A 57,671-nucleotide genomic window follows, 5' to 3' on the forward strand; every position below is an offset into this window, starting at 1 on the left:
TCAAGGCCGCCTCGACCTGTTCCTTCAATCGCTCCACCTCCTTCCTCTCAACTCGCTGTGTCTCAGATCATCCGATTTTCACTGCATACTACACTGTGAGCTCGAACGCTTCAAGAGAATCCAAAGTGCGGCGTCCACCTTGTCGACGATAACCTTGGTATTCCTGCACGGGCCCTCCGGCCTCCAATTGGAGACTGCAATCACGGGAACCTTTCTAATCTCTCTCAATGCCGCCACCAGCTCCCTCTCACATGCTACGCCCACGACTCCGTCAGGACGAAATTCGTCGACCATCTTCCGGGCAAGACTGCCCCCACCCACTATGCGGGTTTCAAAACCGTACTTGGGAAGAAGTAGTTTCAGCTCACACACCGAGCAGGAACCGCATTCGGCACAATTCCGGATGTCACCACTCAGCATTATGGAGCAAGCGGAGTTCTGGAGACACTGAGGCAGAAGCAGAAGCACGCGACTTCTTACCTTGTCGCTTGTTTCGGCCTTCACGAGCGCATTGTTGAATTCAAGAAACGAAGCTATGACCTTGTCGGACGAGATGCCGCATATGGTCCCCAGCCTTTCGGAGAGAGGCAGAAGAAAACATACGACCCACAGTTGTCCGAGGGAACGAGGGAGAAGTCGCAAGCCGGTGCTTGCCGAAGAGAACTCTGAGACGGTCAAGATGACTGCCGCGACGCCCCCAAGCTTTATGGACAAAGACAAACCGAAGAGAGCTCTTTCACCCAAGGCCGAGAAACGGGGTTCCAACAGAAAGAACAAAAGCCAGAGGAGAGCCACTATCAGCACGAGGGAAAACGACGAAAGGAAAAGAAAGAGCTTTCTCCCTTGGCCGGCAGTGTCAAGGCTCCGCTCATTCCGTTCCCCTTCTCGCCACAACGGCCCCAATTGCGTTTGCATTTCGCACCAAAGGGCCACATCGGCCCAAACTCAGGCTGTCTCAGGTTCGTTCTCACAACGTCGGACGAGGCAAGAGTGGTCTGTCTGGCTCCACGCGGGGCTTGATATTACTCCCCAGCGGGAACGCATGCGTCCACGGGGCAAACTTCCGCACAATTGCCGCAGTCAGTGCACTTTTCCGGGTCGATTTCGTAGATATTCTCGCCTTCGCTGATTGCGGCTGCGGGGCATTCGGGTTCGCACGCGCCGCAAGAAATGCACTCTTCCGTAATCTTGTAGGCCATCTTCAATCCCTTCCGTTCGTTCGAGCTAGTACCCACCTGAAGCTCTCAACACCAGGACTTTCCTGACTACAGCCCCGGTCGGCCACTCTAGTCTCAAGAAGTATACCCCAGAGCCCACATGCTTTCCAGAGTAATCCTTGGTATCCCACTCCAGGCTGATAGGCTCTGAGCCGGCAGCCCCCGAGGCGCCAGGCCCATCGTACAGGTTCCTGACAAAACGACCTGCGGTGTCGAATAGTCTAATCGAAATGTGATCGCCCGCAGACCCACCGGGAGTCCACGCTCGCAGTTTGAGGCGATCAGTCACGGGGTTGGTCGAAACGAGTTCCAATCTGGCAGAACCGGAGCCTCTGGTCGAGGTCTGGATCATCACGGGACCATACACGAGGGAAGAGCTCCCCTCCACGCCCACCCAGTACTTGTATTCGACCCCGGGATCGACATCACAATCCCTAAAGTCATAGTAGTCGCCCGCGAACACCGGCTCACTGCTGATCTTGCACATTCCCTCCGTGCCGTCAGGGCCCGGCGACCTCCAGACAGAAAATGGAAGGCTTCGCAATTCGCTGTCCGCGTTCCAGGAGAGCAACACACAGCCGGCGACCTCGGAGGCAACAAGTGAACTGATCCAGATCGGGGTGGATGTGGTCACCACCGCCAGCGAGTCGATATACCACCCGCGGGCCACGGTGGAATCGGAACTACTGAGAAACCTGAATCTCAACTGTATTGCCGAGTTGATGTAGGAAGAGAGATTGAATTCAGCTCTTTCCCACTGCGCCTCGTTGCCGGAGAAAACACCTCTGTCTGCGTAAGGAAACTCTTCAATGGCCTTGAGTTCATAAGGGTATCCGCCGATGGGAACGAGCCGGGTCCAGGGCGAGCCGTTGGAAGAAATTTCTACAAATCCCCCGGCCAGGGCCCCATCCGCATCAACGGAAGCATCAATCCAGTGATAGAAACGGAGCCGTGGCTCGCTCCCTACGAGCATCACCGGAGTGACGAGAGCGGCGTCGGTTCGCGGAGAGTAAACTCCCGAATCAGCGTTCGCGCAGGCCCAACTATAGACTCCGTCAAAGGCTCTGTCCGCACTAAGGTGCCACTCGTCATGCCAGCCTACTCTGGCGGCATAGTGCACCCATCCGACGGGATGTTCCATGTCATCTTTGAATCCAAAGACATTGCCGACTCCCACCAGTATGCTGTCCTGAGTGAAGAATCCTGAGTCTGACCAGACACTGATGTCGAACCAGGCCCCGAAAGGATCCGCTGAGAGCGTGTCGGAGACCGTGAAAGTGAATGGCGGATACGACCAGCGCTCGGAATTGGGATGTATCGTCCCGAAAGCAGCGGAAGAGCTTCCCATCGTTACGCAAGAGGAGCGCGGCACCAGGATGCCGGTTACGCCCGTAGCGTCGCTCCCCGAGTTCTTCAAATAGAGCTTGAGCGAGACGGTCTCACCCGGGTCCGGGTTGCCGTCGTTGTTGCCGAGGCTGTCCTTGACGACGAAACTACTGACACTCACCTCCGGCCCCATCTCCACCCAGATGCCTGCAGTGAGCAGACTCTCGGCCTGAGCGATGTCGAAGACTCTCACGCGTGAGTCTACCCCACCGTATCCCAGACTTCCCGGAGTGGTCTCGTAGCCGAAAATGGACTTCAGTAGACTCCCGGGGTAGGGATCCCCGTCGTCTCCAAGATTGGCGTTGTTCTCGAGGTGCCACAGTCCATCGGCCTGCTCTAGTGCCACCTTGTAGCGGAAGGCGTTGTCATTACTGCCCACGTCCTCGTCCACGTGGTAAATCAGGAGACCGTGCCCCGGCAGATACTCGTCAAAACCGATCTTCTCCCTTCTCTCGAGCAGGAAATACTCTCTGTCACCGGTTCCGCCGTTCCACAGCTTGTAGATCGCTGATTCCCGCTCGACCGGCGGAAATGAAGCTTCCTCGATGTTGGTTGCTGGAATCACGGGAGTTGTGAACCCGGCCTTTATCTTGCTCCAGGCGTCGAGATGTCCCGGTCGCATTCCGAGGCCGTTCCATCCCCCGAAGGCCATCAGAGACCAACTGCCGAGCCCCCGCGAGCTGTAGTCTCTGTCGTACAAGTCAGGAATGCCAAGAATGTGAGCAAACTCGTGACAGAAGACTCCGGTTCTGCTGTCCTCGGCCAGCATCGTGTAAGGCCATACCATTATTCCGTCCACGATCTGCTCAAACAAGACCACCCACGTGTGTGAGTGAATGTTCGTCGTGTCGAGCGTCGTCTCGTACCCGGGCCCCGCATGAACGATGAAAAGGGCGTCGACGTAGCCGTCGTCGTCACCCGAGTCCGGTACGCCGTCCGGCCCGTCATTGTCAAAGTTCGAAAAGTTGACTTCCCAGTCGGCGGCAACCACGGCATCCTCCGTCAGCTTCTGGGCGTTGTACGGATAGGTACCGATCCCCCTCTTGCCGGCCACGTAGTAGCTGTATGGATGCGGCATTCTCAGCCAACGGGTGGCGGCTCCGGTCACGTTCAGCTTGCCGTCTGAGTTCTCGAGAAAATACTCGCGCAAACTTCCCGTGGGGCGCTCGCCAATGCTAAAAAGGAGTCTGTCGTAATAGGATGGAGGATAATTCACCGTGTCAGCAGGATTGTCTTCAAAATCGACGAGTATGACTACTGCCCTCAAGTTGAGGGTGGACGTCCCATTGATCGGCAGCGTGCCGTTCGGGAAGGGCGAACGCGACGAGGGCACGTTAAGACCTCGCTCGTAGGCATCGTTTTCGACCGGTAGTTGCGCCTCGACGAAATCTCCGAGCCTTCCCTCCTTCTCGAGGCGATCGAGTAGGTCAGGCCTGATCGGCATGCAGACAGACGAAGAAGCCAGACCTGCAAGCGCCGCAAAGACCATCAGGACCAGAGCGCACAATTTTCTCGGCCACGGCCGCCCGCCCAGCATCAGACGTTCTCGACTCACGCGCCGCTCTCCTTGAACGTAGAATCTAGTTGAGGAACACAACCTTCTTCTCAAAACGCTTACCGCCCATCTCGAGCGTCACAAAGTAGACTCCCGGACTTATCGACAAACCGGAAGTCTTGACAGGATCCCACGGAAGGCTGGTGACTCCGACGGAAGCCGATCCCGAGGCCATCTCCCCCACCGTCCTTCCGGTCACGTCCACAAGGACAAGCCTGAAGGGGGTCTTGTCCTTCTCCGCAGCGAAGGTCACGCTGATCGCTCCCCTCGAAGGATTGGGCCAGACTGCCAGGCGCGGTGAGGTCGCCGCGGAAGGAGGAAGATACCGAATGCTGACCGGCCCGTAAAGAACCTGCTCATCACCTTCCAGGATCCCGAGAAAATACTGATACGTGACGCCTGCGCTCACGTGAGTGTCCAGAAACTTCTCCTCCCCGAACAAAGACTCTTGAGTGATTTTTGTGAGCAAACTTCCGGTATCGTCTTCTCTGTATATGTCAAAGAATGCGATGCTGCCTTGGGAGTCCATTACCCAACTCACCAATATGCCCTCGGCGGTACACTCGGCATCGAGAGCAAGAAGCTCCATTCCCACGAGCACGGGCTGTATGCCCAGCTTGTAGTAGATCTCAAAATTCAGATCCCTGTTGTCGGCCCAGACCACGTGCACGTTGCCCGAGCGGTCCGCGACCACGGAGGGATTCCACGAGGTTGAAGCGTCGCTCGTCAGCCTTGTCTCGACGGGATCCCAACCGGGCCCCTCGGAGCTGCTGACCCTGCGATAGTAGATCTCGTCGTTGCCGTTTCTGAAGTCCTCCCACACGATGTGCAGGCTTCCCTCGCGGTCTACAGTCACGGACGGATTCGACGAGATGCCAGGATTATAGCTGAGTCGCTTCTCGTCTCCCCAACCGATCCCGTTCAGATAGCGCCGGAAGTATATCTCAAAGTTGCCGTTTCTCTTGTCAGACCACACGACGTAGGCATCTCCATCTGCGTCGGCACCAACCGAGGGGCTCCACGCCAGCTGACCGCCCGTGCTGACTTGGAAGACACTGCTCCAGCCGGAGCCGGGTGCATATGTCGTGTGGTAAATCTCGTAGTTGCCGAGGACGTTGTTGGCCCACACCACGTGAACATTGCCGAGGTCGTCTGAAGCCACCGAGGCACTCGCACACGTCCCGGAACCGGAGACGAGATCGAGCGGGTCACCGATCCAGCCGTTCTTCCACTCTCTGTAGAAAACGTCGGATGCCTGACCATTGCTCTGGGTCCAGGTGACGTGGACCGAGCTATCACCGGCGAGTGCAACGCAGGGGCTCGAACACGCGAGCGTTCCCGTGCTCACAAGACCCGAATCAAGAAGAGCATCTGCGTGGGGATAGAATCTGGCGAAACTGACGGAGAAAGCGGATCCGTCCGAATCATCAATCCAAACCACGAACACGCTGGTATCCGGCATGACTACAAGGGACGGGTCGCGTGAAATTCCGGAGTTGGTCGTGAGCCTTCGCGGCTGAGGAGGCCACGCGGAGAGCGAGTCGAACATGACGTATTCAATCTCGTAGTTTCCCGGCTCGTCGTCGTGCCAGACGACGTGGATATTTCCGAGGCTGTCAGCCGCGACACAGTGTGCGTTGCCTGTCGAGAGACCGGATCTACCGGGGTCAAAAGTGAGACGCCTGTCGGATTGCCAAGAGGCGTGAGTGCTCGAGGTCAGCGAGACAAACAGAAGCACACCCAGGGCCGAGGAAAGGAATTTACCCGGTTTCATCGTGAGCGTCTTCCCCTCGCCCAGAACCCCGGCAGAGATTCGCCAAAAAGCCCTCACAGACGTAAAACACCCCCCTTCCGCACAAAACCTCAAGTCTGCTAGGGACCACAGGCTCCAGCAATATCGTACAGCCGCACGAGGAGAAAAGTCAAGGAGATTACGGGAACCTAACGATCCTTCCCAGGGCGACCCGGATTTTCTGCTTCTCGTCCTGAGACGGAAAACGCAAGAGCCAGAGAAGAAGGAGAAAAACGAGCGATCCAGCCGTCTTCACGCCAACGGCCCCCAAACCGGTCAGGGGTATGATCGCAAGGCACAGATAAGAGACGAGACCGGCGAGCACGATTTTCAGAATCCTGATGAGCTCGTAGGCCACGGGAAAAAGCCTTCTCAACACGAGCAAGAAATACGTCACAACGACGCCGAAGGCAGCCACGGTGGCAAGAGCCACTCCGAGAACGCCCATGTAGGGAATCACGAGCACGCTGAGCGTGATCTTGACGATCGCCCCGCAGATCATTGCCAGCGACACGTGATACGTTCTTTCGCGAAGATATATGCCTACCACGACCACGCTTGCCACGCCGTACAGAACAAAGCCCATCGCGACAAAGGGAACGACAGGTGCCGCATCCGCGTACGAGGCTCCTGCGACAAACCGTATGATGTCTCCTATCGTGGCCGAGAGAAGCACAAGGATGCCTACGCTCAAGAGCGCGAAATATGTGAGCGTCCTCGAGTAGAGCTGTTTTGCGTTTTCCTGAGTGGAGACCCTGAACATGAAAGGCGACCAGGCGGTGAGAAATGGGGTCACGAGAAACAGATTCACCGCCGACGCAAACTTGAAACCCACGCCGTATACTGCCACCATCGTGAGATCACCGAATTGCCTTAACAAATACCTGTCCGACTGATTCAGGGCCCAGAGGGCCAAACCGCCGGGCACCAGAAAGGCGCCAAACCTGAGGGCCTTCTTCAAGATCGGAAGCTCCATTGTAGGCTTCCAGCGTCTAAGAATGACGGGCGCAAGCATGACGAATCCCACTGCCGTTCCGACGAGCGTGCCCTCAAGCACTCCCATCACGCCTCGCCGTGCGTACACGACGAGGTAGAGGGAAGTCAGAAAAGTGGCCGCAAGCCTGCAGCAGGAGATGAATACAAAGAGCGCCGCCCTGCGATTCATCCTCAGCAAGTCGAGGGGCATTCTGGAGAGAATCGTGAGAAGGTTGGTGACGCACACGATGAGAAACGCGCTCCTCCAGGCAGACGTCCCGAACACAATGCTCGAGAGTCTCCCGGAAAAGAGAACGCACACGAGTGTGACGGCGAGGCACTCCAAGAGGAGGAAATTGAAGATGGAATAGATCAGCGACCGCCGGGCCGCTTCTTCCCTTTCCTCTCCATAAAACCTGAAGAACGCCGAGGTGAGTCCCAGCTCAATGACGGCAAACATCAAGAGCCCGAGCATTTCGGCAAGGAACACTATCCCGTACTCGGCAGGCGTGAGGACTCTTGCGAGAATCGGGAGAAGAAAAACGCCCGCCAGTTGAGTCGCGAGGGCGCCTACTCCATATACGGCGGACTGTCTTATTAGATCTGCTATTCTCTCGCGCGGCTCTTCGAGAAGACTCACAATTACCCTTACGCTCTCATTCTCGCGCCATCATCCCCACGACATCATTCCCGCATCCTGAGGGCGAGTATGGTCATGTCGTCGGAAACGTCGTTACTACCGATGAAGTCGAGCACCGTTTTCTCGACCTGTGTCACAATTTCCTTAGCGCTGAGGGAGGAAGGAACGTTGCTCAGGAGCTTCATGAGACGCTCCTCTCCGAACTCCTCTCTCCCGGCTCCGGAGGCCTCCGTGACTCCGTCGGTGTAGAGCACGAGGATCTCTCCCGGCGAGAGCTTCACTGTATGCTCGTTGTAGGAAGCCTCTCTCAGGACGCCAAGCACCAGGTCCCCCTTGCTCAGAAGCTTCGCCCCTCCGTCTCCCCCCACCAGGATGGGATAGCAGTGGCCTGCGTTGCAGTATTTGAGCGTCATCTTCCTCGTATCGATCTCTCCCAGGAACAATGTCGCAAATTGTTCGGGTCCGGTCATCTCCGCTATCAGCGAATTGAGCGTCATGACTACCTGCTTGACTGGCTTTGCTTCCATGATCTGGGTCCTGAGCGAAGCCTGTAGCATCGACGTCAGAAGAGCAGCCGCCACGCCTTTGCCGGCAACGTCGGCAATGACTATCAAACAAGTGCCGTCGCCGGCTTCGATAAAGTCGAAGTAGTCACCTCCCACGAATCTGCTCGGTACGTTCTTCCCGTAGATCTCCAGTCTCTCCAAAACGGGAAATTCCCTGGGCAAGAACGCCGATTGAATCTTCCTCGCGAAGAGAAGCTCCTCTTCCATGAGCTTCTTGCCGAGGGTCTCCTTGTAGAGAAAAGAATTCTTGAGAGCAACCGAGAGCTGGCTCCCGAGGGTTTCGAGAAGCTGTCTGTCTTCAGAATGAAAGCGAGTCGGAAGAACCTTCTCGCCGAGGGTGAGAACGCCCATGATGTCTTGGTGGTGCACCAGAGGCATCACCCACGATGCCGACGCCGCGGCCAGGTACTGCTGCATCATCTCTCGCTCTTTCTCACCCGTGAACAGAGCAAGAGCCTCGTCTCTTGACAACAGTGTTGTCTGCGAAGCTATGTCCGTCAGAATTGTCGCAGGAGGCTCTTTCTCCAGGGACATCTTGTCGATCCCGAATGAATCAACCAACCTGAGAGTCTGTGTCTTCTTGTCGACTACGGCCAACATGCCACAGTTCGCCATGAGCGCTTCTCTCAAGGAATCCAGAAGCCGTCTCGAAAGCTCGTCGGTGTCCAGGACGGTCACTATGTCCCTGCTCAGGCGGCGTAGCACGTTTCTATAATCGCTCCGATGCCTCATAAGGTATTCTTCCAGGTAAGTCTCGAGCCTTCCGATGATGGGCTGAAACATGATAAGCGCAAGCACGAGGAACACGGTCTCAAACACGGCCGTGTCAGTGCCCGTAAATCCCCTCAGGGCTCTGTCCAGCTGCTGGATTATTGTGAGGTATGCTCCGATAAAAACTGCGGAGACGATACCGTAGAGCACGCTTCGCCTGGCGATGAGTCTCACGTCAAGAAACTTGTACCGGACGACCGAATAGGCGATGGCGGAACTTCCTATGGTGAGAGAGAGCACCATGAGTGTCGATCTCAGGGCCAGGGGAACGGCTTTGCCGAAAGTCTCCGGAATGAGGACCGCGACACCGTAGAGCCCCAGGCACACCGCAATGCCGGAGAATACGACGAGAACCTGCTGTCTCAGCGTGACGGTTTTTGCCCGCACAAACCCGCGCCACAGCAGCGATATGGAAGAGGCCGCAAATGCCAGGTTGACGAAAGAGAAAAGGCTCGTGTGCCAGCGATAAATGAGCTTCCAGAATAGAGCAACTAGCTCCAGGAGAGGGCGAGAATACGGAATTCTGACGCCAACGGAGGCGAACTCCAGCTGACCTCCCGCTTGTGAGCTTACGAGTGCAAAGAAAAAGTGAAACGTGTGGGGTATGAAAATGATGAGTCCGATGCTCGGCATTCTCGCAAGAAGCCTGTTCTCTCTCGGGTAGAGCAGAGCAAATAGAAGCAGGCAGGGAAAGAAGAACTCCCAGAGATAGGCAAACGTGTGCACAAAATACGCATACGCCCTGCTGTCGAGCGATTGTCTCTCCGCAAGAAGGCCGGACGCGCCAAGAACTGCTCCGAAACCTGCAAAGAAGAGCATCATTGACACGACGAGGTTGACCTTTTGACGCGGGGCTTCCCTGAATATCAGAACACCGAGGAGAAAGATGAGAGCCCCGAGCAAGAAGAAAATTGTTGAGAGTACCATTGGTCCTGCCTAACCCTGGAACCTGCTTATTCTCAATCGAAACTACGATGACAGGCACGAGGTTGTTGCGAGAAAGGGCCGGGCCCCAGGTATGCTTCGGCCTCTGCCCTTCCCTGTCGGGCTATCGTAGCACCAGGTCCATGAAGCGTCAATGCCGCGTCCTTGCCACAGATGTGGCCCCTACTCAGTGTTAGGCATTGCCCGGAGCGCGAGTTTTTGCTAGTTTCTTTCTGTCTCAAGACGTGCCTTTATCGGCGGAGGAGGTTTCTAATGAGTTTTCCGGACAGCGTGAGTTCTCCAGTCAGGAAGGAAGTTCTGCTTGTCATCAACCCTGGCTCCACTTCCACCAAGGTCGCGATCTATTCGAAGGACGGTCCTGTTTTTGAGAGCACGGTAAAGCACGACGCCGCCGAGCTCGCCAAGTTTGACCTGGTCACCGAGCAGTTCGACCTGCGCTGGGACGTCATATCAAAATGCATCTCCGAAAACCTCTCCGACTCCGTCAAGGTGGTCGCGGTCGTGGGAAGGGGCGGTCCACTTCGCCCCCTGGAAGAAGGAACATATAAGATCTCTCCGCTGATGCTCGAAGAGCTCCGCTCGTGCAAGTATGCCAACCACGTCAGCAATCTGGGCGCAATTATCGCGGATAGGTTCGCGAAGCAATTCAATGTGCCGGGATTCATCGTGGATCCTGTCACCGTGGACGACTTGATACCCGAGGCGAGAATCTCGGGTCACCCACTCATAGAAAGGAAGAGCCTCTCCCACGCGCTGAACATTCGTTCGACGACGATCGCGGCCGCGGCCAGGATAGGAAAACCTCCGTCCGAGCTCAATTTCGTCGTCGCGCACATGGGAGGGGGAATCTCTGTCTGTGCCGTCAGGGGCGGGAAGCTTACAGATCTCAACAACGCCCTTCTGGGCCAGGGACCCTTCACTCCGAACAGGGCGGGCAGTCTTCCGATCGGCCCGTTGGTAAGACTGTGTTTTTCGGGAAAGTTCACCGAGAAAGAACTCATCAATGTCTTCTCGAAGGAGAGTGGACTCAAGGCATACTTGGGAACCGCGGACGTCGAGGAAGTTCTAGCACGCATAGCTTCAGGCGACGAGAGGGCCGGGCTCATCTTCGGGGCAATGATCTATCAGATTGCAAAGGAAATCGGAGCAATGGCTGCTGCCCTCAAGGGCAGGGTGGACGGGATCATACTCACGGGGGGCATGTCGCACTCCAAGGAACTCACGGACAGCATCACTGATTACGTGAAATTTCTCGGCCCGGTCTACGTCTTCCCCGGAGAGAAAGAAATGGAGGCCCTCGCTCAGGGAGCCTTCAGAGTGATGGAAGGAAAAGAGAAAGCGAAGGAATACTGAGACCGGGCGAAGTCAACGAGCGCCGAACGCCGGCGGGAAAAGCTCCCCACGCGGTCTGCCTGGTCAACACATGCACTGGGAAAGAAAGATAAAGGGATGAGAGAATCAACTCGAAGCGCGTCCGCGTCACCGATTCGCAGAGCCTCCGACCTCATCGAGAGAGCCCGCGCACTGGCCGGCACGGGAAGGCGGCACAGAATAGCGGTTGCCGCCGCCCAGGACCCAGATGTGCTGGACGCACTCAACGAGGCCCTCGAAGAAGGAATCGCGGAGCCACATCTTTTCGGGGACAGAGAGAAGATTCTCGCGATTTGCAGAGAGCTTTCCCTCGATGCTTCCAGATTCCACATCTATCATGTTCCCGACCCCGGCGAGGCGGCCAGGCAAGCGGTTGCTTTTGCAGACGCCGGCGAAGCAGAGATCATAATGAAGGGGTTTGTCAGCAGCTCCGTCATCATGAAGGCCGTGCTTTCCAAGGAATTCAACCTGCGCCGTTCAGACACGTTAAGCCACGTTGCGGTGCTGGACGTGCCGGGATATCACAAACTACTGAGCTTCACCGACGGCGGAGTGGTCGTGAGACCCGACTTCGAGCAGAAGAAAGGCATCCTCAGAAACTACCTGAGCGTCGCGGCGGCTCTGTGTATCGATCATCCGAAGATCGCGCTTCTCGGCACGCCGATCTCTGCCACCCTCACTCCGGACGCTCATGCCGAGAACTCGAAATTGGTGAGCATGTTCACGACCGGAGAAATGCTGGGGGCGACAGTTGACGGTCCCATGAGCCTCGATTGCGCGCTCTCGGAAAGAATAGCAGGTCGCTACGGCATGAAAAGCCCCGTGAGTGGCGACGTGGACGCCATTCTGGTCAACGCGATAGAAGAATGCAACATCGTCGCCAAGTCCTTGATTGTGCTCGCCGGGGCCATCTTCGCCGGAGTCGTGGTAGGTGCGAGACTTCCGGTAAGCCTTGTTTCGAGGACGGACACGAGAGAGAACAAGAAGGCTTCAATCGCTCTTGCTTCCCTCGTTGCGGCTTTGGGAGACGGGGACATTCCCGGGAAATCTTGAGGATCGGTACGTGAAGACTCTCAACGAAGTTACAGTTCTGCTTTCAAGCGGAAAGAAGAAGGACAGACTTCGCGGTGCGGTTTTCTCACCCGGAGAAGACACCCTTCTGGCTCTCAAGGCAGCGGCCGCGCTCTTGCCGGTTGAATTCCGCGTCTATGGCGGCGGAGCAGCCGTCGACACAATCGAGTCTCTCCTCGGGGACACGTGCTACGAATTCGTCCGGACAGACGATCCTGTCCGAGAACTCTCACAGTGTCTTTGTGGAGAAAAGCCGGGAGGCGAGACGCCCTTCCATTTTGTTGTTCGCGGCGATCTACTCTCGCTCGAGGACACACATCGAGCAATCTCGCTTGCCGGCTCAGGCGAAAACGTTTCGGATCTATCACAAGTGGCCGTGCTTGACGCGACGTCTCTGGGGCGAATTCTCGTCGTCTCTGACGGGTTCGTGAATCCGAGGCCCGACATCAGGACGAGGCTCGCGATCATCAGAAACGGTCTCAGAGTATGCCGGGCCCTTGGGATGAGCTACCCTCGGGTCGCCCTTTTGGCAGCCGTGGAGCAGGTGTACCCGGGCATGTCCGTGACGGTGGAGAGTGCGGAGATTGCGAAGCTGGCCGGGGCAGGAGAGATAACGGGAGCCGACGTGGACGGACCGCTCTCCTTTGACGTGGCGCTCGTCGAGCAGGTGGCAAGGGAAAAGGGGGCGACCGGAAAGGTGGCCGGCAAGGCAGAGTTGCTCGTAGCCAGCTCGATCGAAGTGGCCAACGGCATTTACATGGCTCAGACGGTGCTTGCCCGCGCCAACGCCGCAAGCGTGGTGGTGGGAGGAAAGGCGCCGCTCGCCCTACCCTTCCCGTCCGACTGCATTGACAACATAATCTTTTCCATTTGCCTCGCCTGCCTCCTGTCAAGCGACGACCTTCCCGAGCGTTCGCCCGTCTCGACTCGCTAGTCGAGTTTCACCAATTTGGCATTCACGGTCTCGCCGTCTCCCTCGAGACGCAGGAAATAGATGCCGGAGGGAACCTCTTTCCCTTTTTCGTTCGTTCCGTTCCACGTGACGCCGTAAGTGCCGGACGGCAAGTTCCCTTCAAAAAGCGTCGCAACAAACCTCGAGGTCACGTCAAACACTCTGAGTGACACGTGAGGTGGACGGTCTGGAGAATCGTCACCAGGGCCGACGAGAAAACTCACTTCTGTCGAAGCAACAAAGGGGTTGGGTACGCACGCCGTGAGGAAGATCCCTGCAGGCACACGAGGACTCTCGTGCGATACGTGAACATTCTGACGGCTTCTTGTCACTTTGAAACTGAATATCGCCTGGTCCTGACCGGCAATGGTGGCGCTGAACTCGGGGGTCAACTCGAGTCCGAAGACGCAATCTTCGCCCCGAATACTCTCAGGCTGCGAGACAAACTCGAAACTCATCGCGTCGTCGGTCGAAGTGTTCATTACGCCTATCACGTCTGGATCCACATAGGACACGGTATCGCTGCCCGTCCAGTACTTGAGAGCGTCCACACCTGTGTCCATGGCCTCGAGACACGCCGGACAGAACGCAGTCTCCACGTGCAGGTCGAACACTCTCGCATACGCTCGCTTGTTGAAGATCTTGTAGGCCACCTGAAGAGTGCTGTCGTCAAGAGAAAAGGACTTTGTCAGGCTGAAATCCGAACATTCGTAACCCAAGTCGACTGCCCCCTCGGCAAGAGAAGCGGAGAACTCGGCATCTCGTATGTCCCCGGCGTAGGCAGCGTCAACGAGAATCGAATCTTCGAAAGCACGGCGCCTGACTTCGAATTCCCAGTCGAACACCTCAGGAAAGATGTTGTTCCCCGAAAGCCAGGCATAAACGTCCTTACCGCCAACAAGCCTGGGAACGTAGTGCGCTTCGTCCACAAAGGGCTCGTTGTAGTAAAGGAAGTTCTCGTCTCCGATCTCCTCCACCCCTTCCGCCAGATCAAACCAGTAAAGAAGCTTGCCGCCCTTCCGTGAGAACACGAGCATTTGCGTGCCGCTCGTGACGACGACTTCATCGACTCCGTCCCGGTTCAGATCCTCTACGTATTCCTCGCTTCGATTGAGAAGCGCCTCCCGCGCGGCCCTGGCCGCAACGTAGGCCGACCGCGCCATGTCCCAGTCGACGTAGCCGGTGTGGGTCGCTTCGCCGTGAACGAGAAACTCGTATTGGTGCGCTATCAAGTCAAACCATGCGTGCGAGAGAAGCTCGGAGGCCGAAGCGGTATCGGGCGCCGCCGAGGCAATCTCCTGCCTCACGACGTTCAGCGTATCTCTAATCTGGTCAAAAAACGCCCTGTACGCATTCCCCGTCGCGCCGGCGTTTTCCGCGAACCAGGCCGAGCCGCCCATCCATTCGGCGGCGCCGTCCACAATCCTCGCGACGGAAGAAGACGCTCCGTTGCTACTCACAAACTCCGAATACGTGGTCACCTTGACCTCGGCATCCGATTCAAGGGCCGTGAGCAGCGCGTCGAGATTGGCCCAGTCGACGGAGGGATCTTCGCCGTTCTCGTAATCCCAGAGACCCGTGGCCTCTGCGTCTTCGTGATAGCACACGGCGAACCTGTCGTTGACGTCTTCGTCGTAGCGGTCGTGGAGGAAATCCAACACGGCCTGGTAGTTCCCGCTGTCTATCGCGTAGTTGACGGTCCCCTCGAAAGACTTGTCGTCATCGAACACGTTCACGCTCCTTCCCTCGTACGACGTGCTCCTGACGAGATATTCGCTCCCACTAATCCCGCTGTCGAAGAGTATGTGGTCCTCCACCTGAACGTTCTCGTATCCGTTGTCGGCGAGAAGACGAACGAAGTTCTGCGTCCAGGTACGCTCGGGATTCCAGAAGCTCACGGGAGAAACGCCGAAGATCTTCTCAATCAGCCTCTTGTGAGTCCTTATCTGCTCGTCGTTGAATTGAAAATCGGTCGAATCGCTCCGCGTGGAATACATAATGTTCTGCGCGTACGTGCTCCCCACGATCTCAAATTGACCTTCCTCGACCCCGTCCTTGATGAGATCAATCACCCTGTCGTCGAGCCGAAGAAGACTGTGCAGCAGGCAACCCGACACGTGGATCATGAATTTCAGAGTGGGGTGGGCCCTCAGCGTCTCAAGAAGACCGACGTAGCAGGCCGTCGAGGCCACCTTCGAGTACGGGACGAGATTCTGGTTCAAGTGAAAAAGAAAGATGGCGTCCACTTGTTTCGGAGGGGTAGTACCAGTGTCGGGACTCACTGTGATTGTAAAAGGGTGAAGTGTGTCGGCGGGCAAGGTGGAAGAAAAGAGCCCGTCTGAGGCGAACAGATAGTATTCGACAGTACCCTCTTGAACGGCCTCGCCCGGGATGCTTCCCTCCCAGTATTGGAGCCCGCCCCTCGCGAGCTCGCTTCGATTGAACAGCGTCTCACCTGCCCGTCTATAGCGGACCTCCACGCTTGCCACAACGCTGTCGATGACCGTCGCCTCCATCACGACCGGATGGTTCGCCACGGCCTCTGCCACGGGCGTGTGGACTATGGAAGGGATCACACTGTCGGGTTCAGCGAACAGCACGCACACCTGGGACGTGGCAGCGTCGTAGCCGGAGAGCATGCCTTCCTGTGAAAGCCCTTGCACGGTCACCACGTCGATTATGTTCGAATCGCTGTCTCCGTCGTCCCCTCCACCGAAGTTCCACTCATCCCGCGTGCGTCTCACTTGCCGCACCCTGCCGGTCTCGTACCCGTTCTGGCCCAGCATGAGCACAACGTAACGCCACGCCGAAGTCGGCGTCCCGATCGTCTGCTTCGGGACGGTCAACGTGATCTCACCGTCACTCTGATTCACGGCGACCCTCACGCCCGTTGTGTCAGTGCCGCCGCCCGGGTAAACGATCATGCTGCGGAAGTCGTCGAAAGGCGGCGCGCACCAGAGCATGACTTCCCACGCATTGACCGGAGAGATACGCGCGTTCCTGCCTGCAAGAGTCCACGTGGCGCCCGAGCCTTCAATCCCATCCTTGTCAATGTAGATATCAATATTCTGTAAGCTAAAGCCTGCGCCGGAATTCCATGGATCGCTGACCGCCGCCGCCACCTTCACGACGAAGTACACCTGACTGGCGCCGGTGCTCACCTGGAACCTGGTGACGTCAAAGGAACTCGAGGTGAATGCGCTGTTCGAGGGGTAAACGTAGGTTCCCGGGCCGTGGTCGTCGCCGGTCGGGTCAAACAGGTCGGTGATAACCGCGCCGGCCAACCGATCCGGACAAAGACAGACGCCGGCAAGCAGAATCACTAATGCTGTCGACAGGATGGAAGCTTTCACGACCGGCCGGACTCCCGCGATGTGGGACAGACGCTGGCCAAGAGCTTTCGATGTGTTCTGCAACAATTATACCGCGAGAATCGGGTCCTGTCACCTTCGTAGAATTCTCGGCGTCTCTCCGCGACGTCAGCGCTCCGTCACTTCTCTCGACGTCTTCGAGTACTCGCAAGAAGCTCAGCGTCCGGTCGTCTTCTGTAGGCCTTCCAGAATCGTTCTCATGCGCTCTAGCTCGGCGCCCGCTTCCGTGATCTTCCCCTGCCCTGTCAGCTGCTGATACTTCCTGAAGTGCTCCAGTGCGCTGCGGGCCTGCTCACTCAGCGTCAGGGGTTCGAGGCGACCACTCGCGTCAGGAGCGGCGCCTTCGGGGCGCTGCAAGAGCTGGTCGATGGCGGCGCCGAACGAAGTAGCGTAGGCAAGATTCTCTCCGGAGGCCACCACGACACGCTTGAGCTCGGGCATCTTGCCCACCGTGGCCTGGAGGTAGATGGGCTGTACGTACAGCAACCTGTGGTCTGAAAGCGGTATCACAAGAAGGTTCCCCTGAATCACCCGAGACCCCTGTTGGTTCCAGAGAGTGAAGTCCTTGCTTATCGTGTCATTCTGATTGAGGCGTATCTCGATCTGCATCGGCCCGTAAACAAGCCTGTCCTTCGGAAACTCGTAGACGACAATCTGACCGTACTCGTCGCCGTCGCACCGTCCTGCCAGCCACGCGACCATGTTGTTCTTGGGGTTACTCGGATCCGTTGTGAGAGGCGTGAACGGAATCATCTGAATGAACTCCTGCCTCTTCTCCCCCGGAACCGTGATGACCACGTAGTACGGAAGCATTTCTCTGGTGTCTCCCTGATGAGTCTCCTGCGCGATCTCCCACGCGTCTTCCCTGTTGTAGAAGACGTTGGGGTCATTCATGTGATACGTTGCGTAGATGTCCGCCTGTATCTTGAGGAGGTCCTCCGGGTAGCGAACGTGGGCCTTGAGGGATTGCGGCATCTCTTCCCGTGACTTGAAGAGTCCGGGAAACGCTCTCGCGTAGGCGCGAATCACAGGATCAGAATCCTCAAAAACGTAGAAGTCGACCGTTCCGTCGTAGCTGTTGATGACGGCCTTCACCGAATTCCTGATATAGTTTACGCTGCCCGCACTTGATCCAGCCAACAAGTGGCGCTCGGCGTACGGATAGTGGTCGGACACGGTGTACGCGTCCCACATGAACCAGATCTTGCCGTCCGCCATCACCTGGTATGGGTCGTGATCGTATTCCAGGAAGGGCGCCAACGCCGGGATTCTCTCCTGTATGCACCTTCTGAACATGATTCTGCTCTCGGGGCCAAGCTCCTTTGCCGTCAAGAGCCGCAGTCCATCAAACCGCAAGGCAAACGCCAATTTCCTGAGACCACTCCCGATCGACACGCCACCCTTGCCTTTGTAAAAAGTGGTGACGTTCTCGGCCCCACGCGGGTAGTCAAACTCGGGATGGCTGGTCTTGACGAAGACGTGCGAGTTGGGAGCTTCGCCGAAATATATCTCGGGCCTGTCGAGTGAGAGCTCTGGAGTCTTGCCCACCGGTGGGATGTCCTTTGCCCAGTATTCCGGAAGCCCTTCGGGCGTGAAGATGTTGACCGGATTTAGGCAACCGCCGTAGCCGTGAGTGTATACGAGCCTCAGGTTCTGCCACGTCTTTGATTGCTCGGCAAGCCTCCTCTGGTCCAACTCCCTGGCGGAAAGCATGACCTGAACCGGAATCCCGCCTATTTGATAGCGATCTATGTCAACGTCAAGGAATCTGTAGTAAAGCCGAAACGACTGGTTTTGATTGTACGTAGCCTCAAGCACTCTCCAGTCCCACAGCCTGATGCTCTGCAGAGTGGCGGCGTCGTCCACAAGATTGGCCGGCGTGATGCCGTCCTTGACTGGAAACTGCGCCACCTTTGTCCTCGTGCTATCGAGGCCGTAGGCCTTTCTCGTGTATGCTATGTTGTACTCGATGTACGGCCTCTCCTTGTCCAACTCGTTCGGACTCACCGAGTAATGCTGGACGATGGCCGGAACGGCGTTCACTCCGATCAGCCATGTGAGAATGAGTACTCCAAACGCAAGCCCCGCGCCCGCAAACGTCTTGCGATGGGAGCGGCTCGCGGCAGACACAATGAAAGCGACTCCCACCAGAATCAGGGCGGCGATGAAGAACTTGTAAGCGCCCACCTGGAAATGAACGTCCGTGAAACCGGCACCGAACACGGCCCCTCTTCTTGAGTACACAAGATTCCATATGGCGAGCACGGTCTGGAATATGAACAAGCACACGAATAGAACGCCTTGGATGGAGAGATGCGTGACGAGTCGGAACAGTGTATCCCGGCGTCGAACCGGAGCCTGGTCCTCAAAGACAAGGCTGGCCCTTCTGCCGATACCCACTGCTCTCAGGCCCAACTGAATGGCGTAGAGCCCGAGAACGCCGAGCGTGGAGAAGATCAGCAGGCTCAGGACGTAGGAACTCAACCTGGAGTAGAAAGGCAGTGCGAAAACGAAAAACGACACGTCCTTTCCGAAAATCGGATCGCTCACTCCGAACGGAACTTGATTCCGGTAGAGAAGTACTTTCTCCCACCATGCCGCGCTCGAACTGCCGAGCGAGATTGAGACGAGAGCGGCGTACAAGAGGTAGATTCCGTGAGCGACTCTCATCCTCTGACCTATCTCGGGAGCAAGACCCGCTCTGGTCAGCCGCATTTGTGCATGGAGGAACAGAATGCTCACAAGGAAGCCCGCCACAAACAAGAGGAGTCTCGTCCAAAAGACGGTCCAGTATCTTTGCGCCTGGCCCAGTTCTTGAAACCACAAGACCTCGGTGTAGATGCGCAGTGAGACGAGAAAAATGGTCAGCGCGCCGGCAAGCAGCGCAGAGGCTGCAACGTGGCCCCGCGCGACGCTCCCTTTTTTTGCCGAAACCAACACGGGAATAAGACAGGCCACGTACGCAAGGAGTATGAAGAAGGAAAGCATATACCCTCCCCGACAAGGATTCTCCAAGTGATGCGTCAAGAACGGACAGATTGGAACAAAGAACGCCACCACAGTCAAGAGAAAACGGCCTCAACATTGTTGTGGCCACAAGCGTGCCGTGTGTGGCAGAATTGGCGTTCGGGCGTGCGACGCACGCCCCGTCACACTGTGAGAGAACAACTCTCAAAACGCACAGGGAGGTACAGGTGAAGACAAATCGAATCGTGTTGGCCCTATTCGTGGCGCTATTATTCGCAACGATCGCGTCGTCCTCGGATGCTGCCAGGAGATTCCCGGTCGCTTTCTCTTTTTCGCCCCCGGTCTCTGCGAAGACTGTCACTCTCGCCGGTAGTTTCAATAATTGGAGCCGCACCGCCCAACCCATGGAGTTTGACGCGACCAAGGGCGCCTGGACTGCGACCATCGAACTACTCGAGGGAGAGTATCACTACAAGTTTGTGGTCGACGACGAGAACTGGTTCAGTGACCCCAACCAGCAGCTCAAATCACCGGACGGTTTCGGGGGCTTCAATTCTGTGCTCAAAGTGGGCGACTACGAGCGCTTCAGGCAATCCGCCGGCAAGGGTGACAGCAGGATACTCGTAGAAGCCGTCTATCATGCAACGGAACTCCCCTACGCACAGTGGACTGACAGCACCACGATTTCTCTGAGACTCAGAGTCAAGAAGGGCGACCTCGAGTACTGCTCCGTGCTTCTCTCGCCCGGAAAAGGCGTTCGCGAAGTTCCGATGAAATGGTTCGCTCAGGATGGGATTTTCGAGTACTTCAGAGCGTGGATACCGAGTGTCTCCTCTCCAGCGGAATACGCCTTCAAGCTGCGCGACGGTTCGTGTGAACTCTACTATTCCTCGAGCGACTCCTGTTCGTCCAATCTTGACGACTGCCGGCCCTTCGTCATGAACTTTGCGGATTCTCTTACCTTCTTCACACCAACTTGGGCGGTCGGTCGAGTCTTCTATCAGATATTCCCCGAACGATTCAGAAACGGAGACTCCACCAACGACCCTCCGGGGGTGGAAACGTGGGACGCGGCGCCGGCAAACTTCAATTTCTTCGGTGGAGATCTCCAGGGCGTCATGGACGGCCTTGGCTACCTGGACAGTCTGGGAATAGGAGCGATCTACTTCAATCCGATATTCGAGGCCACTTCCAACCACAAGTACAACACTTCGGACTACATGAAGATCGACCCGCACTTCGGTACGGTCGAGACGCTCAGAAACCTCCTGGAGCAAGCTCACAAGAGAGACATCAGGATCATACTGGACGGCGTCTTCAATCACTCCGGGTACGAGTTCTGGGCCTTCCAGGACGTCGTTAAGAATGGGCCTGCCTCCAAATACGTGAATTGGTACACGTTCCACGGATTCCCAGTCGTCAAGGACCCCAAACCGAACTACGAATGCTGGTGGGGCTACGGGGACTTGCCCAAATTGAACACCAACAGCCCGGAGGTTAGAAAATACATCTTCGGCGTGGACGACTTCTGGGCGCGCCAAGTCGGAATCGACGGCTGGAGGCTCGATGTTCCGAACGAAGTTCCTCACGACTTCTGGAAGGAATTCCGGAAGGTGACCAAGTCTATTGATAAAGACAAGTACATAGTGGGCGAGATCTGGGACAACGGGGCTCCGTGGCTCAAGGGTGACGAATTCGACGCGGTGATGAATTACAGATTCAGGACGGCTCTCATTGATTTCTTTGCGACCGCGGAGACTGATCCGGAGCGCTTCGACGAAGTCCTGGGAATTCTGAGAATGGACTATCCGGACGCAGCGAATGGCGTCATGTTGAATCTGATCGGGAGCCACGATACGGAGCGATTCCTTACGCTCTGCGGCGGCGACGCGAGGAAGATGAAACTGGCGGTTCTTTTTCAGATGACCTACCCCGGTTCTCCCTGCATCTACTACGGCGACGAGATAGGACTCACCGGGGAAAAGGACCCGGGTTGCCGGAAGACTTTCAAGTGGGACCCGCAGAAACAGAACAGAAAGCTTCTCGAAACCTATAGGAAGCTCGTGGCGTTGAGAGACAATCATCCCAGCTTGCGCTACGGTGACTACCTCACGCTGCTTGCGGACAGGAACCGAAAGCTCTATGCGTTTGCGAGAGATAATGGAACTGAATTGGCCGTCGTCGTGATAAACAACGACGTTTCCAAACAACCCGTGGAAATCGACCTGTCGAAGCTCAAGGCTTTCGAGCCGGCAGACGCTCCCGGGTCGAGACTCCTCAGAGACGCTCTGACAGACAGATCATTCAGGATCGAAAAGGCAAAGCTCACGGTTCCTGCCCTGGAGCCCAAGAGCGGCCTGGTGTTGTTTCTTGAGTAGCAGATGGGGCGGGCAGTGAGAGCCCTCGCGGAAAAGTGATGTTTAGGAGGGTTTCGCAGTCATTGGGCAAGGACCGGCGGCGGACGAAACGAGACCGTTTGCGGAAAAGCGGCTGCAAGAGGGCCTGACAATGAAAGATGGGACCGGCTGTTCAACCGGTCCCATCTTTGGCCTCGGGAAACTGAAAAACCGGCCCCTGGACCAAGTTCTCGCAGGCTTGTCTTTCGTGCAAGCCTGCTTTCAGTAGACAATCACAAGCTTCTTGGATGTCTGTAGGCCCTCTGACTTCAGTTCATAGAAATATACACCGCTCGGGACTCTTGTCCCCTTCGAGTCAGTGCCGTCCCAGATTGCCTTTTGCAGACCCGCATCCAATCTGCCGTCAACGAGTATCTTCACTGCCCTCCCGGCAGCATCGTATACCGTAAGAGTCGCGCGTCCTGCTTTCGGAAGTGTGAACTGGAAAGCAGTCACAGGGTTGAACGGGTTCGGCACGTTCTGCTCAAGCCTGAGCACGCGTCCCTCGGGAACTCCACTTACTCCGACCGGCACGCAGTAGTCACCCCACGAGACCACCGGCAGAATCAATGGGTTCACGCCCACGGTGTCGTATACGGCGTCGTTCAGGAAAACGTCTCTATTCCCGGACAACGAGCATTCGTATGCGCTGTTGAAAAGATACTTGTACTGAACGGTCTTCCAGGTGTTCACGGGGAAGCGCACTTGGACGGAATAGATCTCGTCCCCGGACAGAGAATCAGGCGACACGCCGTCATCCTTCATGAAGGTGGTTGGCGGTACACTCCAATTGAGCGGATACTCGCTCCCGTCGACACCCACCGTGTCCTGCGAAGCGGGGTTCTTGGAACTCATGTCCACACGGAAAATCACGTCGATCGGCTTGGAAGTATAGTTGTCGGGAGCGACGTCCGCCCACCACACCGAGAAGGTATCGATGGCGGTCGAGCACGTGAGACCCGGATTAGAGTAGTAATGGTGATGCCCCTCCCATTCCGAGCACAGGTGTGTAAACTCGAATTCCACCCACGTTGTGTCAACGCCGGTCGTGCAGTCAGAAGGACGGGAGAAATCCACGGCCACCGTGTATAGGCTATCGCCGGACACGGCGTCCGGCGACACGCCGTCATCCTTTGCGAGGATGTCGCACGTGGGAGACCAGTTGAGCGGATAAATGTTGCCTTCTATGCCAAGCGTGTCCGGCGGAACCGAATGCGAACGCAGATGCAGGTTCATGTGAACTTCGAAGACCATCCGAGACAGGCAGAAACAGGCCTTGTTGGTCGTCCCATTGTTGACGATCGGATTGCCTGCGACGTCTTTCACGTTCGTCACAAGCACGTCATTGCTCCCGCCATACGAAAGGTTCGAGCTGAGCGCGAGCGTGACCTTCGAGAAATCCACCGCGTCTCTGGTGGCCGTAAGAACGTTCACGGCCCCGGAATTTACGGTGTAATTGCCCGCAGTCTGCGAAGTAGTGAGATCGACAGGCTCACTAAACTCTACCAGGATCGAATTGTGAGGAGCGACGTAGCTCGAAGCGCCGACGACGGTCGGAGGAGTTACATCACCGCCGGCTGCCCGCGCCACGTGAGTGGAGCAAAGCAACACGGCCGTGGTGCTCCAGTCTGTCGCATTCCAATCCTCCGGAGGATCGTTGGACGTGTCCTGCGCGTTGTCACCTGTACCTCCGCCAGTAGACCAGGCCTCGCACCAGATCTCGGAAGGATCCCCGAGCTTGGACTTCGCGATCTTCCATTCGAGGGCCGACGTAGATCCCACGCCTCTGGCTGCTCCGTCCAGCGTACCGATCTGGCTCCAGCTCGTGCCTCCCCACTGCCACGCCTGCGTGTTGCCGGTACCGTAGGGCACGACGTCCACCCACGTATAAAAGCCAAATTCAGGTTTGTGTGGAGCCGAGACTACTACGTTGCGACCCCACGCGTCGGATGTCGCGCCGTTAGTATCATTTGTCGTGTCTATGTAGATTACGTACTTCCCCCATCTGGTGACATCAATGTTGCCATTGATCGTAAAATAGAAATACCAGTAAGTGGCGTCGTTACAGACGTACAGCTGGACGAGATCCATGACGGCATTCCCGTTGCCGTCTCCAGTCTGATCGGTGGCCGCCGCCGTTCCGTAGCAGGCGTCGAGGGAACCGTCAATCACGGGCGTCCCGAATCCGTATCCGAGAACCTGCGGGGCAAAGACCAAAGCAAGGCCCAGACACAAGAAGCCTACGAGCATTCCCTTCATCAACCATCACCTCCGTGTGAACGTTTGACCAAGAGCTGCGGAGGGTGCATCACTCTCCGCAGCTCCAAACTTCGCCGGCGCCAGTTCGGCCGGCCATTTCAATTGTGGAGACCAGTGCCGGTCCTGTCCGCGGTCTCGGCCCAGGCATGCGCTCGCGACGAGCAAACGCTACCTGTAGAGGGCCTTTATCTTGCCCCAGGTCGTGGTGTTGACGTCCGTAGGGCAAGTCGGACAGTCAGGGGCTACGTACTCCCAGCCGTCCATCGGAAGCAGTTGATAGGAGCTGGAATCGTCAATGACAAACGTGTGATTACCCGTGCCCTCCCATGTGCTGCAGTTGTCTTTCTTGTACTTGTACAGGACGGAAGGATTGCTGCCCGCCGGGAACATTACTTCAACCTCGTAGTACTTCGGGCTTGGTCCAGGGCAAGGCGCGTACATGAAGACGTTGCCTCCCCAATTGGTGAGCTCCGTGTGGTCACCAGTCACGCATACGTCGCCCGTCGTCTCGGCGCCGTCAGACAGACAGAGTCTGAACTTCACGGTGACGTCGACACGCGTGGCGGCCGTAATATTGAGATAGAACGGAGGCTGGTTGCTGCACTGATCGCCACCGCAACCGTAAAGACTGTTGGGGGGACACGTGGTATTGTCACTCTCGTCGAGGACCACGCACTCAAAGACTTCCCGGACACCACCCTGCAGAGCGGAACTCGGGATCGTGCCCTTGTATTCGTCGTTGTCTCCTATGTCAGTGTTGTAAGCCATCGCCACACTTTCGTAGCTCACGGCGCCTTCCTGCTTGTAGTAGAGCGTGACGCTGATGCCGGCGCCCTGCCCGGTCGCGTCCGTCACACCTGCCTTATAGACCTGGATGTACACGTCGATGTTCCCGTTCTCGGCGTACGTACCATTGTTGCAAGGCCACACGTTCCCGCTCCACCCTATTACGGCGTACGCAGCAGAGGCAGACAGCAACAACGTGACCATTACCAGCAAGACTACTTTAGCCTTCATTGCATGTAACTCCTTCCCCGTGCAAGACTGCACAATCTACGCAAAGTCCCCGGCGCAACCCAGACGGTCGCACGGCGTCACGAACGCATCGGCATCGCCGCTTCACCATGTCCCGTATGACACCCAAAGCCAAAAAACCCCGGCAAGAGCTCTCTTCAATATCCGTTGAGTCGGATTCCTCACCTCCTCAGGCAAATCTAAAGTATCAATAGTTTGAAATAGAACTGGTTAGACCGGTCCAATCAAGACAAAACTTAAAAGCCTCGGTCTTCTCCAAGCTGGCCAATAATAGCACGAAACTTCAGGAAAGTCAACAGGAAACGGCCTCGTTGGAGCGGTGCGAACTCGAGCATCTGCACCTACTTGAGACGGCCGTTCCGAGCGCTTCCCTCGCGAAGCGTCTCCTCGGGAGGCCTTATCCTTCCGAAACTGCGATACAACAGCAGGTCGTAGATAATCTTCAGACCGCCCGCCAGGAAAAACGGTACATTCATGAGCAGCGGGTTCGCAAGAAGAACTCCGCTCAGGGCCGGCGACAGCGACGCGCCCACCGAACGGGCGATGGTCGTCACGCCTGACGCGGCAGAGCGCTCATCCGGGGCAACAACGGCCATCGTGTAAGACTGGCGCGTGGGCACGTCCATCTGTGAAATGCTGAAGCGCAGCAGGAGCACAACCACGGCCGCTGGCAAGGTTGGCATCAGAGGAACAAGAATCAGCAGTATGTTGGAAGGAATGTGTGTGAAAACCATCGTGTTTACGAGGCCTATCCGGGCCGCGATCCGCGCCGCAAGCAAGGCCGACACGCCTGCGAGGATGTTCGCACCAAAGAAGATGCCGCCCAGCACCCCAATACCGACACCGAATCTGACGTGGAACCAATACACCATGATGCTCTGAACGATCAACCCCCCTCCGAAGGCATCGAGGCCGAAGAGTGAACTCAGCCTGATCACTATCTTTCGCGAACGATGCAGACCGAGGAGGCATTTGACGGGCAGGCCGGCCGCAGGATTGCTGATCTCGGTCGAAGGAGAGAGACGGAGAAAGAGCAAAGCGAGTACCGCACCGCAGAGCGCATAGCCTATGAGAACCGCACGATATGATTCCAGTTGTGTGAAACCTGAAGTTTGCAGAATCTGAGCCAACAACCCGCCGAAGAACGCCCCGAGTGCGGTGGCAAAGGAACCCACCAGGTTGTACCAAGCGAAGACCTGCGTGCGCCTCTCGTTCGACACAAGTTGCGAGAGTGATGCCTGTTCAATCGAAAGAAAGGGCCCGATTTCGTTTCCACTCGGACTGATGACACCCACAATCGCGGCGGCGATGAGCAATACGGGATTGCGTGTCAGCGCAAATACCACGCCCGCCAAGACCATCAGCACCGCACCGAAAACGAGCATCCGACGTCGTCCAAGCCGATCGGCGGACGTCGTTATCCACAGGGAAATGGCTGCATCCCCGGCAAGCGCAAAGGTCAGCAACAAGCCTATCTTCTGCGTCGTCAGGCCGACTTGCGCCAAGTACAAGACGAGCGCGATGGACAAGAACCCGTATGCGAAAAGGCGGACAATGCGCGTGGCAAATAGGAGGAAAGTGTCATTTCTTGAACGCGCCATGGAGTCTTCCCTGGAATAGTTAAAGGGGCAGGCGAAGGCGGAACACGGTGCCTTCCGATTGTGATGTCGTGAAACTCACCTTGCCTCCCAGATAAAGCTCGCCGAACAATTTCATACCGTAGGTTCCAAACCCTCTCCCAGGGTCCTCTTTGGTGCTGAAGTGACGCTGGAAGACTCTCAGCGATACGTCTTCCGGAATCGCCTGTCTGTTCCAGACGCAGAAGGTGATCGCTTCCTCATCTACCTCGACCCAGAACCTCACTTCCCCACCCACTTCTGTTGCCTCGAGAGCGTTCATCAGCATGTTGGTCAGAATTCGTAGGAGGAGCGAGAGGTCGGTGACGAAACGCTGGTGGAGACCGGTCTGTCCCAGATTGAGAGATTTTCCGCTCGCCACCGGGTGGCCGGTGAAAAACCCACGCAGTTCGCGCACTACGTGCTCCGCCGTGATGTCTTGAAGCTTGAGTTCATACTCAGAGATGTCGTCCTTCGAGAGGGCCCTTTGGATTGCGACTTCCCCGGCCAACCGCGAGGACGTCGTGTAAACGACTTCCGCCAACTCGCGCATCCCCTTTTCGTCTGCCAGGCTCATGAGTTCGGACGCACCCTGCACTCCCATGATCAGGTTACTGATGTCGTGGAAGAAAAGGCGCTCGACCGCCGCCCAACGCTGCGAGGCTGTGATGTCCTGAAGAAGGAGTAGAATCAGCAGGCGCCCCTCAAACGTGATCAGGGATGAACGCACACGAAAGTAGAGGTCGAATTTCTTGCCGTTCTTCTCAATGGTCGTCGCGCACTTCCTTTCTTCGGGTTGCTCACTGGCCAAGCAGGCAACTATGGCTATCGCCGTTCCGCACGTGGAGCAGAACTTGCTCGTGCCACACCCGCCGGCGAGCTCGTGCGCGTGAACGCAGTTGATGGCTTCTCCCGGGCGAAGTCCTAACACTCTCGTGGCATCTTCAGCGCCCATCGTCTTGAGAAAGGCGTCGTTGACTGCCAGGATTTGACGCTGCGGATTCAACACCGCCAGCAATCCGCCGGCCGTTCTGAGCAGCCCGTTGACCATGGGATTCTTGCTGGCGAGGACGATGTCGCGCTGCAATTCGCCGTGGTCCGCGCGTCCGGCAGGAGCAAAATAGGTGTCCATACATCACTCCTCGCGTGTGTGAGCGGAGTTTCCCTTGAGCGCCATGTTCGCCAAGCCCTCGCCAATGCTAGAGTGCTCCGAGCCCCTCTTCAAGTGCGGTCTTGCACGACGGGATCCGCGCGGCGCCTACCGCTTGTCAGACCGATACTTCATCCCGAGCTGCTCAAAAAGAAACGAATACACGTCCGTCTCTTCCGCCACTCGCAGGTCCAGCGAGGTTCCGATACCGTGACCTGCGTGAGGATTTGTCCGCAGCAACACCGGTAGTTTGGAGCTCGTGGCTGCCTGAAGCCTCGCGGTCATCTTCCGAGATTGGAGCGGATCGACGCGAGCGTCGTTGTCACCACTCGTCATCAGGACGGCGGGATAGGCCGTGCCATCCATCACATTGTGATAGGGTGAGTAAGTGTACAGGGCCTTGAATTGTTCCCGATCCTTCACAGTTCCGAATTCCGTGACATTGAATTGCCCGTTCGGACTTAGTTCCACGCGGAGCATGTCGTAGATGCCAACCTCGCTGACCACGGCTCGAAACATCTCGGGATGCTGCGTCACGGCCGCGCCCATCAGCAGTCCGCCATTGCTTCCGCCTTCGATGGCCAGTCGTGACGGGTTCGTGTACTTGTTTTCGATGAGGTATCTAGCGCACGCGACAAAGTCATCAAAGACGTTCTGTTTTTTCGTGAGCTTGCCGGCCGAGTGCCATTCTTCACCATACTCGTCGCCGCCGCGAAGGTTCGCAACTACGTAGACGCCTCCTTGTTCGAGCCACAGACACCGCGAGTCCGAGAAGGAAGGCCTCTCGCTTACGGCAAAACCTCCGTAACCGGTGAGAAGCACCGGATTCTGTCCGTCGAGTCTGATGCCCTTTGGACGAATGATGCTCATGGGCACTCTCGTTCCGTCGTTTGACGTAGCAAACTCCCTCACCACTTCCATGTCGCTCAGGTTCGCGGGCGTCGTCACCGTCAGATCCGTCTCTGTGGATGTCCTCGTGGCCGGATCGAAACGGTAGTAGGTGGCAGGCCGTATGTAGGTCTGGCTACTGTAAAGAATCTCATTATTCTCGAGCGGCACGATTTCTCCCACGGACGAAACGGGTCTCACGGGGATGCTACCCGTTGCTTTGCCGGACAAATCAAACGTACGAATCTGACTCGGCCCACCCAGAACGTCTACGACGTACAGCCCATCGCCCGTCACGCCGAAGAAGTCAATCACGGGATCACCGGCAGGGACTATGGTCCGGGCTCTTGAGAGCTCCGGATTCGTGAGTGGCAAGGCGAGAATCTTGCCCCTGGGGGCATCTTTGAGCGACAGCAAGTACAGAGTGCCGTCTTTCCCAAGAACTGCGGAGATTACCCCGTCCGAAAACCGAGTGACTTGAGTCCACCTGCCTCGATTGTTCATCACGAAATGCGCGTACTCGCCGCCGTCCCCGTTGGCGACAGAGACAAGGAGGTAGCTCCCGTCGTCGCTAGTCTTGAGCTCGATCTCGGCTATTCTTGGAAATTCTTTCCCAACGACGTAGGTGTCAGTACTGGGCGGCGTCCCAAGCTTGTGAAAGTAAACCTGCTGATAGAAATTGGAGTCCACGGCAGGACGTTCATTGTCTCGCGGGTAGCGAGTGTAGTAGAAACCTGTGGCGCCCCGATTCCAGGCAACGTCTCCCCCGGCGGTAGCATACTGCACCCGAGGCACAACGTCGGGAAGCTTCTTGCCGGTTGCCGTTTCGAAAACGTAGACCGTGCCGTCTTCACTTCCGTTCTCTGAGAGCGACACTGCAATCAGCCCTCCGTCCAGCGAAGGGACGTACCAGTCTATGGCGGTCGACACCTTGGAATTGACGGCATCGGGGTCCACCAGCACGCGCTCGGACTTCGAACCGTCCGCGGATTTCATCACAACCAACATCGGATGGTTCTTCGGCGGCTGATTCTTCATCGCGAAAAGCAGACCGCCGCGCTCTCTGAGCGCGTAGTGCGACGCTGACCTGTTTTCAAGCTCTTTCAGACGATCAAAGATGGCCTTACGCGATGGAGTTCTGTCCAGATAGGCTCGACTGTAGCGATTTTGTTCCTCCAGCCACCTCTTGACTGCAGGAGCGTTGAAGTCCTCGAGCCAACGATAGTCCTCGCTCACGCTGATCCCGTGATATTTGTCGGTCACGGGCCTCTTCTGTGACTCTGGTGGTGCGGAGACCGCGACCGTCCCTTGAGTTCTGCCGCAGGAACAGCAACTAACTGCGGCGGCAGCCATCACGAACATGAGAAACCACCTCACGTTTGCCTCCTTCTCTGAGGACCGCGGAAACCTCTCTTTACCTGCCGGCGACGTCGTGCGTGACGACGAGCCGAACGGGCCACCGGCGCTAGACCGGAATTATCAAGCTATCCAGATCGCGCGGGTAGTAAGTGAGAATCTCTATGCCGTCTCCGGTTACTACGACTGTGTCGGAGTGGCGAAAGCCCCCCATTTCACTTGCGTACAGTCCCGGTTCCACGGTGAAGACCATGCCGGGTTTGATCACTGTCTTGTCGCCAATATCAAGGAACGGTCCTTCGTGATAGCGGAGACCGATTGCATGGCCGGTGTGATGCTTCCAGAAACGCATCAACCCCTCCGGAGCTTTGCCACGGCTACTGACGGCGGGATTGGGCGTGGCCTCCTCAGACGTTCGTCTGCTTTTCTTGGGTGAAACATGCCTGGCGGCCGGGACTCTGGTACCGGACAGGAGCTTCTTGTTGCTCGCGGCGTTATCTCCCGGCGCGTCCTCGCTGAATCCGACGTCGTTGCTCTCGTAATACTTCCGCACGGCCGCGTCAACGTCGGAGCATCTGGCCCCGGGCCTGAGCGCATCGAATGCGACCTCCTGCACCTTTTTCATGTGCTCGAACATTCGGCGCTGATTGTCCGAGGGGCGGCCCACTATCATCGTCCGTTCCAACTCCGAACCGTATCCCCACATCGGCACTCCCGCTCCGGTGACAAGCACGTCGCCGGGTTGAAAGGTGATGTTGTTGGCCAGCGCGTGCGGGATGGCCGCGTTGCGCCCTATCTGGCCCCGATAGCCGGCGCCGGCCCCTTCCGAAAACACACTCTGCGCGCGATAGAGCGGTCCAAGCGTGTCCAGCATCGCCACGGTCGCTTCGTTACTTGCGCGCATACTGACTTCCGTCTCCGTGGCGCCGACTTTCGTGTATCGCTGGAGCAGTCGATGGGCGAGGTTGCCCCATTTGACGCTCTCGCGAATGAGGGCGATTTCCGCCTCGCTCTTGATCATCATCATGTCCTCGACAAAACCGGTGACCCGCACAAACGTACCACCGGTCAGCTCGGTGAGCGACGGTCCACGATAACCCAGAATCCACGGGTAGCCGTCGCTATCCGAGGCGATTCTGCCTCCGACGCCCATCTCGCGCAAGATCCTCTTCAGAACTTGCGCGGGATGCGGGTCACAGGGATACTCGACGTAGTAGTCCACTCGCTCGAATCCAGTCTCCGATTTCGCGTGTTCGACCTCGAGGCGTGGCACAAACATCGCCTGTTCGCCCTTCGCGTTCATGACGAACGCAACGGGTCGCTCGGTCGGGATGAAGGCAAAGCCGGTGAAATAGAGGATGTAGTAGTTGTCGAATAGAACCACGCCACCCATCCGCTCGGCCCGGACATGATGGAGCAGCCTGGAGACGCGGGCCTGAAACTCTGAGGATCTGATGTTGATCGCCGAAACCATGTCCATTCTCCTGTGTCTTGCCCTGTAGGCGTGCAAACATGCGTTCGTGTCAAGTCTTGCCGACTTAGGAGTCTCGCCACCCCGGAAAGAAAATCGCGCGCTATGGAACTCTTCTCCACGGTGTGCTAGAGTCTATCACAGTGAGCGACGAGGGGAAAGACGTTGCAGGAAAGCAGACCTCACGCAAACCTCTTGACGCTCCCTCAGTGACAAAGGAACGTTGCAACTCGACGGAGACCGAAGTCAGAAGGAGGCAAGAATGAACTGGCCGGAGCTTCTCAAGGAAGAGATCGAACACGCTTACAGAGTTACGGAACGACTGACGGATCTAGTGGACGACAAAGAGCTTGACTGGAAGCCTTCCACCGGAACCAACTGGATGACGATCGGCCAGTTGCTCATGCACGCGACGAGCGCGTGCGGCGCCTGTTGTCGCGGTTTTGTCACCGGTGATTGGGGCATGCCGGACGGCGTGGACCTCAGCAACATGCCGCCCGAAGACATGCTGCCGCCGGCCGACAAACTCCCGTCCGTGAAGAGCGTCGCGGAGGCAAAGAGGCTTCTGAGGGAGGACAAGAAGGTGGCGCTCGACATGCTGGCGATGACCAGCGAGCACGATCTAGTGCACAAGATAGCCACCGCTCCCTGGGACAAGACTGAGATGATCCTCGGTCATCGCCTGCTCGAGATGGTGGGTCACCTGAATTCGCACAAGACCCAGCTTTTCTACTATCTCAAATTGCAGGGAAAGCCCGTCAATACGGGTCACCTCTGGGGCGCGTAGGCGAAAACCGCCGGCAGGACAGAATCAAGTGAGCTGAGCGGCGGCGTTGCCGCCGGCGCGTTCGGCGACCATCTCGCAGATCATTTCCAAGTACTTTCTATCGACGGAGTCGAACGCACTGAACTTGTGGGAATCAATGTCCAGCACGCCGATCACTTTTCTCCCTCGAAGAAGCGGAACTACAATCTCGGATTTCGTCTTGGGGGAACAAGCGATGTGGTGGGGTATCTTGGACACATCCGCGACCGACTGGGTGGTTTTTTTCCTCGCCGCAGCGCCGCAAATTCCCCTGTCAAACGGAATCGCCAGGCAGCCGTGCTCGCCCTGGTACGGCCCGATCTTCAGAAGATCCTTTTCCGTGACCCGGTAGAACCCCACCCAATTGAAGTCCTTGAAGGAATGGTACACTTCGCAGGCAACCGCGGCCATTATGGAGACGAGGTCAGTCTCGTTACCGATCAATCTCTCCAGATGAAGCAGAAGTCTCAGGTATTTCTGCTCCTTCTTGTTCGTCCTTGTGGCCACACGTTACCCCAGCTCCTACTCTTTCTTCTTGTTGGTAGAGATCTTCAGCGGCACGTAGAGTGGACAGAAACCAATCAAGCTCGTCAGCAGGAAGATTACGGCAATGATCCCCAGAACAATGCTGGCGACGCCGGATAATACTCGAGCCGCAAGCAATATGGCCACCGCTACGGCGACAATAAGTCTGACACCCCGATCGATCGCACCCATGTTCTTTTTCATCATACACCTCCGCGTGTGATACGTGTGATAGAAGGTTCATGATCGTTGATAGACACGATATCTCATAGGTTCTGCAGATCCGGTCTCTCGTTGAGCGTGCTAAGGCCGGTCCCGCTCAATGCCAACCGCTCAGGAGACCGAATATGGCTCCAAGTACTCCCATCGAGAATGCGACGACGACGACTATCAGACTGACCAAAGTCAGTATCCCTTGAATCGCGAAGTAAGTCCTGAGTTTGTCGAGTGCTCTGACGAGCGACGCCTTGTCGCCGCTGGTCCTCGCGCGCTCGATTGAGGAGGCGCACTGCATCAAGAGCACCCCCACCCAGATGGGGAGCCAGGCGATGACGATCCCGACCACAGTGAGAGCGGCGGCAAGCCCCTGGATAATCGAAAGAACTCCAATGAACTTGATCCAACCCTTGCTCTCATAAATGGGCAGGCTGATCTCACGAACACTGACTGCGCCGTCCTGCAGATTCTCTTCCATCCGTCCCTCCTCATCAAGTTCCTGATCGTCGCGGCCGGAGACATTTTGCACGAGCTACTGTCTACACTAAGACTGCTTTCGTTTCAACCAGAAATCAAACGACCGGCCGGGCACAAAAATGTCCAGTCCGACCGAGGGCGTATCAAGCGGATTTGTGACAACGTGCGACTCATTGCCCTCGATGTAGGCCGCGTCTCCTTCGCCAAGCAGTCTTTCGTCGCGCCTCTCTCCGTCCTTGTCGATCGTGACTGCCAGCTTGCCCTTCAGTACCACCAGCACCTGGGCGTAGGGATGTTCATGGCGTGGAGACGAGTGCTTGGGCGGTTTGACAATGTGTTCGATGGAGATGTCCTTCTCAGAACAGATGCTGACACGTCTCCAGTCCTTCTCAGGTTCGTAACGCTCGGCGTCCTTGAAGTGAATGACTTTCATCGACTTTCCTCCGTTCGTGCGGTCAACGCGACTGATGCTCCCCAGGCCCACGCCCTGGCCAGTCCCACTCTCAAGCCACAGTAATCTCGCAGAACAGGCTTGAGTTGTCCACCTCCATGATGTTTGCCCTCTGACCGACACTCACCGCCAGGGTCTCGAATTCAGCGTCACCAACGGCCGTTCCAGTGAAACCGTCCTTGGCGACGATGACGCCGTTGCCGGTCCTTTGGCAGTCAATCTCACCCACGAGACCGTGGGCGGCCTGAATTTCGAACCACTCCAACCTGTGATTCCAGAATTTTGGCGAATAACTTGAGAACAGCACGGTGCCACCCGGTTTCGTCACGCGAACCGCCTCCGCAAAGAGCTTCCGTCTGTCGACGTGGAACGCCGAGATTCCGTTCTGGATGCAGATTGTGATGTCGAACGCGCGACCGCCCAATCCCATGCCGGCGGCATTCATGGCCGCAAGGTGCAGGGACGGAAACGCACCCACAAAGTCCCGAGCCATTTGCAGACTCGTGACCGAAGTGTCGATCCCCACTGCGACGCGCACCTTGTCGACGAGTCGCTTGAGAACTCTGCCGTACCCGCACCCAAGCTCCAAGGCGATCATACCCGGAGAAATCCTTTCAAGAACAAGGTCTATCTCGGCCTCCAGATACGCCTTGGTTCTGGGTGGCGCAAGATCGTACACCGCTCGCAGGCGCTCGGCAGACAGCTTCTCGGAGTAGTAGTCGGTCACTGTTGCACCCCCCCCACGCCGGCGGCTTTGGATCGAATGATGTCACAGTTCCTGCAGACAGCAAACGCTGTCGGGACGAGGACGGCGGCAATTTGCACGGAGGCGTTTTTCCTGTGACGCTGACTTCATTTATCGCTTCCGTCTTTCATTGTCGCCGATATAGAATGGATTCGCAATGTTTGAAACCAGGAAAAAACGACGAGAACGACTGCTGAGAACGCCTCTTTCCCCCGAGTGGCTCGCGATTGTGGAACGGCGCGTCCCGTACTATCGAATACTCCCTCCGCGGGACCGGCTCGAGCTTCAAGGGCTAGTCCAGGTCTTTCTGGCCGAGAAGCACTTCGAGGGATGCGAAGGTCTCGATATAACGGACGAGATCCGCCTTACAATCGCGGCTCAGGCATGCATCCTTCTGCTCAGACGAAAGACTGCTTTCTATCCGTCACTAATCTCTATTCTTGTATACCCGCGCGCATACGTTGCGCCCATGCGCAGGCGCGGACCGGGAGGAATCGTGTCGGAGGGCCTCGACACTCTCGCAGGTCAGACGTGGGACAAGGGGTCTCTGGTTCTTTCGTGGGACGACGTCGTACGAGGCGCTTCAGACATCCACGACGGCCGCAACGTTGTGTTTCACGAGTTTGCACACCAGCTCGATAACGAGGCGGGCGTGGCAGACGGGGCGCCTCTCCTGCCGGCTCCTTCCATGTATGCGGCGTGGGCGCGCATTCTGGGGAAGGAGTACGGGGCGCTCGTGGACAACATTGAACAGGACAGGCCGACGCTGCTCGACAGCTATGCGGCGACGAGTCCGGCCGAGTTCTTCGCGGTGGCTACTGAATTCTTCTTTGAAAAGTCTGTCGAGCTCAAGACGAGACATCCGCGACTGTACGCGGAGCTCAAGATTTTCTATGAGCAGGATCCGGCGTCGCTCGCCGCGGCCGCTCAACAAAACGAAGCCGACCCTTGAGTGGCGAAGTTCGCATCGAGCCCGGCAAGGCGTCGCTCGTCCGAACTCAAGCCGCAGAATGGTGCCCACAGTAACGTTGCCGGTTTTCGGCGCTCGTAGCGCCTGCCACCGTCCTTTCGCCGCGGCTGAGACTGCCGTCTTAACGTTCCATCAACTCACGAAGTTGTAGAGTGTGCCTCACCGGATGCATTACGGCGTGCTCGAGCATGGCGTCAACGCAGTACTGAACATTCCATCTCGAAGGGTAAGTACGATCGCCGAACGCCTCCTCGGGTACCTCCGCCAGGCGCGCTCTCCATCTGTCCAGCAGATGCTCGAGATAGGCCGCCGACTCGGCCTCAATCACGGCCTGTTCCGGAGCCGGCGATATTTCCGGATCGGAGAGCTCGAGCTTTTCGCAACTCCAGACCATGTATGATCTCGCACACCCCAGGACGTGCCTCAGCACGGCATCCGGGGAGGAATAGTCCGGGTCGGAAGTCTCCGGGAGCGCCGTCCCCGAGGACTTGAAAAGTCGCCAGGTCTCCAAAAATTCGCGCAAGTGTCGCTCGTGCAGCAATACGAGGGCGCGTGCTCCGCGATATCGATATTCGTTTTGTTCTAGCATGAGATCTACTCCCCTCCCGAGAGAATATACTCTGCGTTTCTGCCGAAACGGTGATTGATGTCGCCTAGGATAATTGATAGTCTACAAGATAGTATACAAGAAAGAGGTCGCACCGGGGAACCGGTGGACTCCGAGGACATTCCGGACGAGTGGAGAAACGCATGAAGATAAAATTCCTGGGTGCGACGCGTCAAGTAACCGGATCATGTCACTTCTTGGACGTCGAGGGAGTCAAGATCCTCATCGATTGCGGAATGTTCCAGGAGCGGGACTATTCGTACAGAAACTGGGAGCGCTTTCCAGTACCTCCCGAGCAGATCGAGTACGTTCTCCTGACTCACGTTCACCTGGACCATTCCGGCCTTGTGCCGAAGCTCGTCAGGGAAGGCTTTGCCGGCAAGATTCTTCTGACCTCCGCCTCCGGAGAGATGCTTCCGATCGTACTGATGGACTCCGCCAGGATTCAGGAAGAAGACGCCGCATTCAAGAAGAAACGGCATGCGAAAGAGAGTAGAAAAGGCCCCTACCCGGAAATTCCTCTATACACCGTCCACGACGTCGACAAGTGTCTTCCCCTGCTCAGGCCGGTTTCCTACGGAGATTACGTTCCGCTCAACGACAGGGTCAAGGTCTGTTTCCACGACGCCGGCCACATTCTCGGCTCGGCCATGATCGAAGTAGTCGCACAAAACGAGAACGGGGCGCGGAGCATCGTCTTTTCCGGGGACGTCGGCCAGTACGACAAACCTCTCCTCAACGATCCCACCACATTCAAGCGAGCCGACTACGTTGTGATGGAGTCCACTTACGGAAATCGTGACCACGAAGACCCGCAACACGTGGACAAGAAACTGTGTGACATCGTTGTCGACACGGTGAAGACAGGCGGAAACGTTCTCATTCCCACTTTTGCCATCGAGCGCGCCCAGGAGCTTCTCTACTACTTCGGCCGCTTGGCGCGCGAGCACTGCATGCCTTACATCCGAATCTTCCTCGATAGCCCCATGGCCGTGGAAATCACCAGGGTCTTCGAGCACTACGAGAAATGTCTCGACGAGGAGACACGTGCGCTCTTCAAGAACGGTGGGTCTCCCTTCGAGTTTCCCGAGCTGAGGCTCGTTGAATCGACGGAAGAATCGAAGGCCATAGACCAGTTCAAGAAGCCGGCGGTCATCATGTCCGGCTCGGGAATGATCACGGGCGGTCGCATCAAGCATCACCTCGCAAGAAACATCACCAATCCCAAAGCCACGTTGCTCTTCGTTGGATACCAGGCCGCGGGAACGCTCGGGCGCATGTTACTTGACGGCGTCTCGCCGGTGCGGATACACGGACAATCCTATCCTGTCCGCGTCAGGATAGAAAAGATCGAAGGATTCTCTGCTCACGCGGGCATGAGTGACTTCAAGCGCTGGCTGGACGGCTTCGCGTCTCCGCCGCGGCGTGTCTTCCTGGTCCATGGTGAAGACGACGCCATCTCGAGCCTGGCGCACGGCATCGGTACGAGAGAAGGCTGGCAAGTAAGTATTCCGCAGTACCTGGAAGAGTACGAGATATAGGTAGGCGCGCCCGCGGCGTGCCGTGCAGGCCGGAGCCACTCTCCGCATTCGTCGGCTCCCTACGGCTTCTCGTCCGTTCTCTCGCGACCCGGGATGTTGAAACCACGCTTCGACAATTGCTCCAACACTTCCTTGGACGACGGGTGCCACTGCCCCCATTTCCGTGATACATGCTCCGTCCACCCGTAGTTGTCAAAGGTGTACGTTTCCTCGCGGTTTCCCTCCAGTGGCAGCATGTTCTTGCCCCCGCGGTAGTAGTCTTGCGCCAGATATCCCTCATCCATTTCCTTCATTGCCCGCCCAATCACTTCGTCGCTGAGTTCGGGGTAGGCGTCCTCGAAGAGAACGAAGTCCATCGGGTATCGCGGCCGGGGCGTCGGGTCTTCCGCGGGATAACCCATCGTGAGCTGCACAAGCGGAAACACTCGTTTGGGCAGGCGGTAATCTCTGGCGATTCGATCCGCCATGTGCGGGGCCGCCCCCAGAAAGCAACTCCCCAACCCGAGGCTCTCCGCAGCAATGACCATGTTTTCGGCCATCAGAGCCGCGTCTTGAATCCCCAGTATCAAGACGTCCGCGTCATTCATCACAAATCGCCAGTTGCGACGGGCCATGATGAGCTCGAGCTTGTGAACGTCGAGGCAAATCGTGAATAGCAAAGGCGCGCCCAACGGAATTCCCTTCTTTCGCGACAACAGGACGCTGTAGAGTTGAGAGGCAAAGGGGGCCTGTTGCCCTGCGCGCACGATCGCCTCTATCTTCTCATCGGACGGTGCCTCGTCCTTGTAGCTACGAATAGATTTCCGGTTGAGCATCGTTTCAATCACTGAGTTCCTTGCCACTGTGGTTCCTCCTCAAGAGCGAGAGCGGTTTGGCAGCAAGTCGCCCTTTGCCTTTCCGGTGACTACCATAACCCGGGGATCAATCTCTTGGTCCGTGCACAGTAAGCCGAATATGAAGGGCCCAGCGCCTCGCGGAGTGCCTTTTCTTCCTTGACGATTCGATTCAATATTGCGAACGTGATTGGTACCACGAGGAACAAGATGCTGAGCCAATTCGCAAAGAAAACGCCCAGGCCGACGAATGCTATTAGCAGACCCGTATAGGATGGGTGTCGAACATATTTGTATGGTCCTCTCTCTATCAGTTCGTGATTTCTCTGGATAGCCACGTCAACGGTGAATAGGCGACCCAGTGTGATAATGGAATACCAGCGAATCGTCAGCCCCACGATTGTGAGACCTATTGTAAGCGCATAGTACAACAGTGCCGTGATATGCATACGCGCGACCGTCACCCACTCGGACCCGATGGCCAGCATCAGAGACAAGACTATTACAATCCAGAGCAGAGGCATTGATCCTCGATCCTTCACTTCTGCTTCTTTTCGATTTGCGCGCTTCAAGAATGCCATGGTCATTTCCGAGGCACCGAATAGAATGACCACCACCCATCTGATGACACTCAGGCCCATTTGTACCTCCCGTGAATGAGGACGGATCCGTCTACCCTGCCTACTGCTTCACCCCGCCCAACGTCAGGCCGGAGACGAAGTATCGGTTGAGGAAGAGAAACAGTATAACCACCGGCAGGGACACGAGCACGCTTCCCGCGGCATAATTGGCCCACTCTGTCTGGAAGGTGCTGCTTAGGCTTTCGAGTCCAAGAGGAAGCGTATAGAGAGTTCTCGTGTTGATGATGACCCTGGCCACCATGAACTCCGACCAGGCCGCCATGAAGGAGAAGATTGCCGTTATCGCCAGGGCAGGCGCCGCGAGCGGAAGAACCACCGTTCGGAAGGCTCTCCAGTACGAGGCTCCGTCTATGAGAGCGGCTTCCTCGAGTTCCTTCGGAATTGTGTCATAGTAGCCTTTCATGGTCCACACGCAGAAAGGAAGTGCCGTGACCACGTAGGCGATCGCAAGGCCCCCCAGCGAGTCAAGAAGTTGAAGTCCCTTCATGAGGACGTAAAGGGGAAGAAGCAACATTGTTGCCGGAAACATCTGGGCAATGAGAAGCGAGTAAAGGCCGGACTTTCTCGCGACGAACTTGAAGCGAGAAAAGGCGTACCCCGCCGTAGCCGCGAGGAAAACACCGATCAGAGTCACAATGCCCGAGACGATGGCGCTGTTTCTGAGCCACAGAGGAAATTCCTTCTCAAAGAGAATGGAATAGTAGGCATGGCCCGTGGCGTCCTCAGGGATCAACCGAAGCGACGTGGAGTAAAGTCTGTCAGCAGGCCGCAAGGAGATCCCGACTATCTGAAGTATCGGATAAAGCGTCGCAAGAGTAATGCAAACAAGCACGACGTGCGCGACGATCGTCTTTATCCTCGCTCCGCTTGATGCAGACCTTCTCCTGGTAATTCGCGTGGATTTCATTCGAACGCCGACTCCGTTATCTTGAAATATCTCATGGAGGCAAACACAAACCCAAGAAGCAGGAAGAACACAATTACCGAGAAGGCCGCGGCGTAGCTGTACCGGTAATAGGTGAAAGCGGCCTTGTAGATGTACGTCACAAGTATGTGAGTCTTATCGGCCGGCAGGCCGCCGCCCGTCACCAACCAGATGACGTTCATGTTGTTGAACGTCCAGATGGTTCCAAGGACGACCGCGGGTGCGAGAATCGGTCTGAGCAGGGGAATCGTCACGTTCCTAAGTTTTCCCAGGGCCCCCGCTCCGTCAAGGTCCGCGGCTTCGTAGAGTTCGTGCGGAATGCTCTGCAGTCCACCCAGCGCCACGATCATCATGAACGGAAAACCCAACCACACGTTTGTGATAATCGGCGCGACGAAGGCCCACGTGGCGTCGGAAAACCATGGAATCGGAGCGTGATGAAACACCTTCATCAAGATAAGGTTGACCGACCCGTACTCGTGGTTGAACATCCCCTTCCACGTGAGTGCGCTTATGTACTGCGGGACCGCCCACGGAAGAATGAGAAGCGAACGGAAAATTCCACCACCGTAAATTCTCCCGTTGAGAATCAAAGCAATGGTGACTCCGATGGTCACGTGGAAGAACACGTTCACGACGGTCCACACGACAGTTTTGCCGAATACCCAGTACAGTTCTCTCTGGCCGAAGACTTCGGCGAATTGTCGAAATCCTACAAACGTGGAATCCTGGAAGTGGTACATGCTCATGTTCTTGAAAGCGAGGATGAAGTTGTAGATGAGCGGGTAAAGTACCACTATGAGCATCACAATAGCGGTGGGTAGAACGAGCGTGTAGGGAAAAAGCCTTCTGTCGCTGGTAAAGCGTGACAGGAACACGCCCCTACTCCTTCATCTTGGTGATCGCCTCGACTGCGGCCTTCTGCATCTTGTTCGCGGCCTCTTGCGGCGTTATCTCGTTGTTCAGGACATTCTGATACGAGGGACGCATGCTGTCCCAGATCGCTCTCATCTCGGGCACCACGGGCATCCTGCGGCCCAGTTTGACCTGAGCCAGAGACGTTTCAAGAAACGGATCGCCCCTGGCGAGCAGGCTTTCAGCCGCCGCCTTCCTCGCGGGCAGCATCTTGATCTTCGTCGCGCTTTCGACCTGATTCTCGGTGGACGTAAGAAAATCGACGAGCTCTTTCACAATTGGAAGCTTCTTCTCGGGACAGTTCACATTCACGGAGTATCCTTTTGACGAGACCATAGGCGTCGGCCAGAGTCCTGTCTCCGACATCCTGGGTATCGGCGTCAGCCCTACGTCAATACCTGCGGAGATGTACCCTCCCCAGGACCACGGGCCGTTTATTATCATTGCAGCTTTCCCCTCTTTGAAAAGCGTTTCGGCCTGCTGGTAGTCGCATTCTGTAGGCATGACGCGGTACTTTATCCGCAAGTCTCTCACGAACGCGAGCGCCTTTGTCATGGCAGGAGAATCAAGCGTCGGATTGTTGTTCTTGTCCATTACCCAACCGCCGAAGCCACCAAGGAAAGGCACCAGCCAGAAGGGTTCGACAGCGTTAAATACGAGGCCGTACCTATCAGTGACGCCGTCGTGATTCTCGTCAACAGTGTTCTGCTTGGCGAAGGCGATGAGCTCATCGCTGGTAGCAGGCGGTCTCTTCACAAATTTCTTGTTGTACGCGAGGGCAAGATGATTGCCAACCTGGTCTGGAACGGCGTAGATGTGCCCGTCCAGGGTGTCCAGGCTCCCCTCTATGAACTGGGCGAAAAAGGCGGCGCCGAAGAGTTCGTCCAGCGGGCGGACTAGTTTCATGACTGAGAACGGCCCGATCTGATCCGACGGGCCAAAGACAAGGGCGGGGCCACCGCCGGCCAAGGCCGCCGTCTGATACTGCGTTCTGAGTAGCTCGGTCTCGAAATGGAGTCTTGTGATGGGCACATCGGGGTGAGTTTTCTGGAAAACCGCGATCCTGGCGTCTAGAAGCTTCTGCTCCTCGGGGTCCATCTGCTCCCAGACCGCTATTCCCTTTTCCTCTTTCTTGGCACAGCCGCCCGCGAGGTAAAGCACGGCCGGCACGGCAAGAACAGCCGCAAGAACGCACAAGAATACGCGGAGAAATCGCACGGACTTCATCATCGACTCCTTACTCCTACTTCCCCATAATCTTAACGCCCGGTATCTCTACGAGTTTCCCCGTCGCCTTGAAGGCACCGAGAATGTCCTTCTGACTCTGACCCGGCGGTACGATCAGGTCGATTATCCCTGGCTCGAGCGAGGAATTGACGCTCCCGCCGAAGCTCCATTCTTGTGACGTTGTCGTGATCGGCCTCACGCGTCCGGGGCTATAGCCGTCGTGCCCGACCACGAACGCAATTACCTTCCAATTCCGGTCGGGCTTGCCGACGAATTCCACGGGGACTTTCACGGTAATCGTGCGCGTAAGCGGGTCACCCCACGCCGCAACCCGTGCGCGGGGAATACGTTTCAAATCCACATCGTACAAGCCCACTTCGTCCATGTTCGCCATGACGTAGTATTCCCATTCCGACCCGGACCCCGCGTTGGCGTTTCTCGCAGTGTAGAGCTGTTTTGCGCCGCTGCCGGGTTTTCCGTCCGTGTCGATATAAAGATCAATACCCTGGAGACAGAAGGCAACGTCGCCGCCCCAGGGGTCCGTCAGGTCGCCCGCGATCGACACTCTGAAGAATATGTCGGTGCTGTCCATAGAGACCTCGAAGTGCTTGGCGTCGTATGCCCCACCTACAAAGACAGCGTTCGTGGGGTACGTGTAGCTGCCTGGGCCGTTGTCGTCGCCGAGAGGGTCGTCCATGGAAAGGAGAGTCTTCTCTGTACCGCCCGGGAGAGGACCTTTCCCGGCGGCGGACACAGTCGCGGCCCTCGCACCGACTCCAATTATGGATTCCGACAGGTATTCCGGCGGCTCTTTTCCCATGAGAACGTATGCCTGCTTGAGAGTGTTCCTGAAGGCTTCGTCAAAGCGCTCGTCGTTACCTGAATCCTTGTCTTTTCCGTACCACCAGAACCAGTCGCTTCCCTCCGCAGCAAGAAGGAGCTCGTAAACCTGTGCCACCAAGCGTGCGTCAGGCGCCTTCACGGCAGCACCGGCGGCCTTGCCCCGGTCACCGACCTCCTCCCCTTCGCCGGCGGCCGCGCCAGCCTTCCATTCCTCGAACGCGCGTCTCGCAAGAGTCAGGTCGTCCCAGGCCGCGTCTTCGTCCGGTTCACCAATCCACGTCGCGAAGGAATGTCCGTCCCACGAACCCGCCCAGAGCTTGTCTACCACCGGGAGGGTCTCGAGAGGGTGGGTTCTCAGAAACTCGCTGATGGTCGTCGTCTTAACCCAGGATGCCTTCGCAAGTTGAGAATAGAGTGCGCGCAGAAAATCTTTCCCGTCGTTCTCGTAGTTCTGCCAGGGGTTCTCCCCGTCGAGGATCACAACAACTATGTGATCTTTGTCGGAGTCTGCAAGGTCCCGCTGGATGTTGGAAAGGTTCTTGATAAAATCGTTGGCGGCCTCGACCGGGTCCACGCGGGCGAACTTGAAGCCTATGTCGTTGGAAAAGCCCGTGTCCCTGAAGACCAGACCAAGCGATGCTCCGTTCTGAGTGCCCCTGTAAATCGAGAATTTCTCTTCGTCCGTCAGGTTGGTCTTCCCGAGAGACTGGGCGAGATTCTCCATGTCGGTGGCGAACCACTTGAAACCTTGCGAGGCAACGACGTCGATTATTTCCTGCGCAACCGCTCCTTCTCCCGGCCACATTCCTTCCGGTTTTCTGCCGAACCTCTGTTCGTAGAACGCAGAGGCCCTCCTCACCTGCTCGGTGGCGTCTCCAGGAAAACTGAACCGCTCGGAGGGCAGCACCACGTTAGGCATCGCGACCTGCGCGAGGTCTGTGTCATAAATGAGAGGGAGAATGGGGTGATAGAAGGGCGTCGTCGTGACCTCGATCCGGCCCGCGTCTTGGAGTTTCTTGTGAATCGGAATCACGTTCCGCATGATTTCAATCTGCGCGTCAAGAAGTCTCTTCTTCTCGGCCTCGGTAAAACCCTGCCCCTTCTTGACCAAATCAGAGAGATCAATCTTCAAGCCCGAGGGAAGCTCGACCCCACCCTTGAGGAAATCGGGGTCCATCCAGGCCAGATTGAACCAGACCTGCAGGTCGAGAAAGTCTTGGGCCGAATATCGCGGCACGCTCTCGAGCAGCTTCTCGGGGCTAAAGCCGACCCGCCTGTCTCTGAGCTCCCGGTAGCGAGGAAAAGGGTCTATCTGGTTGGACCAGTTTGCGTCAAAGAATCTCGCGAGCAAGAACACCTTGTCGTCCTGCGTAAGCGCACTCGCCGGCCTGGCGCTCAGTCTGAGCATCTTGTCTGTGGGACCGTTTGTCTCGTAACCTCGGACTATTTCCTCCATTTGAGTGAGAAGAACCGGCGTGAGGTTGACAGAGTACTTGAGTCCTTCGAACTCCTGGACCATCGCCGCCATGTCGTAGTAGTCTTTCGCGCAGTGAAGCCTGACCCACGGGTCGAGGTATTCCCCGCTGACCGAATCTCGTTCGTAACGAGGCTGATGCTGATGCCACAAGATCGCGAAGTAGATGGGTCTGCCCGACGCAGTAATCTGTCCCACTATCGGAGCCGGAGATGGTTTCTTTGCAACTTCCATTGAGACCTCACCGTTCTCGAGGACCACGATCACCGAGTTGGATCCGCCGTAGGGATCCGGCGCCTTTGCCGGATTCGCAGGATCTTCCTTCCACGTTCCATCTATGACGAACTTATATTCGTAACGGCGAGGGCTTAGCCTCTTCGTGAGCCTGAAGATTCCGTCTTCGTCCTTCGTCATGAGGTCGGCCTCCGGAGCCCAGTCGTTGAACTCTCCTGACAGATAGACGGCCTTCGCGTCGGGAGCATAGAATTGGAATTCAATTCCCTCCCCCGTCTTCTGAGGTGGCCCCGCAAATGCAGGCGGCGCTTGGAACGGTGCCGTGGCGGCAAACGCGGCGAGAAATACCACGAGAAATGCAGTCCCCAGCAAGACCAGGTTTGGCCGTGACTGTGTCTCTTTCATCAGGCCCTCCTTCGGCGCACAAGGTGAGTCCTCATCCATGCCGACTTCTAAGACACTATTTCCGAGAGAAAACGGTTACTCGCTGACATCTATGACGGAGTTGAAGCCGCCGTACGGGTCGGCAACCTTGTTGGGGTTATCGGGATCCACGTTCCACTGCCCGTCCACAACAAACTTGTACTCATGCTTTCCCGCAGGGATGGCGATCTTGATTCTCCAGATTCCGTCTTGGCCCTTCTTCATCCCGTCCTTGTCACCAGCCCAATTATTGAAATCACCGGCCAAATACACGGATTTGGCGTCCGGCGCGCTCAAGGTGAATTCAACTTCACTTCCCTTAGGCGCGGCTCTCGTCCCAGCGTTCTCGAGAGAGGCAGCGAGAGAAAGGTAGGGCACGTCGTACTTGATGCCTTCGGGCACCACAAGGAACGTGTTCTGATAACCAGTTTCATTCTCTATGTCTGGATTGTTTGGATCCTTCTCCCATCTCACCTGATCTACTACAAACTTGTACTGATACCTTCCCGGTGGAAGAGGAACGTAGATGCTCCAGATTCCCTTTTCGTCCGACGACATCGGGTCAATGTTGGGATCAAACCTGCCGCCACCCTGCGTCCCTCCCCAGTTGTTGAAGCTTCCGGCAAGATTGACCTGGCGCGCGGCGGGCGCCTCGTACTGAAAGATGACTCCCGTGGGAGTGGGGTGCGGCTTGGGTATCCTGGTTCTTATTGCTCTCATCACGGCGCAGCCGGAGACAAGAAGAACCAGGCAGAAGACGAACAGAACGACGGGGCGATAAGAACCGAGAGCAGGCGCGTGGATTCCAAAGCTACTTCTCTTCACGAAATTCACACCTCTCTTGATGACCGGAGAGCCCTCGCTCACTCGGCGACAGAGAGCTCTCGCCGACGAGATCGCCGCGGAGCCGGGTTGCTAGAAGTTTATGACACCCATGAGGGTTATCATTGTGACGTCGCTCAAGGCTCGCTCGGCGGCAAACACGTCCACGCCATGCTCCCACATGTAAGCGTCACGCCAGATCTGTCTGCCGTTTCCGCGGCCCTCCAGAGGAGCGTCCTTATAGTAGACCGGATTCACGTGGTATCCCAATCGCAGCTCTATGCTGGGGCTCGGAGCGTAGACCAAAGCCACGTATGGGGAAACATAGGAATCCTCCGGCGACGGCTCTTGGCCTTTGTTCGCCGCGTAGACCATCCTCCTCACATCCCACACCGTCGCCACACGCTGCGTCAGTTCCAATTTTCCCGAGACGATGAGCTCTCGAGTATCATAGCATTGTGACGCATACAATTGGTCCGAGATGGAAAAGCTCGAGAAGAACTGCCCCTCCGGATTATTCTGGATGTATTCGTAGTCGAGTCCCAGGGTGAGCCTCCCGCCCAAAAGCCCGAGAGAAAACCCCGGCGCCACTCTCCATCGCTCGTTGGTCTGAGTGGAAGGAACCGTCGGAGAAACCGAATCTGCCACGGAATAGGCGCGCTCCATCCTGGTTCTATCAACCTCTATCAGGCCGCTGAGATTCTTGAACACGAAGCCAAGATCCAGCTCGGTAATGTCGTTGTTTCTCTCGGGCAAAAGCGGAAGCTCTGCGACCGAGAAACCGGAAATCGAGCCGATTCCTGTGAACGTATTCACGGAGGGATCCGCGAACGGCGCGCGACGAAAGTCAACGTAGAGATCGCCCGCCTTCATCGCCTTGTATCGTTGGATCTCGTGGCTGATCGAGAGCTTGAGATTGTCGTTGACGTCTCTCTCGAGAAGCGCCTTGACCCGGTGGCCCGAGTCTTCGCCGATCGGAACGTCGATGGAGCCGTTGGCCGTGCTTGTTCCCTCGAGCCTCTCCTTGTTTCCCACGTCCCATGCGGCGCTCCAACTCCAGTAGGCATATTCGACGGTGCAACGCAGCTTTCTGGGCAGCATGAATCGAACGTCGGTGGCGAGTGTCTGATCGGCGGTGCCGAGTTCGAACCAGTCACTGGAGGAACCGGTCGCCAGTTTGAAAGAATCTATGTCCGCGCTGCCGTTGGCACCGCTCACAAAATCCACCCACCAGCCGTTCTGTAGGCGAAGCCAGCTCAGACCAGCGCGAACCAGGCCGGATCTCAGCTCCTTCGTCAACCTCGCGCCCATAACGTCCGTGCCGGTGTCGTCGTACGTAGAAGGATTGTTGAATCGGTCAAAATCGTAAACGTCGGTGTACATCATGGTGCCTTCGACACCCAATCCGTGCGCCGTGAAAACGGCGCCCTGAGTGCCGCGGCCGTAGTCCAAGTGCTCCTCCCTGATCGTTCCCCTCAGGTCCTCGTGGCCCAGCAGCTCGAGAGGTTCATCAAAGCTGAGAAGTTCCTCGTTGTAGTATCCCTTGATGTCGAAGGCAGAGGTCAGAAGATTCAGGTGGCCGGAATAGATGCTTCCCTGCGTTTCCTGGAGTGTTCCCGTGCCCGTGTCGAATTGGATTCGCACCGACCCGCCGACGTTGTCACTCGCTTTCACGTTGACGTCCATGTTGAACTCGTGCTCCGGCCTCGTGAGTCTGAGTCGTTCATCGCCGGCAACATCAGATTGCGCGGGATATGTAGCTCTGAAGTAACCGTTTATTGCAACTCTTGACCCCAACGAGGTGTTCGAGAACTTGCGCACGGTGGGTTTCTCGACCAGGTTGCCTTCCGCGTCTATTTCGATTTGAGAGTTCCCGTTGTCTCCAACCACGATGGGATTGTCGGGATCTGCTATCCAGCTACTGCCGTTGACGACGAACTTGTACTCGTACTTGCCGGGACCCAGAGCCATGGCGACCCCCCAGACTCCCTTGCCGTCCTTCGTCATGGGATTGGTGGTGGTACTCCAATTGTTGAATCCGCCGGCCACACTGACGCTTGCCGCACCCGGGTCTTCGTACGTGAACTCGTACCCGAGCGCCGTCTTCTGGACGGCGGCGGTACAGTAAGGGACCACCGCAAGGACGATGACCAAAGCGAGAAGAAAACCTACGGGAAAGGGTCCTCCGGGCATGGGGCTTCCTGGCAACTCCCCGCCCGACCTCATCCCGGACTTTCTATGCGGTTTCTTGCCCCTCGTTTTGCCGGACCTCTTGTTCGCCTTTTCTCTTGACCGCCGTGTCCGCTTCTTCATTGCGCTTCCCCTCTCACGTCTCCGTAATATGTCTTCATCTTGCTGGCGTGCTTCTCCCTGGTGGCACGTCAGTAGTACATCTTGAGGAAGAGTTTGACGTATCTCTGCGTGCTGGCGTTACTATCCCATTGCACGAAATCATCGTCGTTGACGAGGTCGTTACTCTGGTCCGGATTTCCGAATTCGACGAAGCCTTCTCCGCTCGTCCAGCCGGTGTACCTCAGTTGCAGGAACACCGTCTGGCGGGACTGCGTCGGCACATTGACGTTCATCACCCTCGAGTAGAACTTCCACTTGTCGGAAAGGTTAACGCTCATCTCGAAGCCGTAGGCTTCAAGTTGGTATATTGTGTTGATGTCCTTCACTCTGAGCTGCGTGCGAATCCTGGCGAGTCTGTTCTCTCCCGCCACTTCGAAGAGGAAATTCGGGTAGATTCCATTGTTGTCCCTGTAATATCTGTACTCGGCCCTGGACGTGAAGCCTCTCACAAACTCGACGTAGACTTCACCGACGCTCTGACTCTTACCCCACAATTGCCCCTTCGAATCCCTGAGCCGGAAGGCTCTGTAGTCATATCTGGACGCCTTGAGATTGACCGCCTTGGTCGGAATACGATAATTCGTCTCTACGTAGTATCCCTTGTAATCGTCGTCCGACTCGCGATTTGACATGCCGGTGTAGAAGTTGGTCTCGTAGTATTGATAGGAAGCCACGTTGTAGAAGTCGCCCACACTGAAATCTCTTATTTCAGTCTTGAACCCGTTCGTGAGAGGGTTCTCAATCGCGTCGAGCCACCTGCCCGAGATGTTCCTCCCGACCTCGGTCGCCAACGTGACTCGTCCGAAACGCGACAAAGTTGGAACAAGGTGTCCCAGCGCCAGCTCTATGTCCGCGGCGACGACCCTGTCGTAGTCGTGTACGTCGGAGCCGAAGTTGTGATTTGCCAGGGTGGCGCCGATCACAAGTTTGTCGTGGAGAAAAGGTCTCTTGCCCCTGAACGCGACGTTGTCCTCGCCGCTCCTCTTCTGACTGTAGTAGCTCACTCCGTTGAAGTTCTTGAGTCCCCAGAAGTCAAGCCGAATCCCCTGGGCGCGCGGGCCGTAGTCGTCGTCCTTCACCCTGTCGGGATTCACGATTTCAAGAAGTGGCTCGGAGAACCAGAATCTGTTTTCCTGAGAGAAAAGAACGGCCTCGGCGTTTTTCCATTTCGTCCTGATGTGCCCCTCTTTGGCGAAGATAAGATTGTATCGTTTGTAGTCCTTCCACCTGTTGGACTCGGCGCTGAATCTTAAGAATCCTTCTACGTCTGGCATCGGGGTCGTCCTGAGGGCGAGCTCCAGATAGTGCCGCGGCTCATTGATGCCCCAGGAGCGATCCTCGCCGTTCAGCTCTGTCTGAGCCTCGTAATACCATTCCAAGGTGGAGACGGCGAACAGAGGGACCACCGCCGACAGGAGGAACGCCGTCGTCAGCAACGTGACCAGCGTGACTGTGTGACCAAGCTTCATGATCCTTAAAGTGACTCCATCGGAGCGCTTGTTCATGCTCTCGTTCTCTCGCTCTCGCGCCGGCGCACTCATGTTACTCCTAGAATCTGAGAGACGCCGAGAGTCTGTAGATGTTTCCGATTCTCCTCGTAGAAAGCAACGATATGTCAACCCCGACCGGATCCACGAAGAGCCCCCATCCCACTGTGGCGTGCCCCCCGTCGTAACCCGCTCGCAGTGCGAATACGTCGTAAAACCAGACCTCCGTTCCACCGTGAAGCGTGAATTTAGAATCGTAATAGTCGGGGACAAAACTCCTTCGCCTCACCTCGCCGGTCAAGAGCATCGTGCCTCTGAACAGATACGACGCGCCGAGAGAAAACTCGCGCGGCACCTTGTCCGGGGCGGACGTCGTGGAAATGAGCTTGATCTCAGGTTCGACAATGTTCCTGACCGAGAAGCCGCCCCTCATGTTTCCCCTCTTATAGAAGAGCGAGGCGTCCGCGCTCCACGAATTGTCAGCGCCCTTGAAATTAGGATCGTTGTAATATTCGTAGCCCGGAGCCGAGACCGAGAAGCGCTTGAGAGTGACTCCGGCAGAGACTCCGTTCCTGATTTCGTGAGCAACGGAGATCAAGATGTTGTCCTCGCTGTAGACGTCCGTGAGTTCCGTTCTCATCCAGGCGAATCCCAGACCCATCTTGCCGGCCCGGACTGTCTTGGAGACGGCAAAATAGTCGTTTCGCAAGCCGTCGACGGAGTAGATTCTGTTTATCATACCCGTCATCTCGAAAGAAATCTTCTGGGTGAGACCCGCAGGGTTCCAGACGACGGCATTTGCATCGTCGGCCACACCCACGAAGGCACCGCCTATTGCGAGAGGTCTTGCACCCACGTCCGGGTTCACAAAATCTGCGCGCGCCGCGGAGAAAACAAAGGCCGACGACAGAAGAGTCACCAGCAAGATCACAGGCACACCGCAACCCACCGTGCCACGTCTCGCTCCGACTCGCACTATTGCCTCACGAATATCTTCGACTCCGGTGCGACGCCTCATTTGATCACCACGACTGCCTTGTTGAGTCTCTCCGCTCTGTTGTATTCCTGGTCAATGGCTTCAAAACGGACTATGTATATTCCATACGGAACCGTTGTTCCCTCTCCGTCCTTCCCGTCCCAGGATTCACCTTCGATTCTCCCAGGCTCACTGTAGCTCTTGCGGTCGTATCTTCGCACAAGTTGCCCTCTCATGTCGTATATCTCGATGAGCACACTGGCGGCCTTACTCAGATAAAACGATATCTGTGTTTCCTCGTAGAGGCCGTCACCGTTCGGCGAGAAGGGGTTCGGTGAGATCGCGACTGAGGAGAGGGTCTTGTCCAGATCGATGCTGAAACGATCTGCGAAGATCCCGTAGGTTCCCGGCGTTCGAGTCGCGACGCTTACGAGGCCCGGCCTCGACGTCGCATTTCCACCAAAGAGAACCCATCTGGAGGTCTCTTCCTGCCACCCGTAGATGGCAAGGCCTCTGGCATCGCCGGCTCCAACAGCGTATGCAGGATAGTGAAGGAGAACCGTGAACGGTTCGACAAAATCCGTCAGGGACGTGCCGCTTCCCGCCGTGGAGTCCGCCTCTCTCCCGACAATCTCAAAGCTTCTCGCAACGCCCGTGAAGCTACCCATTCCCTGGGGCTTGTGCGACAAGTCCACGCCGGAAAGCGACGTGAAGACGAGGTCGTACACCTTGGACGTGTCCGGGAGCAGACCGGCGGGTATGACGAGAGCCGAGCCATCCGGTACGACGAAAGGCACTCCTTGCAGAATGATTTCGCCGGTGAGAGGATCGGCGTATTGTTCAATGTCCGTGAGCAAGTACTGTTCCGGTCGCTCCGTACTCACCTCGGCCGTGAAGAGCCGGCTTTCGGCAGTGTTCCCGGAACGGTCCGTGGCACTGACCTGCAATTCAAAGTAGAGCTTTCCTTCCACGGAATTCACGACAGAAGTCACGTCGGAGAAATCAATGTCGGCGACCCAGAGGTCCTCAAGCAGGTGCGACATCCTGATGGGGCTCGAGAAAGAACCCCTGAGCGGCCTCCACTTGAGGAAAGCTTCCGCCACCTCGTCGTCATCAGTGACGACGGTCCCGATGACCAGCGGTGCGTTTTCCATCGCAAACCACCTGGTGACGGCAGTGCCGTTCGTCGGAAAGGCCGATATTGCGGGCGGTGCGTAGTCTTCAAATCGCGTCGCCTCGAGAACGACTGCGACCTGCCCGGCGTTGAATCTTGCCTTGGCGGCATCCGTCGTGTAGTCGAGCATCTCCCCTTGCGTCTTGCCGGCGAGTTTCCCCTCGCCCGACGAGGTCGCAACATCAATTATGTTTGCGTCCCGCTCCCGGCTGGACTCCCCGCTCAACCCCCCTCCGAAGTTCCACTCGGTTGCCGAGCCCTCGTTTATCCATCGCACCATCCCGAAATTCTCATCCGTGGACGCTCCGTCGTGCGAAGACATGACTGCAATAATGTCCCACTTGCTCACGTCTTCGACGGAAGGGTTGCCAAGAATCTCCTTGTTCACGTGCATGTCCATTGTGTTGTCTGCGTAGTTGGTGCAGAACCAGTAGTCCGCGTCGGACTTGTACTTGGTCCACGAATAGGAATCGTTGCTGCCGTTCGAGGCCAGAGCACCCTTCCACCAGCCGTCCGCCACAATTGCAAACTCCCACGCATCCCATGCCGCCACGTCGGCCCACCTGTTGGGCAACGCAGTCGTTGCGCCACCCTTCTCGCTGTCGATGAAGATGACGGCGTTCTGAAGGTTGAGAGGAACCCATCCGGGGTTCGTACAGGTCGTCGCGGAAGGATATATCGCGTTCCAGTTCGCGGCATTCGGTTCGCTGGGACTCGTCAAATCGCCGATCGTCACTCTGAAATCGAGCCAGTCTCCCTCGTCTATGATCTCCACGTTTCTCAAGTCGAAAGAGCCGGCGTAAAAGACGGGGTTGGTGGGATACAGATAGTACAGGCCCGCCTTCCCGTATTGATTGGGACCGTGGTCGTCGTCGCTCGGATCCTCAAAGGACCGGATCAACACCCGCTCCACGGCAATCTCGAGAAGAATCGACGCCGTGCTCTTTGAACGATTGGAATCGTCCCTCGCCGTGATTGTGAGAGTGTGAACCCCGCCGGGCACGGAGTCGGAGACGGTGAACGCGTAGGAGTAGACCGCGTCGCCCGTCGTCGCGTCTCCGTTTGTGCCGTCGTCGTAAAGACGCTGGACCGAACTGCCCCCGATTGCACTCAGGTCGACCGTGACGTCTCCGACGCCATCATCTCTCGGGGTGATCGAGGCCAGTACGCGGACTACTTCTCCGGTCGACGCGGGCGAAGGTGCGACAGCGGCTCCGGAGATGACGGGCGCCTGCGGCAACGCCGCGAGTTTCAAAGAACCGTAGTTGTGTAACCTCACAGTATCAATAGCGGTTTCCCACCAGTTGCCCGTCATGTCGTGCGTGCTGTCTTGAGGGCAGGAATCAAGAGCGGTCCTCTTCGCGCTTGGCTCGTCCATGCAATAGGCCTCGACTCTGAGCGAATCTCCGACGGCTAGACCCATGACCTGACGCGGCACCGATATGTGCACACCTGTGCCGTCGTGTCGAGTCCAGGAGGCGGCATTCTTGTTCGAGTTCGACGCATCCGTCGTCCAGGTTTGAGCGGCCAGGTCCCAGAAGCTGTCGATTCCCGGGCCCGCCCATCTGCGGAAATCGGCGTAATCGTTCCCCGGATCGCCGTCAGAATTCGCCTGAAACTTGTCCGTGAAGATGAAGTCCGGCTTCAGAGTATGGTAAAACGCGATCGGGAACTTGAAGGTATCGTTAAGCAATCCTTGTTCGTCGCCTTCGGTCTCGAATATCACGGCCACGTGCGCGCCGGTCCAATCCGACTCGAACGGAACGTAAACTTTGAGAGTATCGTCTTCCAGCCGAACATAGACGCCCGTAAGATCCATTCCCACGATGCTGTGGTGCAACGGGTCACTTTCGGGAGCCGACTCGTCCACGGCAACGAGATCCGCCTCAATTGATAGAGTCACTGGTTGGACCGCATACGGGGAGTTACCGGAGATTTCGACCGCACCGTACGATTGAGCGGCCGTGGCGAAACCCGAAGCGTGGCCGTTGCCGTCGGTCACGAGAGGACTAGAGAGCTCCGAGAGCCTTCCGGAGGGTGAAGAGAAAAGTGATATGGAAACTCCGGGTTCTGCAACCTCGTTTCCGAAAGCGTCGGTAATCTGGGCGCCGATCGTGAAACGCAGTTCCGCGTACACAACCTCGTACTGCGGTTTGAGCTCTACGTAGGTCCCCGGCCCCGGAATTACGGTCACGGACACAGAATTCGTACTGAGCTTCTGCCCGTTGTAAAGGACGGAATCCGAGACGACGACAAGGCCGGCCTTGCTGGAATAAAACTCAACCTCAAACTGGCCGTTCGTGTCGGTGGTCGTGGACGCCGGCGCGAGGGTACCCTCGCCGGAAAGCAGCTTCAGGTCGACCGAAACGCCGCTTTCCGTCGAATTGCTGCCGACCGCGTCCTTGAGCTGCCCCCTCACTGTCGCCTTTTCCACTCCGCCGGCCTCGATCGCGTCCGGCTCAATCGTGAGTTCGACGCTCACGGGATTTCGCGGGAGAAAACCGACCCTCACGGTTCCGGGGCTTCCGTATCCGAGGCTCACGGCTGGTGACGCCTTGATGAGGAGGACCTCCACAACGTCGTCGGCCGCGAGCAGCGTGGCCCTCCCACTTTGGAACGAGGCCGCAGTGAGAAGCCCCCCGGGAAGTTCCAGGGTGTCTCCGTCGGCCACAATCACGTGACCCAGCGGAGCGAGCGAAGGATCGAGCAGGCTGCAAGATATGTAGACACTGTCGCTGAAGTGGCTCAGATTGAAGATGTCGAGCTGCCCAAGCGAATCCCTGGCCTCAACGTAGACCGAGACGTAAAGATAGATTCCGGCGGCCGGCAGGCTTACCGTGCCCAGAACATCGCACGAATCCGGCACCGACTTCGCAAAAACGAATTTCGTCCCTCGGACGGCGTGGAGCGCGATGGCGCCAGCGTCCGTCGTTCCTCCTCCCGACACGGTGACGGGCAGGGTGACCCTCTGGTATCCCGGTGCAGTAACAACGAGGTCGTACCCGGCGTCAGGCAATAGCGAGATCGTAAAGCTTGCGCCTGGAGGCCCCACGCTCACGGGACTCGTCCCGGCCGCGGTCGTAGTGCCGCTCACGTAGGCCGTGATGACGGCCAGCGCGCCCGGACCATCGGCGAAGCTCAGAGTTCCCGTGATCTTTCCACTCACGTATTGAAGTGTGACATCGTTGCCGACGGATTCGCCTCCTCCCGAGACCGCGATGTTCTGGAGCGTGCGGCTCACGTAGGAAGAAGCCTCAAATGTGAGGTCATAGTTGCCGTCAGGCAGGTTGCCGATCCGGTAGGCTCCGCCTCCTGCGGGCGCAGTCGCCTTGCCGGCGACATCGGTCGTGCCCGCACGGAAGGCCGTCACGATCACGACGGTGGTGAGGTCGTCGGCGTTGCTCAAAGTGACGGTTCCGCCGATTGCGCCCGAGGGCGGAAAACCTTCGTCGGGAATTCCGTCGCCGTTTCTGTCACAGAAGGCGAGGAAAAGGTTGCTGAGAATAACCGGCCCCGCCCCACCGTCCACACCGGGGTTGTCGGGCGCCGAGTCGCATCCTCCGTAGTTGTCGCCGCCGGCCACGAACCCGACAATCCTCAGAATGGCGCCCGGCTTGATTCTACCCGCTCCCAGTTCGTAGATGGCACGCCACGGAATGGCAATCTCGACCGCACCCTTCACACCGCTTTGCGCGCTGTTCGTGATGCGGCACGAGGCGCTCATGTCTTGCGTCTGACCGTCTCCGGTTATCCGCCTCACACCCGGCATTCCCGCGTTCCAGCCGGCAATAATGACCTCGGCCTTCCCTTCGCTGAGCCTGAAATTGCGAGGATACCAGTTGAGATTATTGATGTCGGAATCACCGACGCCGGTGCCGGCGTCTATCAAGACGACCATCGCGTTGTTGTTGACGACGTAGATGTAACCGACGTAGAGACTGTCCGCGTCCCACGTGACAAGGATGCTGTCGATTTCGTTCCCCGGCCACTTGGAATCGCTTGGCGAATCCGGGATGGCCACTTCGTTGCTGTCCCAATCCGCAGAGGTGAAATTGATGTAACCATCGATTTGCGGTGAGTTGTAGCTGGTGGCGTAGGAAACTCGAGGAAGCGAAAGAGTAAACAGAAGAGCCAACAGAGAAGCGAGCAGAACCGCCGGCAGGGCGGACTGCGCCCGGGAAAGGACTCGATCACGTGTCCCGTCCCGGAGAGTCTTCCATAGGGACCCCACATCCACGAAGTCGTTCACGAACTCGCGTTCATTCTGCGGAAGAGACGTTCCGATAGAACCCATCATCAAACCGAAGTGACCCCTTACCCCTCTTTACGAAGTCCCGACCTTCCTTCACACCCCTCGGATGTTCGTGTCCAAATGCTGCTGATTCCCTGGAGGCATTCCAAATGTTGGATACGGCACAAGTCGCCCGATTCTCGCGCCCTCATCACTTACCGAAGAACCACAGGCGCCGGATGCCGAAGAGTCATTCTACATCCAGAGCGATCGTCTTGAAACCTCTTTCTTACCCGAATTCAAGCACCTCGAGAACCGTCCCGGCGAGACTCCACTTTCTGCCGGTCTGCCGTCGAAACCGGCGCAGCGGTTACTTGACGCTGCCCGCACCGCGAGACGACACTCAGAAACGATCCTCACCGCAGAGTCAGTTCGTACTACTTCAGAAGTATCATTTTCCTGGTCTCTCTGATTCTATCAGACTCGACGCTATAGAAATAGACGCCGGAGCCGCAGACTCTACCGTCCTCCGAGACGCCGTTCCACACAAATCTCCACACGCCGGGGCCGAGATTGGCGTCGGCAAGGGTCCGCACGACCCGACCCTGCGAGTCGAATATCCTGAGCCGAACATGCGCGCTGCCTGCCAGACTCAGCTCCACGGTCGTTGCGGGATTGAACGGATTGGGGAAGTTCTGGTGGAGAATGTCAACGGTGGGTCTGGGCTCACCGGGCACAGACGTAGTCTCTCCGTCAAACTCGACGCTGCTGTTGGCCTCGATTTCATTCTTGTAGCACGATGTATCCTGAACGCCGCTCACCTGAACCGTGTAAGAAAGGGGAAGTTGCTGGCCGGTCTTGAGCACCACCGTCTTACCGTCTCCCTGAAGGGTTGCATCAAGAATGGGAAGCTGATTACCGGGCACAAGAGTTTCGTAAGCACTGTAGTTGCCGATTTCCTCGGCCGTGGCCGCGGTCACACACTCGCTAAAGACCACGGAGACGAGCGTGTCTCCCAGCGATTGAG

At 57.0% G+C, this 57,671-nt stretch carries 40 protein-coding genes (2 of these 40 cut by a window edge); 7 read left to right on the forward strand and 33 right to left on the reverse strand.

All coding sequences use genetic code 11. The features are described 5' to 3' along the window. From NTX17_09365 to NTX17_09395, 7 genes are all read right to left on the reverse strand, one after another. Positions 1–28: the beginning of a NifU family protein gene (locus tag NTX17_09365; protein ID MCX5801579.1), read on the reverse strand. Its footprint begins 194 nt before the window's first position; only the first 28 of its 222 coding nucleotides appear in the window; it begins with the start codon at positions 26–28; its stop codon lies off the left edge, out of view. 50 nt (positions 29–78) lie between these two features. Further along, positions 79–915 (reverse strand): DUF116 domain-containing protein, encoded by an 837-nt coding sequence (locus NTX17_09370; protein MCX5801580.1) that lies wholly within the window; start codon positions 913–915, stop codon positions 79–81. Between the two features lie 107 nt (positions 916–1,022). Beyond that, positions 1,023–1,199 carry a 4Fe-4S binding protein gene (locus tag NTX17_09375; protein ID MCX5801581.1) on the reverse strand — a complete coding sequence of 59 codons (177 nt, stop codon included), beginning with the start codon at positions 1,197–1,199 and terminating at the stop codon, positions 1,023–1,025. A gap of 25 nt (positions 1,200–1,224) precedes the next feature. Then, positions 1,225–4,158 carry a M6 family metalloprotease domain-containing protein gene (locus tag NTX17_09380; protein ID MCX5801582.1) on the reverse strand — a complete coding sequence of 978 codons (2,934 nt, stop codon included), beginning with the start codon at positions 4,156–4,158 and terminating at the stop codon, positions 1,225–1,227. A gap of 25 nt (positions 4,159–4,183) precedes the next feature. Then, positions 4,184–5,932, reverse strand: a complete 1,749-nt coding sequence (locus tag NTX17_09385) for a T9SS type A sorting domain-containing protein (protein MCX5801583.1) — start codon at positions 5,930–5,932, stop codon at positions 4,184–4,186. 157 nt (positions 5,933–6,089) lie between these two features. Further along, positions 6,090–7,565: an oligosaccharide flippase family protein gene (locus tag NTX17_09390; protein ID MCX5801584.1), complete on the reverse strand. Its 1,476-nt coding sequence runs from the start codon at positions 7,563–7,565 to the stop codon at positions 6,090–6,092. Positions 7,566–7,609: 44 nt separating this feature from the next. Then, positions 7,610–9,829: a SpoIIE family protein phosphatase gene (locus NTX17_09395; protein ID MCX5801585.1), complete on the reverse strand. Its 2,220-nt coding sequence runs from the start codon at positions 9,827–9,829 to the stop codon at positions 7,610–7,612. Positions 9,830–10,099: 270 nt separating this feature from the next. Here NTX17_09395 and buk point away from each other — a divergent pair, with 270 nt between their 5' ends. From buk to NTX17_09410, 3 genes are all read left to right on the forward strand, one after another. Then, the gene (buk, locus tag NTX17_09400; GenBank protein MCX5801586.1) at positions 10,100–11,200 is read left to right on the forward strand and encodes a butyrate kinase; all 1,101 of its coding nucleotides are present in this window, start codon (positions 10,100–10,102) and stop codon (positions 11,198–11,200) included. A gap of 96 nt (positions 11,201–11,296) precedes the next feature. Beyond that, on the forward strand, positions 11,297–12,271 hold the full coding sequence (locus tag NTX17_09405) for a phosphate acyltransferase (protein MCX5801587.1): 975 nt from the start codon (positions 11,297–11,299) through the stop codon (positions 12,269–12,271). Between the two features lie 10 nt (positions 12,272–12,281). Continuing rightward, positions 12,282–13,223: a phosphate acyltransferase gene (locus NTX17_09410; protein MCX5801588.1), complete on the forward strand. Its 942-nt coding sequence runs from the start codon at positions 12,282–12,284 to the stop codon at positions 13,221–13,223. Here the strand turns inward: NTX17_09410 and NTX17_09415 are convergent. Continuing rightward, on the reverse strand, positions 13,220–16,594 hold the full coding sequence (locus NTX17_09415; protein ID MCX5801589.1) for a hypothetical protein: 3,375 nt from the start codon (positions 16,592–16,594) through the stop codon (positions 13,220–13,222). The genes NTX17_09410 and NTX17_09415 overlap by 4 nt on opposite strands. 174 nt (positions 16,595–16,768) lie before the next feature. Further along, positions 16,769–19,600 carry a UPF0182 family protein gene (locus NTX17_09420; GenBank protein MCX5801590.1) on the reverse strand — a complete coding sequence of 944 codons (2,832 nt, stop codon included), beginning with the start codon at positions 19,598–19,600 and terminating at the stop codon, positions 16,769–16,771. 206 nt (positions 19,601–19,806) lie between these two features. Between NTX17_09420 and NTX17_09425 the strand changes: the two genes are divergently transcribed. Then, positions 19,807–21,957, forward strand: coding sequence for an alpha amylase N-terminal ig-like domain-containing protein (locus NTX17_09425; GenBank protein ID MCX5801591.1), 2,151 nt, complete (start codon positions 19,807–19,809; stop codon positions 21,955–21,957). A gap of 240 nt (positions 21,958–22,197) precedes the next feature. Here the strand turns inward: NTX17_09425 and NTX17_09430 are convergent, their stop codons facing one another. The 6 genes from NTX17_09430 to NTX17_09455 form a co-directional block, all read right to left on the reverse strand. Further along, on the reverse strand, positions 22,198–24,234 hold the full coding sequence (locus tag NTX17_09430; protein ID MCX5801592.1) for an Ig-like domain-containing protein: 2,037 nt from the start codon (positions 24,232–24,234) through the stop codon (positions 22,198–22,200). Positions 24,235–24,402: 168 nt separating this feature from the next. Further along, on the reverse strand, positions 24,403–25,251 hold the full coding sequence (locus NTX17_09435) for a hypothetical protein (GenBank protein MCX5801593.1): 849 nt from the start codon (positions 25,249–25,251) through the stop codon (positions 24,403–24,405). A 359-nt stretch (positions 25,252–25,610) separates the two neighbouring features. Next, positions 25,611–26,870 (reverse strand): MFS transporter, encoded by a 1,260-nt coding sequence (locus NTX17_09440; GenBank protein ID MCX5801594.1) that lies wholly within the window; start codon positions 26,868–26,870, stop codon positions 25,611–25,613. A gap of 19 nt (positions 26,871–26,889) precedes the next feature. Further along, positions 26,890–28,017 (reverse strand): HAMP domain-containing sensor histidine kinase, encoded by a 1,128-nt coding sequence (locus NTX17_09445; protein ID MCX5801595.1) that lies wholly within the window; start codon positions 28,015–28,017, stop codon positions 26,890–26,892. 126 nt (positions 28,018–28,143) lie between these two features. Further along, positions 28,144–30,300 (reverse strand): prolyl oligopeptidase family serine peptidase, encoded by a 2,157-nt coding sequence (locus tag NTX17_09450; protein ID MCX5801596.1) that lies wholly within the window; start codon positions 30,298–30,300, stop codon positions 28,144–28,146. A gap of 88 nt (positions 30,301–30,388) precedes the next feature. Next, positions 30,389–31,753 (reverse strand): Xaa-Pro peptidase family protein, encoded by a 1,365-nt coding sequence (locus NTX17_09455; protein MCX5801597.1) that lies wholly within the window; start codon positions 31,751–31,753, stop codon positions 30,389–30,391. 259 nt (positions 31,754–32,012) lie between these two features. Between NTX17_09455 and NTX17_09460 the strand changes: the two genes are divergently transcribed. Further along, a complete protein-coding gene (locus NTX17_09460; protein MCX5801598.1) occupies positions 32,013–32,537 on the forward strand; it encodes a DinB family protein in 525 nt (174 codons plus the stop codon). Between the two features lie 24 nt (positions 32,538–32,561). Here NTX17_09460 and NTX17_09465 read toward each other — a convergent pair whose 3' ends face one another. The 5 genes from NTX17_09465 to NTX17_09485 all read right to left on the reverse strand — a co-directional run bounded on the left by NTX17_09465 (position 32,562) and on the right by NTX17_09485 (position 34,951). Then, entirely contained in the window at positions 32,562–33,062 is a 501-nt protein-coding gene (locus tag NTX17_09465; GenBank protein MCX5801599.1) for a GAF domain-containing protein, read from the reverse strand. Between the two features lie 15 nt (positions 33,063–33,077). Next, positions 33,078–33,284 (reverse strand): DUF2892 domain-containing protein, encoded by a 207-nt coding sequence (locus NTX17_09470; protein MCX5801600.1) that lies wholly within the window; start codon positions 33,282–33,284, stop codon positions 33,078–33,080. Between the two features lie 115 nt (positions 33,285–33,399). Then, positions 33,400–33,774 carry a DUF5362 family protein gene (locus NTX17_09475; protein ID MCX5801601.1) on the reverse strand — a complete coding sequence of 125 codons (375 nt, stop codon included), beginning with the start codon at positions 33,772–33,774 and terminating at the stop codon, positions 33,400–33,402. Between the two features lie 66 nt (positions 33,775–33,840). Beyond that, complete coding sequence (locus NTX17_09480) at positions 33,841–34,206, reverse strand: cupin domain-containing protein (GenBank protein MCX5801602.1); 366 nt, start codon at positions 34,204–34,206, stop codon at positions 33,841–33,843. Between the two features lie 70 nt (positions 34,207–34,276). Beyond that, entirely contained in the window at positions 34,277–34,951 is a 675-nt protein-coding gene (locus tag NTX17_09485) for a class I SAM-dependent methyltransferase (protein MCX5801603.1), read from the reverse strand. A 175-nt stretch (positions 34,952–35,126) separates the two neighbouring features. Here NTX17_09485 and NTX17_09490 point away from each other — a divergent pair, with 175 nt between their 5' ends. After that, positions 35,127–35,921, forward strand: coding sequence for a zinc-dependent peptidase (locus NTX17_09490; GenBank protein MCX5801604.1), 795 nt, complete (start codon positions 35,127–35,129; stop codon positions 35,919–35,921). A 139-nt stretch (positions 35,922–36,060) separates the two neighbouring features. Here NTX17_09490 and NTX17_09495 read toward each other — a convergent pair whose 3' ends face one another. After that, positions 36,061–36,528, reverse strand: coding sequence for a hypothetical protein (locus NTX17_09495; protein ID MCX5801605.1), 468 nt, complete (start codon positions 36,526–36,528; stop codon positions 36,061–36,063). 161 nt (positions 36,529–36,689) lie between these two features. On the opposite strand from NTX17_09495, the gene NTX17_09500 reads away from it, so the two are divergent. Then, entirely contained in the window at positions 36,690–38,087 is a 1,398-nt protein-coding gene (locus NTX17_09500; protein ID MCX5801606.1) for an MBL fold metallo-hydrolase, read from the forward strand. Positions 38,088–38,146: 59 nt separating this feature from the next. Here NTX17_09500 and NTX17_09505 read toward each other — a convergent pair whose 3' ends face one another. From NTX17_09505 to NTX17_09560, 12 genes are all read right to left on the reverse strand, one after another. Further along, positions 38,147–38,929, reverse strand: a complete 783-nt coding sequence (locus NTX17_09505) for a nitroreductase family protein (GenBank protein ID MCX5801607.1) — start codon at positions 38,927–38,929, stop codon at positions 38,147–38,149. Between the two features lie 62 nt (positions 38,930–38,991). Further along, positions 38,992–39,561: an isoprenylcysteine carboxylmethyltransferase family protein gene (locus tag NTX17_09510; protein ID MCX5801608.1), complete on the reverse strand. Its 570-nt coding sequence runs from the start codon at positions 39,559–39,561 to the stop codon at positions 38,992–38,994. 40 nt (positions 39,562–39,601) lie between these two features. Beyond that, on the reverse strand, positions 39,602–40,468 hold the full coding sequence (locus tag NTX17_09515) for a sugar ABC transporter permease (GenBank protein ID MCX5801609.1): 867 nt from the start codon (positions 40,466–40,468) through the stop codon (positions 39,602–39,604). After that, positions 40,465–41,364 (reverse strand): sugar ABC transporter permease, encoded by a 900-nt coding sequence (locus tag NTX17_09520; GenBank protein MCX5801610.1) that lies wholly within the window; start codon positions 41,362–41,364, stop codon positions 40,465–40,467. Before NTX17_09520 ends, NTX17_09515 begins: the two co-directional genes overlap by 4 nt. A 4-nt stretch (positions 41,365–41,368) precedes the next feature. Then, entirely contained in the window at positions 41,369–42,628 is a 1,260-nt protein-coding gene (locus NTX17_09525) for an extracellular solute-binding protein (protein ID MCX5801611.1), read from the reverse strand. A gap of 16 nt (positions 42,629–42,644) precedes the next feature. After that, positions 42,645–45,584: a hypothetical protein gene (locus NTX17_09530; GenBank protein ID MCX5801612.1), complete on the reverse strand. Its 2,940-nt coding sequence runs from the start codon at positions 45,582–45,584 to the stop codon at positions 42,645–42,647. Positions 45,585–45,659: 75 nt separating this feature from the next. Beyond that, the gene (locus NTX17_09535) at positions 45,660–46,427 is read right to left on the reverse strand and encodes a glycogen-binding domain-containing protein (GenBank protein MCX5801613.1); all 768 of its coding nucleotides are present in this window, start codon (positions 46,425–46,427) and stop codon (positions 45,660–45,662) included. A 90-nt stretch (positions 46,428–46,517) separates the two neighbouring features. Then, positions 46,518–48,737 (reverse strand): glycogen-binding domain-containing protein, encoded by a 2,220-nt coding sequence (locus tag NTX17_09540; protein MCX5801614.1) that lies wholly within the window; start codon positions 48,735–48,737, stop codon positions 46,518–46,520. 68 nt (positions 48,738–48,805) lie between these two features. Continuing rightward, the gene (locus NTX17_09545; GenBank protein ID MCX5801615.1) at positions 48,806–50,317 is read right to left on the reverse strand and encodes a hypothetical protein; all 1,512 of its coding nucleotides are present in this window, start codon (positions 50,315–50,317) and stop codon (positions 48,806–48,808) included. 7 nt (positions 50,318–50,324) lie between these two features. Continuing rightward, positions 50,325–51,281 carry a type IX secretion system membrane protein PorP/SprF gene (locus NTX17_09550; GenBank protein MCX5801616.1) on the reverse strand — a complete coding sequence of 319 codons (957 nt, stop codon included), beginning with the start codon at positions 51,279–51,281 and terminating at the stop codon, positions 50,325–50,327. Further along, positions 51,278–56,710 carry a gliding motility-associated C-terminal domain-containing protein gene (locus NTX17_09555; protein ID MCX5801617.1) on the reverse strand — a complete coding sequence of 1,811 codons (5,433 nt, stop codon included), beginning with the start codon at positions 56,708–56,710 and terminating at the stop codon, positions 51,278–51,280. The genes NTX17_09550 and NTX17_09555 overlap by 4 nt, the downstream gene beginning before the upstream one ends. Positions 56,711–57,081: 371 nt before the next feature. After that, positions 57,082–57,671, reverse strand: the 3' end of a protein-coding gene (locus NTX17_09560) for a T9SS type A sorting domain-containing protein (GenBank protein ID MCX5801618.1). 3,751 nt of this gene lie beyond the right edge of the window; 590 of the gene's 4,341 nt are visible here — the last part of the coding sequence; the start codon falls outside the window, past its right edge — the gene reads right to left on this strand; the stop codon is at positions 57,082–57,084.

Source organism: Candidatus Eisenbacteria bacterium, from assembly GCA_026388185.1.
In the GTDB taxonomy this organism is placed as follows: domain Bacteria; phylum Eisenbacteria; class RBG-16-71-46; order JAFGJU01; family JAFGJU01; genus JAPLKG01.

Bases quoted from the DNA above. Each gene is read 5' to 3' on its own strand.
- NTX17_09455 (MCX5801597.1), bottom strand. From the start codon at position 31,753: ATGGTTTCGGCGATCAACATCAGATCCTCAGAGTTTCAGGCCCGCGTC.
- NTX17_09480 (MCX5801602.1), bottom strand. From the start codon at position 34,206: ATGAAAGTCATTCACTTCAAGGACGCCGAGCGTTACGAACCTGAGAAG.
- NTX17_09445 (MCX5801595.1), bottom strand. From the start codon at position 28,017: ATGGACACCTATTTTGCTCCTGCCGGACGCGCGGACCACGGCGAATTG.
- NTX17_09475 (MCX5801601.1), bottom strand. From the start codon at position 33,774: ATGGAAGAGAATCTGCAGGACGGCGCAGTCAGTGTTCGTGAGATCAGC.
- NTX17_09385 (MCX5801583.1), bottom strand. From the start codon at position 5,932: ATGAAACCGGGTAAATTCCTTTCCTCGGCCCTGGGTGTGCTTCTGTTT.
- NTX17_09545 (MCX5801615.1), bottom strand. From the start codon at position 50,317: ATGAGTGCGCCGGCGCGAGAGCGAGAGAACGAGAGCATGAACAAGCGC.
- NTX17_09405 (MCX5801587.1), top strand. From the start codon at position 11,297: ATGAGAGAATCAACTCGAAGCGCGTCCGCGTCACCGATTCGCAGAGCC.
- NTX17_09470 (MCX5801600.1), bottom strand. From the start codon at position 33,284: ATGAAAAAGAACATGGGTGCGATCGATCGGGGTGTCAGACTTATTGTC.
- NTX17_09525 (MCX5801611.1), bottom strand. From the start codon at position 42,628: ATGAAGTCCGTGCGATTTCTCCGCGTATTCTTGTGCGTTCTTGCGGCT.
- NTX17_09440 (MCX5801594.1), bottom strand. From the start codon at position 26,870: ATGGCGCGTTCAAGAAATGACACTTTCCTCCTATTTGCCACGCGCATT.
- NTX17_09370 (MCX5801580.1), bottom strand. From the start codon at position 915: ATGCAAACGCAATTGGGGCCGTTGTGGCGAGAAGGGGAACGGAATGAG.
- NTX17_09435 (MCX5801593.1), bottom strand. From the start codon at position 25,251: ATGAAGGCTAAAGTAGTCTTGCTGGTAATGGTCACGTTGTTGCTGTCT.
- NTX17_09375 (MCX5801581.1), bottom strand. From the start codon at position 1,199: ATGGCCTACAAGATTACGGAAGAGTGCATTTCTTGCGGCGCGTGCGAA.
- NTX17_09510 (MCX5801608.1), bottom strand. From the start codon at position 39,561: ATGGGCCTGAGTGTCATCAGATGGGTGGTGGTCATTCTATTCGGTGCC.
- NTX17_09495 (MCX5801605.1), bottom strand. From the start codon at position 36,528: ATGCTAGAACAAAACGAATATCGATATCGCGGAGCACGCGCCCTCGTA.
- NTX17_09540 (MCX5801614.1), bottom strand. From the start codon at position 48,737: ATGAAGAAGCGGACACGGCGGTCAAGAGAAAAGGCGAACAAGAGGTCC.
- NTX17_09500 (MCX5801606.1), top strand. From the start codon at position 36,690: ATGAAGATAAAATTCCTGGGTGCGACGCGTCAAGTAACCGGATCATGT.
- NTX17_09550 (MCX5801616.1), bottom strand. From the start codon at position 51,281: ATGAGGCGTCGCACCGGAGTCGAAGATATTCGTGAGGCAATAGTGCGA.
- NTX17_09395 (MCX5801585.1), bottom strand. From the start codon at position 9,829: ATGGTACTCTCAACAATTTTCTTCTTGCTCGGGGCTCTCATCTTTCTC.
- NTX17_09530 (MCX5801612.1), bottom strand. From the start codon at position 45,584: ATGAAAGAGACACAGTCACGGCCAAACCTGGTCTTGCTGGGGACTGCA.
- NTX17_09430 (MCX5801592.1), bottom strand. From the start codon at position 24,234: ATGAAGGGAATGCTCGTAGGCTTCTTGTGTCTGGGCCTTGCTTTGGTC.
- buk (MCX5801586.1), top strand. From the start codon at position 10,100: ATGAGTTTTCCGGACAGCGTGAGTTCTCCAGTCAGGAAGGAAGTTCTG.
- NTX17_09490 (MCX5801604.1), top strand. From the start codon at position 35,127: ATGTTTGAAACCAGGAAAAAACGACGAGAACGACTGCTGAGAACGCCT.
- NTX17_09460 (MCX5801598.1), top strand. From the start codon at position 32,013: ATGAACTGGCCGGAGCTTCTCAAGGAAGAGATCGAACACGCTTACAGA.
- NTX17_09515 (MCX5801609.1), bottom strand. From the start codon at position 40,468: ATGAAATCCACGCGAATTACCAGGAGAAGGTCTGCATCAAGCGGAGCG.
- NTX17_09555 (MCX5801617.1), bottom strand. From the start codon at position 56,710: ATGATGGGTTCTATCGGAACGTCTCTTCCGCAGAATGAACGCGAGTTC.
- NTX17_09420 (MCX5801590.1), bottom strand. From the start codon at position 19,600: ATGCTTTCCTTCTTCATACTCCTTGCGTACGTGGCCTGTCTTATTCCC.